This is a genomic window from Paractinoplanes ovalisporus (assembly GCF_016834655.1).
Taxonomy (GTDB): Bacteria; Actinomycetota; Actinomycetes; order Mycobacteriales; family Micromonosporaceae; genus Actinoplanes; species Actinoplanes ovalisporus.
On record NZ_JAENHP010000016.1, the window covers coordinates 1 to 57,466 of the forward strand.

The window sequence follows — 57,466 nt, forward strand, 5'->3', positions numbered from 1 at the left end:
CTCCGAGGCGTAACTCGGCCGCACCTCGGCGACCATCCGCACCGCTCGCTCACGAAGTTCCGCGGGGTACGGCGAAGGGCGTGACATGAACTCGATCCTCCAAGAGATCGGGCCGATATCAAACCCGAGGCGGTCCACCTCGCTCACAGAACGAACAACACCGCCGGCAAACAAGCAACGCCGCTGATGAACAAGCAACGCCGCTGGTGAACGAGCGCAGCGCGCACCAAGCGTGAACCCTGACGAACGAGCGACGCGCACACCAAACGGCAACACTGTCGACAGCCACGCAACACGCACACAGAACAAGCAACTGCACGCAACGCTGCTGACGAACGAGCGACGCGCGGACAAAACGAGCAACGAGCGACGCGCGGACGAAGCGAGCAACACTGTCGACAGCTGCGCAATGCGTGCACGGAACGAGCGACACTGGCGGCGAACGCGCGACGCTGCCGAAGACACGGAACTGGAGAGAGCATGCCGGAGCTGCCGGAAGTCGAGTCGGCGCGCGCGGTCATCGAACGGTCCGGGCTGGGCCGCAAGATTATCGACGTCGACGACACCGACTCGTACGTCTGCCGCCCGCACCTGCCGGGCCAGATCCGCGACGCCCTGGCCGGCCGGGAACTGGTTGCGGCTCGCCGCCGGGGCAAGAGCATGTGGTGCGAGACCAGCGACGACGGTCCCGAGCTGGGCATTCACCTGGGCATGTCCGGCAAGATCGTGATTGCCGACCCGGACGGCGGTGAGATCGACGGCGGCGACTACTGGGAGGGGCGTCGCGGTAAGGGCGACTACCGCTGGTCACGGTTCATGCTGACGTTCGCCGACGGTGGCCGCCTGATGCTGGTCGACCCGCGTCGGCTGGGCCGTGTCCGCCTGGACCCGCCGGTCGAGGCGTTGGGCCCGGACGCGGCCACCGTCACGCCGGCCCAATTCCGGGCGGCGCTCGCGTTCGGCACGGCGCCGGTCAAAGCCCGTCTGCTCGACCAGGACGCGATCGCCGGCATCGGCAATCTGCTGGCCGACCAGATTCTGTGGGCGGCCCGTCTCAACCCCGGCCGCCGCGTCGACAAACTGACCCCGGACGACGTCGGTCGTCTGCTCCGGGCGACCCGCCAGGCCGTACGGGCGGCCATCAAGAACGGCGGCGTCCACACGTTGAAGATCATCCCGTTCCGCCACGAGGGTGCCCACTGCCCCCGCGACGGCGCCCCGATGACCACCGGCAAGGTCGGCGGCCGCACAACCTGGTGGTGCACCGCCGAACAGTCCTGACCAGCGGCGTCAAACAGGCCAGGAGAGCAGGCCAGGAGAGCAGGCCAGGAGAGCAGGCCAGAACGACAGGCCAGAGGGCGTCCTCGCGGTCCACCGTTCTTGGCGGGCAGGTCCTGATATGCCAGGTCGAGGGCGAGTTCGGCAGGCCAGGAGGGCAGGCCGGCCCCTGGCCGAGTGACCGCGACCGGGCCGGGCTGAGCGCGACAGGGCCGGGCTGAGCGCGACCGGACCGGGCTGAGCACGACGGGGCCGGGCTGAGCGCCACCGGGCCGGGCTGAGCATGACAGGGCCGGGCTGAGCGCGACCGGACCGGGCTGAGCACGACAGGGCCGGGCTGAGCGCCACCGGGCCGGGCTGAGCACGACAGGGCCGGGCTGAGCGCGACCGGACCGGGCTGAGCACGACAGGGCCGGGCTGAGCGCCACCGGGCCGGGCTGAGCGCCACCGGGCCGGGCTGAGCGCGACTGGGCCGGGCTGAGCGCGACTGGGCCGGGCTGAGCGCGACTGGGCCGGCCCGCGTCAGAGGTGGCGGGTCAGAACGACAGGCCAGGAGGGCAGGTCAGAACGACCGGGCAGGAGGACGGGCCGGAACGATAAGGCTAGGTCGCCGCGGCAGCGATCAGGACGTCGAGCAGCGCGGTGAACGACAGGCCGGCCTGCTGCCACATCTGGGGGTACTGGGACGCGGCCGTCATCCCGGGGAACGTGTTGACCTCGTTGATCACGGGTTCGTCCGAGTCGGGCACGAAGAAGTCGACTCGTAGCAGGCCCCGGCAGCCGAGTGCGTGGAACGCGCGGATCGCCCGGTCCTGCAGCAACCGCGTGGTGGCGTCGTCGATCCGGGCCGGGATCTGGAAGACCGCGCCACCGTCGTACTTGGCCGCATAGTCGAAGAAGCCCCCGCTCACCGTGATCTCCAGCGGTGGCCCGGCTTCGATCCGCCCGTCCGGGTGCTGGAGCACCGCCACGTCGATCTCGCGGCCCGCCACGGCCTGCTCGACCAGCACTTTGGGGTCGAATTCCCGGGCTTCCCGTACGGCCGAGGGCAGCGAACCCCACTCATCGACGCGCGAGACACCGAGGCTCGACCCCGCGCGGGCCGGCTTGACGAACACCGGCAGCTCCAGCCCGTCCGGCCGGTCGTCGTCGCCGGGCGCCAGCGTGACACCGGTGGCGACGCGCAAACCGTCGGCCGCGAGCAGTTTCTTGGTGACCACCTTGTCCATGCCGGCCGCGCTGGCGAAAACCCCGTTCCCCACGTACGGGGTTCCGAGCCACTCCAGCATCGCCTGCAGACGGCCGTCCTCCCCGTACGGACCGTGCAGTGCGGGAAACGCCACGTCGTGGCTCTGGATCACGCGGAGCGCCCCGGCCAGCGGCACCGGCCGGCCGTCGACGTGCCACTGCCCGTCGCGGGCGATCAGCAGCTCAGTGACGTGGTAGGCCCGCGGGTCGAGGTGATCGAGGATGCTGCGGGCCGACTTGCGGGACACGTCGTGCTCGCCGCTGCGCCCGCCGTAGATCAGGGCCAGTTTCACCGGTGTCATGCCTCTCCGTGCTGGTGGCGGCGCGGCACACGGGGGCCGACGCCGGTCAGGATCTCGTGGGGGTTGGTGCCGGCCCAGCGCGCCCAGTCGGCGGCCGTGGGTTCGGCCGGGCCGGCGCCGAAGAGCACGACCGGGTCGCCCAGCCGTACGGGCCGGTCACCGGCATCGACAACGCACTGGTCCATGGCGATGCGGCCGACGATCGGGCAACGCCGCCCGCCGAGCCACACCTGGGCCCGGCCCTCGGCTGCTCGCGGCAACCCGTCCGCGTAACCGAGCGGCAACAGCACCAGCGTCGTGGGCCGGGTGGTCACGTGGTCGGGGCCGTAGGAGACGCCGGTTCCGGCCGGGACCCGCTTCACGTTGACGACTCGCGACCGCAGGGTCATGGCCGGTCGCAGCCCCAGGGGCGGGCCGCCGCGCGGCGAGCTCCGAGGCGCGACGCCCGCCGCAAGCGGGTGACCATCTGCGAGCGGGTGGCCAGCTGCAAACGGGTGACCGGCTCCAATCGTGTGGCCTGCTACGAGCGGATGGCCCTGCGCGAGCGGATGGCCCGGCCCGAGCGGATGGCCCGGCCCGAGCGGATGGCCCGGCCCGAGCGGATGGCCCGGCCCGAGCGGATGGCCCGCCGCAAACGGATGGCCGGCTGTGACCTCCGACGCGGTGGCCATGACGCCTGGCGCGTACCGGCGGCCCGGCGCGGGTTCGACCCCGTAGAGGGCGATCCCGATCCGGCAGAGGTCGAAACGGGCGCGGGGCACACCGAGCGCGGCCGCCGAGTTGGCCAGGTGCGTCAGCGGCGGGTCGAGGCCGGCCGACCGGGCCACCCGTACGGCTTCCTCGAACGCCTCGATCTGCCGCGTCACGCCGGGATCGCCGGGTTGTTCGGCGTTGGCCAGGTGCGACCAGATCCCCCGTACGTGCAGAAGGTCCTCGCCCTCGTATTTGCGCGCCCACGCCACCAGGTCGGGCCACTCGTCCGGACCGGCCCCGTTGCGCGACAGCCCGGTGTCCGCCTTGAGCTGCACGTGGGCGGGCGCGCCGAGCAGCCGGGCGGCGGCCGCCACCGCATGCAGCTGCGGCACCCCGGAGACGCCGATGTCGACGTGACCGCCGATCAGACGTCCGAAGTCCTCGTCGGGCGCGTGCAGCCAGCTCAGCACGGGCGCGGTCAACCCGGCCGCCCGCAGTTGAAGGGCCTCGGCGGCCGAGGTCGTGCCGAGCCAGCCCGCCCCGGCGGCGACGGCGGCCCGCGCAACCTCGACGGCACCGTGCCCGAAGGCGTCCGCTTTGACCACAGCCATCAGCGGGGTGCGGGCGACGGCCGCGACCGTACGCACGTTGGCCGCGACCGCGCCCAGGTCGACCACCGCCTCACCCAGGCTCACCGCTCCCGCCCGACACTGAGCGGCCGCGCCCCGACCCGAGGCCGCCGTGGGACAGCAGCAGAACGCGAGCGCACCGATGCGCCCCGGCCCGGCAAAAACAGCGGGCCGGCAGGGCGCGGGGTCATCGGTGCGCTCCCAGGTGACGGCGTGGGCGGGCCGAGCCGGCGCGTCGCCGTGGGCGGAGCAGCAGCAGGACGACGGCGACCAGGACTGCGGCCGCGGTGGCGGCGACGGCCAGGAAGCCGTACGAGCGGGGTGGCGAAGCCATGGTGTCGTTGATCCAGCCGGTGAGGTTGTCGGTGCGGGCGCTGAAGTCGGGGCCGGTGTGCGGGCAACCGGGGCCCGAGCTGACCACCGCCGCCAGCAGGTAGGTGCCGTTGCGTTGCTGGCGGAAGTACGGGCCGCCGGAGTCGTGCGGGCACGGGCTGGTGTCGGGGCGCGGCGAGCGGCCCGAGGTCTCGAGCAGCGAGTCGCCGACCGCATCCACCGTGAACAGGCCGGTCTGCATCCGGGTCGCCGGCACGGTTCCGCGGCCGTCGTCGACCAGGCCGAACCCGGCCAGCCGCAGCACCTCCCCCACCGCGGGCGGAGTGGTGGCGAGCCGGATCGGCGTGATTCCGGTGACCGGCTCGGCCAGCTCGGCCAGGGCCACGTCGGCGCCGCCCTCGGCCTGGTAGGCGGCCACCACCTCCACCTCGCGGCCGTCGCCGCTGCCCAGATCGGTGCGGCCGATGATGGCGGTGGTGCGGTCGGCGACCGTACGGCTCACTCGCTTGTCGCCGTCCCGGAAGCAGTGGCCGGCGGTGATCACCCATTGCGGGGCGATCAGCGCGCCCGAGCAGGAGCTGTCCCGGGTGGCTCCGCCGTCGGCGGGCAGGCCGGTCATGGTGAGCTGCACCGCGAACCGGTAGGCGCCGTCGGGCGCGTCCACCCCGTGGGCGATCGCGACCGCGGGCCGGGGCGACCACGGCACGGCGGCCGCGCATACCACGAGAACTGCGGCGAGATACCTGATAGACCTGGCCAAGACGACACCCCGTACGTCGGTTCGAGCGGAGCGACGATGTTGCCGTCCGGGCCGTCGGAGGAGCGTCAGCAGCGTCTTTATGGGCCACTTACGTTTGGTGTGCGAGCCTGACGGGCGGTGCCCGGCGGAATGCAGGTGCCGTGCCGTCGGCCCGCAAGCGGGGAGACGGCGTGTCAGCGAACGCCACGGGAAGGCGGCACGAAAAGTGAAGCACCGCGGGCCCGCAAGCGAGAAGCGGCCCGCGAGCAGGAGAACGACGCCCAACCGAGCCGCGCACAGGCAGCAACGGCTCAAATCGGGTCGCGAACGGCAACGCGGCGCGGAACCAGGCCGCGTACGAGAAAAACGGCTTGGAACCGGCCCCGCGAGCAGGCGAACGGCGCCCAACCGGGCCGCGTACAGGGAACAACGGCTCAGAATCGGGTCGCGAGCGGCAACGCGGCGCGGAACCAGGCCGCGTACGGGAAGAACGGTTTGGAACCGGCCCGCGAGCAGAGGGCGACGCGGAACCGGGCCGCGTACGGGAGAACGGCGAGGAGAGGACGAGGGATGCGCGTGCTGGTCGCCGACGACGAGCAGCTGCTGGCCGACACGGTCGCCCGGGGGCTGCGCAAGCTGTCCATGGCCGTCGACGTGGTCTATGACGGTGACAGCGCGCTCGAACGGCTCAGCGTCAACCGCTACGACGTGGCCGTCCTCGACCGGGACATGCCCGGCCGCACCGGTGACGAGGTCTGCCGCCAGGTCGTCGGCTCCGGCGACGGCACCAAGGTGCTCATGCTGACCGCCGCCGCCGGCATCCGTGACCGGGTCGAAGGGCTGGGGCTGGGCGCCGACGACTACCTGACCAAGCCGTTCGCGTTCGCCGAGCTGGCCGCCCGCGTGCAGGCGTTGTCGCGGCGGTCGGGGGCCGCGCTCGCGCCCGTGCTGGAACAGGACGGCATCGTGCTCGACAGCACCCGCCACACGGCCTCACGCGACGGGCAGGTGCTCGACCTGTCGTCCAAGGAGTTCGCCGTGCTGCATGTGCTCATGCGCGCTGGGGGCCGCGTCGTCAGCACCGAGGAACTGCTGGAGCAGGCCTGGGACGAGCACGCCGACCCGTTCACCAACACCGTACGGATGACCGTGATGACGTTGCGCCGCAAGCTCGGCGACCCGCCGGTGCTGCACACCGTGCGCCGGGCCGGATACCGGATCGGCTCGTGACCGGGCGCTCCCCGGCCCGGCGGATCCTCGCGCTGTGCGCCGGCGTGCTGATCGGCGCGCAGCTCACGACGACGATGGTGGGCTACCTGGTCGACCTGTTCTTCCTCGTGACGCCCAACCTGTGCTCCGACAACCGGAACCAGGCCCCCGACGCCAGCACCTCCCCCATATGCGCCGTGCTCTTCCGCTGGCCCAGCGTGCCCTACCTTTTCCTGTACGGGCTGGTGCTGCTCACCCTGCTGGCCGCCTGCTATCCGGCCGTGCGCTGGTGCCTGCGCCCGCTGCGCGACGTGACCGCCGTGATCGGCAACGTCGGCCCGCAGAACCTCGGCTACCGCCTGCGCCCCGGCAAGGGATCGGACGAGCTGACCGTTCTCGGCCGCACGGTCGACGACATGATGGACCGGATCGCCACCGGTTACGAGGCGCAGCGCCGGTTCGCCGCCGACGCCTCGCACGAGCTGCGCACCCCGCTTGCCGTGCAGCGGACGCTGATCGAGGTCAGCATGGCCGACGATCTCACCCGCGAGCAGGTCGAGCTGCTCACCGACCAGCTGCTGGCGACCAACGAACGCAACGAGCGCCTGATCGAGGGGCTGCTGGTGCTCAGTGAGAGCGACCGTGGGCTGGCCTCCCGCGCCCCCCTGCGCCTCGACCGGATCGCCGCGGCGGTGCTGGAGAGCTACCACAAGCGGGCGGCCGAGGCCGGCGTGACCGTCACCAGCGACCTGCGACCCCGTACGGTGCTGGGCGAACAGGTCCTGCTCGAACGGCTGGTGACCAACCTCGTGCAGAACGCGCTGAAGTACAACCGCCCCGGCGGCACCCTCGACGTGCGGGTCGGCGACGATCCGGCGTTGGTCGTCAGCAACACCGGCGACGATGTGCCGCCCGAGGAGGTGCCCGCGCTGTTCGAGCCGTTCCGGCGTCGCTCCGGCACCCGCATCGACCACAGCGGCGGCGCCGGCCTGGGCCTGTCCATCGCGCGCTCGATCACCCAGGCCCACGACGGCCTCATCACCGCCTCGTCCACCGGCAGCGACGGCCTACGCGTCGAGGTGGCTTTCCCCCGTACGCAATAGGCGGCGTCGCAACCGAAAGAGCAGGCCGACCCCGTACGCAACAGACGGCGTCGCAACCGAAAGAACGGGCCGACCCCCCGTACGGAACAGGCGGTGTCGCAGTCAGAAGAGCGGGCCGACCCCGTACGGGATAGACGGCGTCGCAAATGATTAAGAGCGGGCCGACCCCCGTACGGGATAGACGGCGTCGCAATGAAGAAGTGCGGGCTGACCCCGTACGGCAAAAGGGCTCTAGCCGAGCGAAAGCATGGGCAGCTTGGGCGCCCGGGGCAGCGGAGGCGCGTCGGCCCGGGCCCGGAAACCCTGGATCTGCAGGGCCGCGAACCGCCGGGCCGCCGCCAGCGCCTCGGCCGGTGTCGAGGCATGGACGCCGCTGTTGGCCTGCAGCACCAGAATCAGGTCGGCGATGACGAAGTCGGACCGCAGCTCCCCGGTCGCCTTGGCCCGCCGGGCCAGCTCGCCGACCGCCCGCAACGCCCGCTCCCGCTCGGCCACGAAGTCGATCGCGTCGGGGAAGGCGGCCAGGAACGCCGCGGTGAACCCCTGGTTGTAGGCGTGCAGCTCGCACACCCGCTCGATCATGCGGGAGAAGCCGTGCCACGGGTCGGGGTCGGCCAGCCCCTCCTCGACGATCGCCGTGCATTGCGCCATCTGCCCGGCGAAGGCCTCGGTGACCAGCGCTTCCTTGGTCGGGAAACGCCGATAGAGCGTGGCCGGCCCCACGTCGGCGCGCCGGGCGATCTCGCGCATCGGCACGCCCAGCCCCTCGGTGCCGAAGATCGCCCGGGCCACCGCGAGGATCCGCTCGCGGTTGTCCCGCGCGTCCGAACGCAGGTTCTTCTGAAGCAAACGGCCGCCCACCCGTCTCACTTTAGCCAAGTGGACGCGGTGTTCCACTAACGTCCGGCGGCATGAGAGCACTGCAGTTCGCCGAGTACGGTCCCCCGAGTGTGCTGCGCGTGGCCGACGTGCCCGAGCCGCACGCCGGGCCGGCCGAGATCCGCATCCGGGTCCGGACGTCCGGGGTCACGCCGGCCGACGCGTACGTCCGGTCCGGGCGCTTCCGCGAGATGATCCCGCTGGCGTTGCCGCACGTCCTGGGCGTCGATGCGGCGGGCATCGTCGATGAGATCGGGCCGGGCGTGACCGGCGTACGGGCGGGTGACGAGGTCTTCGGCATGACCGATCTGGCCCGGCTGGGCGGGGCCAACGCCGAGTTCGCCGTGCTGGCCGCCTGGGCTGCCAAGCCGGCCGCGATGAGCTGGGCCGAGGCGGGTGGCGCGGCCGCGAACGTGGAGACCGCCACCCGGGTGCTCGACCTCCTGGGCGTCGGTGCCGGGACCCACCTGCTGATCGAGGGCGCGGCCGGTGGGGTCGGCACGGTCGCGGTCCAGCTGGCGGTTGCTCGCGGCGCCCGGGTGACGGGCACGGCGAGCGAGCGCAACCACGAGTTCCTGGTTTCCCTCGGGGCGACCGCGACCACGTACGGGCCGGGTCTGGCCGACCGGGTGCCGGGCGGGGCCGACGCCGTTTTCGACTGTGCCGGCTCGGGTTCGCTGGCCGAGCTGGTGAAGCTGGCCGGTGACGCGGGCCGCGTGGTGACGATCGCCGACTTCGACGCGGCCGCCCACGGCGTGCACATGTCCCGTTCAGCCGGCCCCGGCGCCGACCCGCAGGCCTTGCACGGGCTCACGATCGCGGCCGATCTGGCCGGACAGGGCCGTTTCCGGGTGCCGGTCGCGGCCGAGTGGCCCCTCGAGCAGGCCGCCCGCGCCCATGAACTGTGCGAGAGCGGCCACGCCCGCGGGAAGATCGTGCTGACCGTCAGCTCGGAATGATCCGCCATCTCTGGTGGGCCAGACCGGCGTCGGCCCACTGACCGACCGTGGCGCTGTTGGCCGTGGAGCCGCCCTGCACCTCCAGCACCTTTCCGTCGTGCCGGGCCACCAGGGCGAAGACGCCGGCGCCCTTCCACGCCAGCCGCCACTGCTGGTTGCCCGTTCCGAGGTAGTCCCACAGGTGGGCCAGGGCGCCGTCGGCGGTGGACTGGCCGGCGATGTCGACGCACCGGTCCACCATGCTGCTGACGATCCGGAAATAGCCGCTGCCGACGTCGACGAACTTCCACACGTGGTCGGCGGTGCCGGTCGGCGGGTATTGCACGAGCTGCGCGCCGTTGGTGGTGGCCATGTTGTTCACCGCGAGCACCTGGTTGGTGTGGGTGACCTGCAACTTGACCGTGCCGTCGGGAATGAGCCGCCAGTTGTGGTCGGCGGTGCCGTTGTCGGCGAACTGCACGACGTTGGCCGAGTCGGCGGTCGACATGCCGGACACGCCGAGCACCTTGCCCGAGTTCTTGTTGCGAAGGCGCACATAGCCGTTGCCGTTGTCGAGCACCTGCCACAGGTGGTCGGCGGTGCCGTTGTCGGCGAACTGCACCACCTGGGCCGAATCGGCGGTCGACATGCCGGACACGCCCAGCACCTTGCCCGAGTTGACGTTGAGGATGCGGATCCAGCCGTCGCCGTTGTCGACGATCTGCCACAGGTGGTCGGCCGTCCCGGTGTCGCCGAACTGCACGACCCGCGCGCTGTCGCTGAGCGACATCTGGTCGACGCCGAGCACCTTGCCCGAGTTCTGGTTCTGGATGCGGAACGCGACCGCGGGCGGCAGCCACGGCTTGCCGTCGCCGATACGCGGGAACGAGGTGATGCGCAGCCGGGCCGCGCCCATCGGGATCAGCGTGACCCGTTCGACCGGTTCGCTCGACGGCGTCGGGCTGTCCTGCAGCGGCGTGACGACGGTGTCGGCGTCGGCCTTCCAGTTCGGGATCTTCCGCGCGTTGGTGGTGATCCGGATCGGGGCGTTGGCCGGCGTGAACGGGTCGGCCGCGTTGCCCAGTCCGGTGGTGACCGAGAAGCCGTCCAGGGCCAGGCCGTAGTTCCAGGCCGAGCCGGGCCGCACCTCGCTGGTCGGCCAGGCGTCGCTGCCCCCGATCCGGCTCCAGTTCTCGGTGACGGCCAGCGAGAAGGTCAGGGCTCCGAAGTCGACCGACACCGAGTTGTGCATGGCGGCCCACGTGCGGACCTTGGCCTGCATGGGCAGCCGGAGCACCACCTGGTCGCCGTTGTTCCAGGTCCGGGCGATTTTCCCGTACGTGGGTCCGGCCGCGACCGCCACCGCGGCGCCGTTCACGGTGAGCGTGGGGTTGGTGCACCACCGTGGGATGCGCAGGTAAAGCGGGAAGGCCAGCGCCTTCGGCGTGTTCACCGTGTACGTGATGGTGTCGCCGAACGGATAGGTCGTGGCGGCCGTGATGGTGACCGCCGTGCCGTCGCCCACCGCCGCGGTGACCGTCGACGGTCCGTGCAGCTGGGCGGCCAGACCGTTGTCGGGCGTGGCGGCCCACATCTCCTCGACGTAATAGGGCCAGCCCATGCCGTAGTTGTGCGGGCAGCACCGGTAGTTGTCGATGCCGAGCATGTAGGCCTGCATCGCGAACGTGTTGTCGAACTGCCGCGAGTGGCCCGGCCGGTCGAGCAGCGCGATCGTGTTGGCGCTGGTGACGTAGTGGATGCCCTGCTGTTTGGGGTCGAGCCCGGCCGGCAGGCTGTTGAACGCCAGGTCCTCGACCCGGTCGCCCCACACGGGATCGCCGGTGATCCGGCCCATGATCTCGTGGCTGAGCATGAACTCGACGACGCCGCAGGTCTCGAAGCCCTGCCGCGGGTCACCGAACCCGGGCCGGGCGTTCTCGTCACCGGCGAACCCACCACCGGGGAACTGCCCGTACGTATTCATGATCGTGTTGTAGTTGTTGTAGCTGGCCTGCGTGTGGGCGTTGTCGCCGGAGAGCATCCCGTAGACCGCCGGCTCGCGGAAACCCTGCGCCAGGTTCACGTTGTGCAGGGTCGGCAGGTTGTTCATGTAGTTGGCCGAGTTGGCGTGGATCTTGCGGGCCAGGTCGAGCAGGAACGCGTCGCCGGTGCGGTTGTAGACCCAGAAGACGACCTCCAGCGTGTCGGCCCAGCGCTGCGCGCCCCAGCTCTGGTTGAACGCGCTCAGCGGGGCCCGGTTGACGAACTGGAAGAACCGGGTGAAGAACGGGACCACCGCGGCGTCGTCGGTGAACTCCTGATAGGTCCGGATGGCGTGCAGCATCGGCATGTGCGGCCAGAAGTCGGGCCCGCCGCTGAGGCTGGTGCGCAGCGCGGTCGGTCCGAAGTAGCCGTCACTGGCCTGGGTGGCCATCACACCCTTGATCCACCGGGCGGTCTCGCGCTGCACGGTGGCGTTGCCGGTCACATAGCCGAGGCTGCTGTAGCCCTTCAGCCAGTACGGGAGTTCCTCCCAGCCACCGAGGTTCGGGGTGATCCAGCCGGTGTTCGAATACTGCAGGAAATGTGAGATCTCGGTCATCCGGCCGTTGATGCCGTTGAGCTGGTAGTTCAGCTGGGTCGAGAGCCAGCCGCCGGGCTTGACCGCCCCCGGGGCGAGGCGGATGAACGCGTCGGGACGCAGGGGCGCCCGGTTGGTGACGTAGCCGGGCGCGGCGGCCGCGGCCGGGCCTTCGGTCAGCCACAACGCGGCGGCCGCGGCGGGGATCGCGGCCGCGCCGGAAAGAACGGATCGTCGGTGCACCTTGTGCCTCCTGGCATGCCGACCAGCGTTCGAATGTGGGGATTCATGTGCGAACGCCTGGGAAACCCGATCGTAATTCACCGGTCTCGATGCGTAAACATTCCTGCCCGAACAGGCAAAGGCGGGCCAGATATTGACAATCGTCAACGCCAGGCATCAACTGACAACGATGTCAGTCAGTGGCCGGAAGGGCTCGGCCGCTCGCGAGCTCCCCCGCTCGCTCCCCGAATGCTCGCCCGTTCGAAGGTGAGGGTCCATGTCCGCACATCGTCGCGTCCTGGTGTCCGTCGCGCTCCTCGCGGCCACCGTCCTGACGCCGCTCGCCACCGGCCAACCCGCGTACGCCGTGACCAATCCGGCCGGCTCCGTCAACACGCTCATCGGCACACAGGGCGGCGAGACCTTGCCGGGCGCCGTGACCCCGTACGGGATGGTGCAGTGGAGCCCCGAGAACACCGCCGGCAACCAGACCCGGACCGTGCGCCCCGGCGGCTACGGCTACAACACCACCAAGATCCGCGGGTTCAGCCTGACCCACATGTCGGGCACCGGCTGTGCGGGCGGATCGGGTGACATTCCCTTCTTCCCGTACGCGGGAACGGTGTCCTCATCCCCCTCGGCCGACCGGACGGACGCCGTCTACGCGAGCACGTTCAGCCACGCCAACGAGACCGCCAAGGCGGGTTATTACCAGGTCAAGCTCGACTCGGGCGTCAACACCGAGCTCACCGCCTCGGCCCGTACGGGATCGGGCCGGTTCACCTATCCGGCCGGCGGCACCGCCTCGATGCTCGTGCGCACCTCGAACTCGGAGGTCGGCAGCAGCGCCGCCCAGATCAGCGTCAACGCCGCCACGCGCACCATCAGCGGCTCGGTGACCAGCGGCAACTTCTGCGGCTACATCAACGCGGTGGCCCGGCGCAGCTACTACACGCTCTACTTCACCGCGGTGTTCGACAAGCCGTTCGCCTCGACCGGCACCTGGCAGGACGGCACCGTCACCCCCGGCGGCACCAGCAGCAGCGGCGGAACCACCTATGGCACCGACGGCTGGCCGGTCGCCGGCAAGGGTTCCGGCGGCTACGTCACCTTCGACCTCAGCCAGGGCACGACCGTCAACGCGCGGGTCGGCATCTCGTACGTCAGCCCGGCCGGCGCCCAGGCCAACCTGGCCGCCGAGAACCCGGCCGGCACCAGCTTCGACACGCTGCGCCAGCGCGCCACCGACGCCTGGAACACCGAACTCGGGCGCATCGACGCCAACGGCGGCACGACCGCGCAGACCACCACGTTCTACTCCGCGCTCTACCACTCGCTGCTGCACCCGAACGTCTTCAACGACGTCAACGGCCAGTACATGGGCATGGACCAGCAGGTGCACACGCTGTCGAGCGGCCAGAAGGCGCAGTACGCCAACTTCTCGGGCTGGGACGTCTATCGCGGGCAGGTGCAACTGGTGACACTGTTGCGGCCCGACATCGGCGCTGACATCGCGCAGTCGCTGCTCAACCAGGCCGACCAGAACAACGGCGTCTGGGACCGGTGGACCCACAACCAGGGCGGCACCCACGTGATGACCGGCGACCCGGCCCACGCGGCCGTGCCGAGCATCTACGCCTTCGGTGGCACCGGATTCAACGCGTCGGCCGCCCTCACCTCGATGGTCCGCGCGGCCACCACGGTCACCCCGGCCGACCTGAGCCGCGACGGTTGGAACGTCATGGTGGTCGGTGAGCGGCCGTCGCTCGACAAATGGCTGTCGCTGCACTACATCCCGACCGAGGGCAACGCCTGGGGCGGCGCCGGCGAGACGCTGGAGGACGCGATCGCCGACTTCGGCCTCGCCCAACTGGCCCAGCGGCTGGGCAACACCGGCACGGCCCAGCAGTTCGGCGAGCGGGCGCAGTACTGGAAGAACGTCTTCAACCCGGGCAACGGCGGCTACATCCAGAACCGCAACACCAACGGCACCTGGCCGTCGTTCGACCCGGGCAGCAGCAGTGGATTCGCCGAGGGCAGCGCCGCCCAGTACACGTGGATGGTGCCGCACAACGTCCGCGGGCTGTTCGACCGGATGGGCGGCAACACCGCCGTCGTGAACCGGCTCGACACGTTCTTCCACAACAGCGACGGCAGCTGGTCGTTGAAGGGCGGCGGCGGCACCAAGTCGGCCCTGGACAATGAGCCGTCGATCTGGACGCCGTGGCTCTACAACTACGCCGGGCGCGCCGACAAGACACAGCAGACGGTCCGGCAGGTGCTGAACACGTTGTGGGCGCCCACCCCGACCGGCATCCCGGGTCAGGACGACCTGGGCGCCATGTCGGCCTGGTACGTCTGGTCGGCGATGGGGCTGCACCCGCTGACTCCGGGCCGTTCCGAGCTGCTCGTGTCGAGCCCGCTCTTCCCGCAGGTGACGGTCCACCGGGGCAACGGGCCGACGATCAGCGTCTCGGCGCCCGGGGCGACCAAAAACCCGTACGTGCAAAGCCTTTCGGTCAACGGCAGCGCCTCGAACCGGGCCTGGCTACCCGAATCGTTCGTGGCGACCGGTGGAACCCTGGACTTCACGCTGGGCGCCACCGCCAAGCCGTCGTGGGGAACCGAAGCGCCGCCGTCGTTCGACACGACCTCGGCCAACCTCGCGCTCGGCAAGCCGGCCACCGGCTCGGCCGCCTGCAACGCGAACGAGACACCGCCCAACGCGGTCAACGGCAGCGTCGCCGACAAGTGGTGCTCGACCGCCGCCACCAAGTATCTGCAGGTCGACCTGGGCGCCGCGACCGCGATCGGCTCGTTCACGGTGCGGCACGCGGCGGCCGGCGGGGAGACGGCCACCTGGAACACGCGCGACTTCGACATCCAGGTGTCGGCCGACGGCAGCGCGTGGACGACCGTGGTGCAGGCGCGCGGGAACACCGCCAACGTGTCGACGCACGCCGCGCCGGCCGGGACCCGAGGCCGCTACCTGCGTCTCAACGTTCTGACGCCGCAGCAGAACACCGGTGGCGCGGCCCGGATCTACGAGTTCGAGGCCTACTGAGGCCTCGCTGAACGCGGGCGGGCCGTTCGGCCCGCCCGATCGGGGGCCTACTGAACGCGGGCCGGCCGGCCGACCAGCGCCGGCAGGTCGGCCATGCTCGTGAAGATGTGGGTGGCGCCGGCGTCGAGCAGGGCCTTCGGCGGGTGGTGGGCGAGGCTGTCGGGCGGGCAGTAACCGAAGACGGTCGCGCCCGCCGCGACACCCGCGGTCACGCCGGGAACCGTGTCCTCGACGACCGCGGCCCGGGCGGGGTCGATGCCCAGGTGGGCCGCGGCGGCCAGATAGACGTCGGGGGCCGGCTTGCTGTGCGGCTGGTCCATGCCGCTGAACATCTTGCCCGCGAAGACGTCGTCGAGGCCGACCTTGCGCAGCTGCAACCGCACCTTGCCGAGGTCGGCCCCGCTGGCACAGGCGATCCGGCCGTCCATGAGGGCGTCGATCTCGCGGACGGCGGCCACCGCGCCCGGGATCGGCTGCAGCGAGGCGGCCAGGGCCTCGTTGCGGCGCTGCCGGAACTCGGCCAGCCAGGCATCGGTGACCTCGAACCCGGTGTGCGCGGTGATGATGGCGGTCTCGTCGCTGAGGGCCCGGCCGACGAACAGCCGGAAACAGTCCTCCGCGCTGACGTTCCAGCCGAGCTCGTGCAGCATCGCGCGGAGCACGCCGTTCGTGATGCTTTCCGAGTCGACCAGGACCCCGTCGCAGTCGAACAGGACAGCATCGAACGATCCGGGGTCAGACATGCCCGCGACACTACCCGGGCGACCGGGTGCGGCCTGCTCAGCGCTGACCGCCGGAGACGAGCACCACGTCACCGGTGATCCAGCGAGCGTCGTCCGACACGAGGAACGCGACCACCGGGCCGTAGTCGCCGGGCTCGCCGCTGCGCCCGAGCGGCGTGCCGGCCACCGACGCCGCCTCCAGCTCCGAGCCGACCCAGCCCATCGCGTGGGTGCCCTCGGTGACCGACGGCCCCGGCGCGATCCCGTTGACCCGGATGCCGCGCGGCCCCAGTTCCTTGGCGGCGACGATCGTGAACGCTTCCAGGGCGCTCTTGGTGGCGACGTAGAGGCTGCCGTATGCGGGGTGCTGCAGTGTGCCGGCGGTGGAGACGTTCACGATCGAGGCGCCGTCGATGTCGTCCTGGGCGGCCAGGGCCTGGGTGGTCAGCACCGGCCCGTACAGGTTGGTGCCGATCTGACGCTGGAACTCGTCGGCGGTGATCGCGGTCAGGGGCGCGAACGTGGCGACCCCGGCGTTGTTGACCAGCACGTCGACCGGCCCGAAGGCGGCCCGGGTCTGCTCGAACAGGCGGGTGACGTCGTCCGGGACGGCCACGTCGGCCTGGATCGCGACGGCCCGGCCGCCCTTGGCCACGATGTCGGCGACGACCCGCTCGGCGCCGGCGGCGTCGCTCCGGTAGTTGACGGCCACCGCCGCACCGGCATCGGCGAGCGTGCGGGCGATGGCCGCTCCGATCCCCTTCGAGGCTCCGGTGACGATCGCGGTACGGGTGTTCAGCCTGCTCACGGGTGACTCCTTCGGTTTCTCACGGTTCGCTGATCACCGTACGAAAGCGGGTTTCTGTTGGTAAGTAGGCACCTTTTTGTAAGCTGCTGACGTGACAGAACCCCACCAGCTGGCGGCCGCGGAACGGCTCCTGGCCGTCGACGCGTTCGGCACCAAGTGCGTGTTCCGGCCGATCATGGATCAGGTGACCACCCGCTGGGCGACGCTGATCCTGGCCGCGCTGCTGATCGGGCCGCACCGCTTCTCCGAACTCCACCAGCGGGTCGGCGGGATCAGCCAGAAGATGCTGTCGCAGAACCTGAAGGCCCTGGCCCGCAACGGTCTGGTCGCCCGCGAGGTCGAGCCGACCATTCCCCCACAGGTCACCTACAGCCTGACCCCGCTCGGGACCGACCTCGCCGGGCGGCTCACCGAGCTGATCAGCTGGTTCGGACGCAACGGCGAGGAGCTGCTGCGGGCCCAGAGCGACTACGACGCGGCCATGTCCTGACCCCCGCGCATCGGTGACTGTCGCTACAGTGCCGGTCGATGCTCGGAACAACGAAGCGGCGGCTGCGCCGCGCCTATCGCAACGGGACCCGGCTCGATCTCGGCGGCGCCGAGGTGACCGGTGACTTCCTGGCCGACCTGCTGCTCGGCGGTGCGCCCGGTGCGGCGGGCCGGGTCGCGCGGCTCGACCTGGAGAACGCCCGCATCACCGGCGAGCTCGACCTCACCAGCGCCCGGATCGAGACCCAGCTCCGGCTGCGGCACTGCGTGTTCGACGCGAAGCTGCGACTCGACCACGCCGAGCTGGTCTCGCTCAACCTCGACGGCAGTCGCCTGCCGGGCATCGCGGCCGAGGGGATCCGGGTGGCGGGCGTGTTCGGCGTACGGGACGCCACCGTCGACGGCGACATCTGGATGCTCCCCGCCCTCGTCCAGGGAATGGTGGAACTCGACCGCAGCACCGTGAACGGGACCGTCTATCTGCAGCGCTCCGAGATCGGCGGCGGTGTGCACCTGCGCGGTGTCACCGTCACCGGCGGGGTCAAGCTGGCCGGGTCGCGCGTCGGGGGCGATGTGGTGCTGGAAAAAGCCCACATCGGCCCGAGCCCCGACAACGGCACCGCGGTCGGGGGCTGGGGCATGACCGTCGGCGGCGCGTTCCTGGCGCACGACATCGTCGCCGACGGTCCCGTCCACCTCGTCGGCGCCCAGGTGACCGGGTCGATGTCGTTCCAGGGCAGCGCCCTGCGCAGCCCCGGCCAGTACTGCCTGCTGCTGATCGAGGCGCAGGCCCGGGTCCTGACGCTGCGCCTGACCGCCGAGTCGGCCGGCACGATCAGCCTGCGCGACGCCCGTTTCGGCCGGTTCGTCGACGACCCGGTGAACTGGCCGGCCGGATGCCGCATCGAGCTCGACGGCCTCACCTACGACCGGCTCACCCGCCGCTCCGAGGACGTCGAGGCCTGGACCGCGAAACAACGGCTGGCGTGGATGGCCCGGCACAGCACGGGCTTCTCCCCCGGCCCGTACGACCAATTGGCCGCCGCCCTGACCCGCGACGGCCGCGAACAGGAGGCCCGCCAGGTCCTGGTCGTCCGCGAACGCCTGCGCCACCGCGCCATGGGCACCCTCGGCTCACTGTGGGGCAGCGTCCAGAACGTGGCCATCGGCTTCGGTTACCGCCCGCTGCGGGCCCTGCTCTGGTTGCTGGTCGTGGTCGCCGCCGGCACCGGCTGGTTCGCCTGGTCGGGCCCGCTGCAGGCAGTGAAGCCGGACGAGGCCCCGACCTGGGACCCGTTCCTCTACACGGTCGACGTGCTGGTCCCGCTGGTCGACCTGGGCCACGACAAGGCCTGGGACCCGGTCGGCCCCGACAAGGCGGTGACCCTGGCCGTGATGGCCGCCGGCTGGATCCTGGCCACCACGGTCATCGCCGGAGCCGGCCGCGCCCTGCGACGCTGACGCGCTTCCCGGGCCTACTTCGCCACGAACGGGAGCAGGTGGGCGTTGACCTCGGCGGTGCGGGTGACGCCGATGCCGTGCGGGCCGCCCGCGATCTCGACGACCTCGGCGCCGGGGACGAACTCGGGGATGTTGCGGTCCTTGGTGCCGTGCAGGACCAGCAGCGGCACGTCGATCTTCGGCAGGTCGTCGTGGAAGGACTCCTGCCAGGCGTCGACGCAGTGCAGCACCGCGTAACCGTCGGCGGTCGCGGCGCTGTGGAAGTTGGCGCGCAGGGTTGCCGCGCTGACCCGGGTTCCGAGGTTCTGCTCGGCCACGTAGTGCTGCAGGAAGTAGTTCTCGAGGTACTGGAAGCGGTCGCGCACGATGCTGTCGCGCAGGGCGGCGAACACCTCGGGCGGCAGGCCGGTCGGATCCCCCTCCCGGGAAGCGAGTTGCGGGCCGAACGTCGCGAGCATGACGATCGAGCGCAGTCGCCCCGTGCCGTGCCGGCGCGACCAGGCCTAATCCGTACGGATGGCCCGCCGGAGCAGGGTCAGGCCGCGGTCGTAATACTCCTCCTCGTCGGGCAGGCCCAGGAAGAAGTCGGCGGTCTCGGTGAGGTGGGGCCAGGCCTCCGGGGGCAGTGACTTCAACCGGGCGCGCTTGGCCGCCAGCAGGGCGCCGCGCTGGGCCGGGTCGGGGACGGCGACCTCGCCCGGCTGCTGGACGACCAGGCCGATCAGGGCGTTGAGCAGGAAGATGCTCAGCTGGGCGGCGGCCACCGGGGAGTGACCCTCGGCGCGCAACAGGCCGACGACCCGCTCGGCCAGGGCGAGGCCGGCCTCCGTACGCATGCTGCGCAGTGGAGTGATCTCGGCGAGGGCCGGGTGTGCGCGCAGGACGCCGAGCATGGTCGTCATCACCGAGCGCAGGTCGTCGGAGTCGTCGAGCGTCACCTCGGCCAGCATCCGCTCGACCAGGGCGTCGAGCAGGGCGTCCTTGTCCTTGAAGTGCCAGTAGAGCGCCATCGGGGTGACGTGGAACTCGGTGGCGACGCGGCGCAGGGTGACGGCGTCGAGGCCGTCGGAGTCGGCGATCGCGAGCGCGGTGGACAGGAGCTCGTCGCGGTCGAGCCGGTCGGAGGCCGTGGGCCGGGGTGCCATGCGGCTAACTATATCCCGTAAAGGAAAACCGTTGACGACCGCCGGAGCGTGGAGCTACGGTCGCTATACGCCGTAAATTTATGGGATATAGTTAGGGAGTGGACATGACTCGGACCGTCCTCGTCACCGGCAGCTCATCCGGCTTCGGCCTGCACACGGTCGCCCGGTTCCGCGCCGAGGGGTGGAACGTCGTGGCGACCCTGCGCGACCCGTCGCACTGGCACGGCGAGATGTCCGACCAGCTTCTGGTTCAGGCTCTCGACGTACGGGAAGAAGCTTCTGTCGTTTCCGCCGTGGACGCCGCGATCGAGCGCTTCGGCCGGCTCGACGTGGTCGTCAACAACGCGGGCATGGGACTGTTCTCGGTCTTCGAGACGACGCCGCAGGCCGTGATCGAGGAGCTGTTCGACACCAACGTGTTCGGGCCGATGCGGGTCATCCGGGCCGCGCTGCCGGTGTTCGGGCGGCTGGGCGGTGGCCGGATCGTCAACGTGACCTCGAGCAGCGCCGTCGTGCCGACCCCGCTGCAGGCCGCCTATGGGGCGAGCAAGGGCGCGCTGCAGGCCTTCTCCGAGGGGCTGGACTACGAACTGGCCGGGCTCGGCGTCGAGGTCAAGGTGGTCGAACCGGGGTTCGTGCCGACCACCGATTTTGTCGCCCAGACCACCCGGCGGTTCCAGACCATCCCGGCGCCGCAGGCCTACCTGCCCTTCATCCAGCAGCAGATGGCCCGCTTCGAGGCCGAGGTGCCGGCCGGCTATTTCGGGACCGAGGACGACGTCGCGGCGGCCGTGTTCGCCGCCGCCACCGACACGACCGGCCTGTCCCGCTTCCGGGTCGGCGGCGACAGCGCCGACGCCGCCGAGGCGCGCCGCCAGTCCGATGTCGACTACGACGCCTGGCGCCGGGCGTTTTTCGCGACCACCTGAGCCGACCACCTGAGCCGACCAGCTGAGCCGACCGCCTGAGCCGACCTGGCCTGTCGGCATGCTGCCACCAGCCTGTCCGCCCGGCGCCGGTCTTCGTACGTTGAGGGCGGCGCGAGGGGGTCCTGGTGAGCGTGGACAGTACGGCGCGGCGCACGACGGCCCAGCGCGAACTCGGCGCGGCGATGCTGCGGCTCAAGGAGGCGAGCGGCAAGAGCTACGAGAGCCTGGGCCGGCGCAGCCTGATGAGCGCCTCGACCCTGCACCGGTACTGCCGGGGTGAGATCGCCGTGCCGACGACCGACGCGCTGGAACGGTTCGTGCGGGCCTGCGGCGCCACCCCGGACCAGCTGGCCGAGCTGCGGGAGCTGTGGTCGGCGGCGGTTGAGGCGCGCCGGGCCCCGGAGCCCACGCCGGAGCCGGAACCCGCGCCGCCCGACCGCCCGACCTGGCGGAGCCGATGGCCGGTGGCGGCGGTCATGGTGACCATGCTGGCCGGATCGCAGGCGCCACCCATGCCGGCCCCGGTCTCCGCGCCCGGCATGGATATCTGGACGCTCGGCACCGCCCTGGAGGTCAACCGGCGGCAGTGCCCGGTCGACGCGGTCACGTGCACGCCGCCGCGCCCGCTGGGCAGCGGCCCGGTGCGGGCGGCGCCGGCTGCGGTGCGTTGCCAGGGGCGCACGTACGTCTTCACGGTCGCCGCCGACGGACGCCTGCGCGCGTGGATGGACGGCACGAGCCACGACCTCGGCGGCGACCTGCGGACGGGCGTGGCCGCCACCTGTTACGGCCCCCAGGTGCAGGTGTTCGGGCAGGACACAAAGGGCCGGCTGCGCCAGTTCTGGTACGACGGCGCCGACGGGCTCTGGCACCGCGACGTGGACTTCGGGCCGGTCGCGTCGGCGCCGGCGGTCACCGGGTTCGGCGGGCAGCTGCAGGTCTTCGCAGCGGGCACCGACGGGCACCTGCGGCAGTGGTGGTTCGACAACGCGTACGGCATCTGGCACTACGGCGACGACCGGGGCGGCCGCCTGGCCTCGGCCCCCACGGCCATCTCGATCGAGGGGCGTCTGCACGTCTTCGGGCGCGGAGCGGACGGAAATCTGCGCCAGTGGTGGTACGACGGCAGCACCGGGATCTGGCGCCACGACATCGACCTCGGCCTGCCGATCCGGTCGGCGCCGGCCGCGGTGGCCTACAACGGGGAGATCCTGGTGCTGGCCGCCGGTGAGGACGGGCGGCTGCGGGCGGTCCGGTTCAACCGGTCCTGGCAGAGCGCGACCGACCTCGGCGGCACGGTCGACGCGGCCCCGGCCGCGGTGCGGGTCGGCAACCGGGTGCTCGTCTTCGCCGCGCAACGGGACGGCAGCCTGGCGCGGTGGACGTACGACGGCGTACGGGCGGCGTGGGAGGGACCCGTGGTGGCGGGCCGCGACGCGTGGTCGGTGCCGGCCGGCCTCTGACCCGGCGTCCCACGTCGTCCCATCCCAGGTCGGAGGCCTGGAAGTGGGACGGGACGCGGCTCAGTGTCGTCAGGAGTGCGGCGCCGCCCGGCGCCCCGCTCACGAGGGGAAACCTGACCATGACCACACCGCTCGACGCTCCCGCGACGACCGAGACCCGCCAGCCGACGCCCAGGTCCTTCGACGGCCGGACCATCCCGGCCGGCACCTACATCCTCGAGTACGGCATCACGGTGAGCCGCTACGCCGGCAACTACCAACTGTGGGTCGTCGGCAGCAACCACCACGTGTACGAGTCGTGGACGAAGGGGTCCTCGAACTTCACGTCGTGGAAGGACCTCGGCGGGTACGCCCTCAGTCAGGTCACCTTCAGCACCGGCGTGACTTCGGGCGGCGCGAAGTGGATCCAGATCTTCGTGACGGGCAAGGACGGCAACAAGTGGTGCAAGGACTACAACGGCACGAGGGAGCTGGCCTGGGCTCCCTCGGACACCGATTGGCGGCGCTACTACGAGTAGCCCGCGTGAGCCGGCTTCCCCTCAGTCCTCGCGGCCGCAGGGGAAACCGGTGACGCCGGCCGCCATGCGGATGCCTCCGAGCACGTGGGCCAGCAGCAGCGGGTCGGACCAGTACTCCGCCTTGTGGCCCATCGCGGTGTAGAAGGCACGGCCACTGTCGTACGGCTGGCACCACGCGATCGGGTGGTGCCGGCCCATGCCGGGCGAGCCGCCGGGTTCGCTGTAGCCGCGCGGGTCGTACGTGCTCTCGTCGACCTCGGCCAGGACCCGTACGGTGTCGCGGGGGTTGGTCCGGAAGTTGTACCACTCCTCCTCGCGTTGCCAGGTGCGCGGCAGCGGCCGGGTCGCCGCCGTGTCGCGGGTCAGGACCTTCAGCGTCGCGACCTGGAACTGAGCGTTGACCGAGCCCGGGTGGTCGCGGAAGTACGCCCCGACCAGACCGCCGTACCAGGCCCAGTCGTATTCGGTGTCCGAGGCGGCGTGGATGCCCGCGTAACCGCCGCCGCGCCGGATGTAGCGCTCGAAGGCGGCCTGCTGCGGCTCGTCGAGAACGTCGCCGGTGGTGCTCACCCAGACCACGACGTCGTAGCGGGCCAGGTTGCGGTCGGTGAACGCGGCCGCGTCCTCGGTGGCGTCGACCCGGAAGTGGTGCCGGGCGCCGAGCTGCTGGATCGCGGCCACCGCGGCCGGGATCGAGTCGTGCCGGAAGGCCGCGGTCTTCGAGAAGACCAGGGCACTGAACCGGTGATGCCCCTTTCCCGACGCCTCGGCCGGGCCCGCGGGACCGATCAACCCCACCGCCACCACCGCCGCCATCACGAACCTGACCACGAGCCGCATGACCCCTCCTCAGCGTCGATGCTCGTACGGGCCTTCGATCGAAGACTATGACTTTCTGGCCGGTCGGAGGAAGATGATGCGGCGGCACCGCCCTCAAGCGCCGAAAAATTTCTGGCCGCGCTTGTCCCAGTAAAAGATCTGAAATCCGGCAGAGGCCCAAGAGACGCAGACCACGTTTCCCGTACGGGCATTGTCGTTCCGCTAGGGTGGCCCGGTGCTGAGCAGACGTCTACGTCTTCCGCTGGCCGGAGCCGCCGCGGCGGTCGCAGTGGGAGGGGGGCTGGTCGTCGCCAACTTCTCCCCGGCCGAGACCACCACCCCGGTGAGCGCGCCCGGGCCGTCGTTGAGCGGGCCACCGCCCGGGTCCACCTCGGCGTCGGCGGCGCCCACGGTCAGCGTCGCGCCCAAGCTCGGCTCGGCCGCGTACATCACGTCACCGCCGCCGAAGGCGTCGACCGCCGCGACGCCCACCGAGCGCATCGACGTCCACGTCGACTGCAACAAGGGCAATGACGGCAACAAGGGCACGCTGGCTCAGCCGCTGCGCAGCGTCGACGCGGCCACCTCACGCTCGCTCGACGCGGGCACGGTGGTCGGACTGGCCCGCGGGTGCACCTGGCAGACCCGGATCGAGCTGCGCGGCGACGGCACCAGCAGCAAACCGGTCAAGCTCACCGCGTACGGGTCGGGGGCGCAGCCGGTCATCAACGGTGGCGGCACCGACAACGAGAGCGCGGTCCTGCTCACCGGCCGCTACCAGGTCGTCGAGAACATCCGGGTCACCAACGCCCAGAAGAACGGCATCGTGGTGCACGGCGAGAACAGCGGTGTCCGCTCCTCGACGATCGACAACACCGGCGTGGGCGTGCAGTTCCGGGCCCGTGACACGTTCGCCGACAAGGTCAAGGTGCGCGACCTCAAGATGGTCAAGGACACCCCGGGCGGCGACGACGACTACGGCGCGGTCGGCTTCCTGGTCGAGGCGCACGGCGTCGAGATCGGCTACAGCAGCTGCACCAACTGCCGGGCGCCGAGCAACGACTACGGCCACGACGGCGGATTCGTCGAGGTGTGGAACTACGGCGACAACCTCGACGTGCACCACAGCACGGGCTCGAACACCCAGGGCATCCTCGAGATCGGCGCCGACCAGGGCGACTCGTCGGCCCGCGGCATCAAGCTGCGCAGCAACAAGTTCAGCAACGCCCACGGCGGCATGGTGCTGCACACCTCGAACAACTTCGCCATCGCCGACGCGACGATCGCCTTCACCGGCAACACCATCTCGAGCACCGGTTCCCAGGACCCGCCGATCCTCGACGGCGACCTGGGCAACGTGACCTTCACCAGCAACACGGTCAGCACGGCGAGCTTCGTGGCCCACTCCGCGCCGGGCGTCCACCGGTGCAACGGCATCACCCTGCGAGGCGGGGCCGAGGTCGGCTACCAGCGGCACAGCACCGAGAAGCTGAACAGCAAGGCCACCTGCTAGCACCGAGCCCGAGCCGACGGTCAGTGTCCACAGGGGCCTGGCCGCCTAGCTCGTGTCGCGATCCCGGCGGCGTTCCCGCGAGGCGCGCGGGTTCAGACGTCTGCGCCGCCGGTGACGGGCAGGACGGCGCCGTTGACGAAGGAAGCGCGGTCGCTCAGCAGCCATGCGGCCGCCTCGGCGATCTCCTCCGGGCGGGCGACCCGGCGCAGCGGGATCTGGCCGGTGATCGCGGCGGTGACTCCCGGCTGCTGTTCCTCCCACCCCGCGGTCATGTCGGTGGCGGTGAATCCCACGGCGATGGCGTTGACCCGGATCCCGTCCGGGCCGAAGCTGACCGCCGCGCTCTCGGTGAGGCTGTTCAGCGCGCGCTTGGCGGCGCTGTAGACCGGGGTCAGGTGATACTGGCGCAGGCTCGCGATGCTGCTGGTCCCGACGATCGCGCCGCCGCCCGCAGCGCGCATGACCCGCGCCTGGGCGGCCATTGCGACCCAGACCCCCTTGAGGTTGACACGCAGGATCTTGTCGAACTCGTCCTCGGTGCGATCGGCGAGATCGGCGGTGCGCTCGAAGATCCCGCCGTTGTTGAAGGCGCCGTCCAGGCCACCGAGACGCTCCGCGGCACCGGCGACGGCGTCCTCCACCGAGCGGGGGTCGGCCAGGTCGGCGGCGAGCACGTGGGCGGTGCCACCGGCTGCGGTGATTTCGTCGGCGACGGCGGCGAGCGCCTCGGTATCGCGGGCCGCGAGGGCGACGGCTGCACCTTCGCGGGCGAACAGCCGGGCCGCCGCCGCGCCGATACCGCGGCTGGCGCCGATGACGAGAACGTTCTTCCCGGCAAGCAATGAGCCGGCAAGCGATGAGTTGGTCATACCCCCACCATCCGGCCCGGTCCGGCGGCCTGGCAGGGACGAGTTGTCCCTGTCTGGCGGCGGCCGGACCGGCTACGTGGTGGCTACTGTTGGTGCGTGAACCGCCAAGCCCTGGGTCGTTTCCTGCGGCAGCGCCGCGAGGCCCTGACTCCCGCCGAAGCCGGTCTTCCCGCGTCCGGGCGGCGGCGCACCCCCGGTTTGCGGCGCGAAGAGGTAGCCGGCCTGGCGCACGTCTCGACCGATCACTACACCCGTTTGGAGCAGGCTCGCGGGTCGGCGCCGTCGCGGCACGTGCTGCGGTCGGTGGCCCGGGCCCTGCGCCTCGACGACACCGAGCGGGAGCATCTCTTCGAGCTGGCCGACGACGGGTGGGAACGGCGGCCCGGCAGCCCGCCGGCCGACGTGCCCGGCTACGTCCGCGAGCTCATCGCCCGGATGCCGTTGACCGCGGCGCTAGTGCGCGACGGCCGCTCCGACGTGCTGGCCTGGAATCCGCTGGCCCGGGTCGTGCTGGCGGGCTTCTTCGGGTCCTTTCCCCGCGAGCACAACCTGCTGCGCCGCTACTTCCTGCACCCCGACCCGGCCGTCCGCTACCTGTCCAGCCGGGACGAGAGCGCGTTCGCCCAGCAGGCCGTCGCCGCGCTGCGACGCACCGCCGACCGCTTTCCGCACGACGCACGGACCCGGCGGCTGGTGGCCGAACTGCACGAGGGCAGCGCGGCGTTCCGGAAGCTGTGGGCGCGGCCCGCCTATCCCGGCGGCCGCAGCGGGGTCAAGACCGTGCTCCATCCGTCGGCCGGCCGGCTCACGCTCAACTATGACGTGCTGGACATCCCCGACCACGACCACCAGATCCTGCTCTTCACCGCCGAACCAGGCAGCCCGACCGCCGCGAATTTCCGCAGCCTGGCTGCCTGACGCGGCCGAACAGGGGCTAGTCGGCGATAGTGCGGCCCAGAATGACCCCGATGGTGAGCGCGACCAACAAGGCCGTGAACACCCAGAGCGCCCACGGGCGGCGCAACTCCGGCTCGTGGGCGCAGACGGCCGGGGCCGCCACGACCGGGGCCGTGACCAGCGGCAACATCTGTGTGGGCTCGCTCATGACCGTCCACACCGGGGAAACGCTGCCGGGCGTGTCGGGCGGAACTTCCGGCCCGAAGCGTGACAGAACACCTTCAACCGCCATGTGGCACCCCTTTCGCGGACCGCCCTCTCATTCATGAGTACGGATGCCAGGCCGAGAAGGATCGACGGTTGCCACACGGATTCCGGGGAGTCGCACGGTGACCACCAGGCCGCCGTCCTGGCCGGGTGCGAGGTCGAGGCGGCCGTCGTGGGCGCGGACGATCCGCTTCACGATGGCCAGGCCGAGCCCGACCCCGGCGTGCCCGCCGCTGCGCGCCCGGCTGGTTCCGCGCTGGAACGGCTCGGTGAGGGTCGGGATCTGCTCCGCCGCGACCGGGGGCCCGGTGTTCTCGACCCGCAGCACCGCGGTGTCGCCGACCGTCTCGGTGTGAACCGTCGCGGTGCCGCCGTCGGGCCAGTTGTGGACCACGGCGTTCTGGACCAGGTTCGACACCATCCGCCGCAGCAGCTCGGCCGAGCCGGCAGCCGGGGCCGCTCCCCCGGTGACCTCCAGCGTGACCCGCCGCTGCTCGGCCAGCGGCAGCAGCGTCTCGGCGGCCTCCTCGGCCACGAGCGAGAGGTCGACCCGCCCACCGGCGAAGTCACCCCGGCTCAGCAGCAGCAGGGCCTCGGTGAGGTCGATGGCCCGGGTGTTGGCGGCGTGCAGGCGTTCGATGAGGTCCGGGGCCCGGGCCGGGTCCTTGCGGGCGAGGTCGAGCAGCGCCCGCGAGATGGCCAGGGGCGTCCGCAGTTCGTGGGAGGCGTTCGCGGCGAACCGTTCCTGCTCGGCGACGTGCGACTCGAGCTGGTCGAGCATCGAGTCGAACGCGTCGGCCAGCTCCCGGAACTCGTCGCGACGGCCGGGCAGGCGGATCCGGTGGGACAGCGATCCGGCGCCGGCCAGCCGGGTCGCCTCGGTGATCCGGGTCAGCGGCGCCAGCATCCGGCCGGCCAGGAGCCAGCCGCCGACCAGGCCGAACGCGAGCAGGAAGACCAGCACGGCGGCGGCCTTGGGGGCGAACGCCCGGAGCAGCTCCGACCGGATGGGGAACACCCCTTCGACCGGGACGTCGGGCGAGCCGAGCCGCAGGAGGGCCTGGTCGGGCACGTAGCGCAGCAGGAACACCCAGACCGTGGCGAGCAGCAGCACCCCGGCCAGCATGAGAAACCCGGCATAGCTGAGGGTGAGTTTGACGCGGACGCTCACCCCACGGGCCCGATCCGGTATCCGACGCCGGGCACGGTCGTGATGAGCCACGGCTCGCCGAGCCTCTTGCGCAGCGCCGACACGGTGATGCGTACGGCGTTGGTCATCGGATCGGCGTTGACGTCCCAGGCCCGTTCCAGCAGATCCTCGGCGCTGACCACCCCGCCCTCGGCGGCCACCAGCACCTCCAGCACGGCGAACTGCTTGCGGGTCAGGGCGACGTACCGGCCGTCGCGGAACACCTCGCGGCGGAACGGATCGAGCCGCAGGCCCGCGATCTCGCGCACCGGCGGCCGGGCGTGCCCGCGACGCCGGTCCAGGGCCCGCAGCCGGAGCACGAGTTCCCGCAGGTCGAACGGCTTGGTGAGGTAGTCGTCGGCGCCCAGCTCGAACCCGGACGCCTTGTCGTCGATCCGGTCGGCGGCGGTCAGCATGAGGATCGGCAGGCCGCTGCCGGAGGCGACGATGCGCCGGGCCACCTCGTCGCCGGACGGGCCGGGAATGTCCCGGTCGAGCACCGCGAGATCGTACGAGTTGACGCTCAGCAGTTCCAGGGCGGTGTCGCCGTCACCCGCGATGTCGGCCGCGATCGCCTCCAGGCGCAGGCCGTCGCGTACGGCCTCGGCCAGCTCGGGTTCGTCCTCCACGATGAGTACGCGCATGGTGTCAGTCTGCCGAAGCGGACGAGCCGGCGCGGGTGCGCCGTTCGCGAGGGGATTCCGGGCCGGCGCCGGTACGCCACCAGCGGCGCGACGCCAGCCCGGCCAGCACCGCGCCGGCCGCGTTGACCAGCACGTCGTCCACCGACGAGACCCGGTCGAGGCGGAACACGTACTGGGAGACCTCGATCAGCAGGGAACAGCCGGCCGCGAGGGCCAGGATCCGCGGCACCGAGGCCAGCGCCGCGAACCGGATCGGGGCGAAGAAGCCCAGCGGCGCGAGGATGAGCAGGTTGCCCCCGATCCCGAGCGGACCCATCGTGATCAGGTCCTGCAGCGGGATCAGGCTCACCCGGCCGGGCCCGACGCCGGCTCCCGGCCCGGGCATCAGCGTCAGCCACACCAGCGGCACGGTGCCGTAGACCAGGCCCACCTCGGCCACCGCCCGGCGCCAGTCGGAGGTGGCCAGCGCCAGCGCACCCACCACCAGGGCGGCCACCGGCAGCCCGACCAGCATCATGAGCACGATGCCGTTCTCGGTGTCGTAGCAGCCGTGCCACCGCCCGGCCAAGCACGTCGGAGCAGCCATCAGGAGCGGTTTCCGTACGGCGTAAAGCGCCCCCGACACTCCGAGCAGCACCAGACCAAGCAGCACCGTCCGGCGCGCACTGAGATTCACCCGACCATCGAAGCCGACGGCCCGTTGCCGGGGCGTATCCAAAAACGCATACGCCCGCGATACCCGTCAGTCGCCGATCTGGAGGGTGACCTTCGACAGCGGGCAGCCCACGCAGGTCAGCACATAGCCGTCGGCCCGCTGCTGCTCGGTCAGGCAGTTCGGCGTGTTCTGGGCGACCTCACCGGCGCGCAGCCGCACCATGCAGTCGCCGCAGTTGCCGACCGTGCACGAGTGCGGCATCGGCAGTCCGGCGGCGAGGCCGGCGTCGAGCAGGGTCTGGCCGGGTTCGACCACCACCGTACGGCTCGGCTGCCCGTCCTGCTCGACGGTCATCTCCTGCGGCACCGTCGTCACCGTCTCGGCGTCGGTGCCGCTGGTGTAGCGCTCGCTGTGCACGCGTTCGCCGGGAACGCCGAGCCCGGCCAGCACGCCGTGGACGAGGTCCATCAGCGGTTCCGGGCCGCAGACGTAGTAGCGGGTGTCTGCCGCCGGGCCCAGGCCGGTGACCCAGCGCCGGACGCCGTCCGCGTCGAGCCGCCCGTCCCGGTGGGTCAGCACGTGGGTGACCGACAGCCGACCGGGGTCCTCGGCGGCCAGGCGGTCCAGCTCGGCGGCGAAGATGATCTCGTCCTCGTTGCGGCTGCTGTAGAGCAGTGCGGCCCGGCCCCGACCGGCCCGGATCATGCTCATCATCGGCGTGATGCCGCTGCCGGCCGCGATCAGCACGCTGTCGCCCGAGGGCGCGGCGTGGAACGTTCCAGACGGCCCGCGCAGTTCCAGACGATCGCCGACCGCGAGTCCCTTGTGGACGTGGGTCGAGAAGCGGCCGCCCGCCACGAGTTTCACCGTCACTTCGAGGCGGGCGGAGCCGGGCGCCGACGATGCCGAGTAGGCCCGGCGCATAGGCCGGCCGTCGACGTCGGCCACCAGCGTGAAGAACTGGCCCGGCCGGAAGTCGAAGGGGCGCCCGCCCTCGTCCTGGAGCACCAGAGTGACGGCCTGCGGCGTTTCGCGGCGCACCTCGGCCACACGCACCGGCCGTACGGGGAAATCGGGTTTGATCTCGGCCCCCGGAAGCCGGCGCGGGTCGGCCGCGATCGGCTCGTAGCCCTCCTTGGCCAGCCCCGACCGATAGGCGCGGTCCATCGCGAACCGCATCAGCCGGGTCAGCCCCGGGATCGCCGTGACCGCCTTGAGCACCTTCGCCGACCGCCCGCTGGTGGCGAGATGCTGACCGGCCAGCGCCATCAGGTCGGGCGGCTCGTCGCGGGTGAGGCGGGCGCCGGGACTCCACATCCGGGAGCGGGCCACCGCGTCGTTGCCGGTCAGCTCGGCGTACTCGACGTCGATGAGCAGCGCCGCGTGCGGCACGACCCCGCGCAGCGCCATGGCCGGCAGCAGCTCGGGATCGTCGGTGATCGCGGCCCTCCCCCGCACGTGCAGCACGCCGGTGCGGCCCGGAACCAGCGCGGCCAGCGACAACCGGTCGTCCTGGAGCAGGTTGTGCAGGGAGTCGGCGCGCTTGTTGCCACGACGGTCGGGGATGACGAGCGTGCGGCCGTTCAGAATCCGTGCCACGGCCTGCTGGTCGCCCCGGGGGCTGGTGTCGCTGCCGCCGTTCGAGTCCCATGTGGAGAGTGCGAGGAACCGGGCCGCGGACAGGAAATCGGCGATGCCGGACGCGTTCAGGGGTCCGTCACCCGCGACCTCGGCGGCCGGTTCGGCGGCGGCCGGCGGTTGCCACAGGCCGGAGCGCAGAACGGCCTGGGCGCAATGCACGTACGCCTCGGTGATGTCCACGGCGGCCCGGGATCCGCGGTGGGTGGTGGCCGTGCCGTTGACCCGCAGCACCTCACCCACGCCGGGCAGCAGGAAGAAGAACGAGACCGGCCCGTACGCGATCCCGTTGCCGGCGAAGGAGATGCGTGTGGGCGAGTGGACCCGTACGAAACCCGGGGTGCCGCCGATGAACGTCGTCCGGCTGGTGCCGGCGGCGTCCCGGTAGCCGAACGCGGCGATCGGGCAGCGGGCCAGGATCGTGCGGCAGCCGTCGTCGAGGGCGCTGATCTGCTTGCGCATGATGACCGCGGCCGGGCGGCCGATGATCGCCTCGACCTCGTCGGTGGTAGTGAGTTGGTGCAGTGCCATGGATTTCCTCTCAGACCGATGCTCAGCCCGGGGCGGATCGGCCGGCTCGCCAGTAGCCGAAGAACGAGATGTCCCGCTTGGCCACGCCGCGGTCGTTGACCAGATGCCGCCGCACCGAGGTGGCCAGCCGGGACTCCGCCGCGGCCCACGTATAGAACCGGCCGGACGGCAGCGTCGCCTCGCGCAGAGCGTCGAGCACCCGGGCGCCGGGCCGCAGATCGGTGTCGTCGCGGCTGAACCAGTGGATGCGTACGTGGTCCGGCGTCTCCAACGCCCGGATGTCGGCCGCGGTCGCCACTTCGATGTACGCCTCGGTCGGCAGCCCGGCCGGTGTGCCCTCGAGGATCGCCAGGATCGCGGGCAGCGCCGTCTCGTCGCCGACCAGCAGTTGCCCGTCGATCTCGTCGGGCCGCCGGTACATGGTGCCGATGTCGAAGATGCCGGCCGGGCTGCCCACCTCGGCCCGGCGCACCCACGACGACATGGGCGAGTCGCCGTGCACCGCGAATTCGATGTCGATTTCCCCGTACGCCGTACGGGCGCTCCGGATGGTCAGGTTGCGCACCCACGGCCGTACGGCCTTGGGCAGCACCAGCAGCTGGGCGATCCACGCCTCGTTCGACACCGTCGGCATCCGCAGCGCCGCCTGCCCCTCGCGCGGGAAGAACAGACGTACGGCCTGGTCGTTGCCGGCGACGATCAGATCCCGCAGATCAGGCCCGCCGAGGGTGACGCTCGCAAAGCCCGGCGTCAGGAACTCGCGCCGCCGCACCTCCAGCGTGATCATGCGGCGGGAGGCCGGCAGCTGGACCTTGGGAATCACTGGGTAACCTTGTTATTGCAGCTCACACCACTATTGTGAGCAATAATTCAACTCTCTGGCTACTCGCTTTTCGCGCCCGGAAGGGGACTTCGGATGCCGTCGGCCGACCGCCGTCTTCAGCCACGTCGCAAGCCTCGCCAGGTGCGCGCCGAGCTCACCCGCGAGCGCATTCTCGCGTCGGCTGCTCACATTTTCGCCGAGCACGGCTACGCCGCCGGCACCACCAACCACATCGCCGAGCACGCCCGCGTCTCGATCGGCTCGCTGTATCAGTACTTTCCCAACAAGGACGCGATCCTGGCCGCGCTGCTGGTGCGCCACATCGACCGCGGCACCTGGATGCAGGCCGACGAGCTCGACATGTCGCCCGGCAGCCTGGAGACGGCGGTGCGGGCCATGGTGCGCGACGCGATCGACAACCACAGCGACGACCCGCGGCTGCTGCGCATCATGGTCGAGGAGGCCAAGTTCTCGCAGGAACTGCTCGACACGATCGACCGCCACGGCAAGATCCGTGTCGGTCAGGTGCGCGACCTGCTGTCCCGCCACCCCGACGTGACCGTGGCCGACGTCGGCGTGGCGGCCGAGCTCATCCAGTTCACCATCGAGATGAACACCCACAAGCTGATGGCGGCGCCCCGCACGATCGCGGTCGAGACGTTCGAGACCGAGCTGGTCACCATGGTGACCCGCTACCTACGCGGCCCCTGAGACCAGCACGGTGAACTCGGGGCTCGGCTCCACACCCCAGCTCCCGCCGCAGCCGCGACCGGTATTCGTCGTAGGTGCGGCGGGCGTCGGCCACGTTGCCGGCCGCGAGATGGGCCTGGGCCAGGGCCCGTTGAGCGCTCTCGCGCAGCGGGCGCTGATCCACAACGCCAACTCGTCCTCTATCGCGCGAAAGGTGCCGGCCGCGGCCGGATCGAGCGTTTCACCCCGGATCTGGCCGCCACCCGTCATGGCTAGCTCCCGGCCCGCAACTCACCTCTGAGCGCGCGACGCCGATGGTAAGACGTGCCCACCGCGTACGGCCGCCGGCCGCTCTTCGCCGACCGGGCGTTCCAGGTCGTCACGGCATTGTCGATCGCCAATGTCGTGGTGTTCCTGTGGCAGGAGCAGGTCGGGCGGCTGTGGCCGGCACCGCTGAACTGGCTCCTGATGATCGCGATCATCGGTGTGACCCAGGTGCTGTGCCGGCGGGTGCAGACCGATCCCGCGTCGTCGCCCGTGGTGCGGCGCTACTGGCGTACGGTCGAGATCGGCACCTGGTTCTTCGTCGGCGTCGCCGTTCTGCGCATCCTGTTCGAGCTCGGCGCCGGCGACTGGCTGCGGCCGGCCTCGGTCGTGCTGCACATCATCGGCGGTGTCGCGCTGACCTGGCCGCTGGTCGGCCTGCCGTTCAGCGCCCGCAGCCGGGCCCGCAAGCTCGGCGTCGCGCTCGACCTGGGCACCCTGTCGGCCGCGGCCGGGCTGCTCATCTGGCACTTCGCCGCGTCCTACCAGTTCGCCGACGGCCGGGTCACCGTGGGCCGGGTGATCGCGGCGGTCGTCATCATGGGCGCCGGGCTCAACGGCGTCTATCTGGCGGCCAAGGTCGTGCTCTCCGGCGTCGACTCGTTCGCGCGGCGCGGGCTGCACTGGATCGGCGCCTCGGCCCTGACCGGTGGTCTCGGCTCGGCCATCAGCTTCTTCGACCCGCGGCCGACAACGGGCAACCTGCTGGTGCTCGTGCTGCCGCTGGCCGCCTTCGCGGCCGCGGTCGGCGCCCGCATGCAGGTGGTCGACACCGCGGCCGGCGGCCGTCCGCGGCGTGCTCCGCGCGGCTACAACCTCATGCCGTACGTGGCCATCGCCGCGGTCGACGCCATGGTGGTCTACCACAACGTGCGGGGCACCAAGGACGGCATCCTGATCGACAGCGTCGCGGTCGCCCTGACCGTGCTGGTCGTGGTGCGCCAGCTCATCGCGTTCCGCCTCAACGACGCGCTGCTGGCCCGGATCGGCGTGCAGGAGAAGCGGTTCCGGCTGCTGGTGCAGAACTCCACCGACATGGTCACCATCGCGACCCCCGACGGCACCCTGTCCTACGTCAGCCCGGCCTCGGAGGGCGTTCTGGGCCTCCACCCGGACGAGCTGATCGGCACCGACCTGACGCCGCGGCTGCACCCCGACGACCTCGCCGCCCGGGAGGGGTTCCAGGCGGTGGCGGCCGCGCCCGGCAACACGGCGACGTTCCAGCTGCGCCTGCGGCACGCCGACGGGACGTACCGGTGGCTCGAGGCGATCATGGTCAACCTGACCCACGAGCCGAGCGTCGGCGGCATCGTCGGCAACGCCCGCGACATCACCGAGACCCGCCAGGTGCAGGACCGGCTCAGCTACGAGGCCAGCCACGACGTTCTCACCGGCCTGGCCAACCGGGCGCTGTTCGGTGAGCGGGTCGCCGCCGCCGTGGCCCGGACCACCGCGGACCAGCCGGTCAGCATCGTGCTGGTCGACCTGGACGACTTCAAGCTCGTCAACGACACCCTGGGGCACGCCACCGGCGACGCGCTGCTGGTGCACGTGGCCCAGCGGATGCGCTCCTGCGTGCGCCCCGACGACACGGTGGCCCGGCTGGGCGGCGACGAGTTCGCCATCCTGTTCGACGGGCTGGCCGGCGCCGACGTCGACCAGGTGCTGACCCGGATCGCGGCCACCCTGCTCGAGCCGGCCGTGGTCGACGGTGAGCCGATGACCGTGCGGGCCAGCTTCGGCGTGGTCGACGGCCACGGCGGCGACGACGCCGGTGACCTGCTGCGGCGGGCCGACATCGCCATGTACGCGGCCAAGGAGCGCGGCGAGGGCGGCTGCCAGCGGTACACGGCGGGCATGGAGGCCCGCGGCGCCGAGCGCAACCGCCGTACGGCCGCGCTGCGCACCGCCATCATGGAGGACCAGATGGTGGTGTTCTTCCAGCCCGTGGTGACGTTGCCCGAGGGCCGGATCACCGGCGCCGAGGCGCTGGTGCGCTGGCAGCACCCGACCGACGGGCTGGTCGGCCCGGGCGCGTTCATCGAGACCGCCGAGCAGTCCGGCCTGATCGTCCCGCTCGGCACCTGGGTGCTGCGCGCCGCCACCCGCGAGGCCGCCACCTGGCCCGGCGAGCAGACCGTGTCGGTCAACGTGTCGGCGCGGCAGCTGCGCGAGCCCGGCTTCCCCGGCGTGGTCGCGGCCGCGCTGCGCGACAGCGGCCTGCCCGCCCACCGCCTCACCGTCGAGATCACCGAGTCGGTGGCGGTCGGCGGCGGCGCGACCGGCGAGAACCTGCAGGGTCTGCGCGATCTGGGCGTACGGCTGTCCCTGGACGACTTCGGCACCGGCGCGTCCACGCTCAGCCTGCTCGCCACCTGCCCGGTGCACCAGATCAAGCTGGACCGCTCGTTCGTGCCCGACGCCGGTGGTTCGGACGCCATCGCCGACGCGGTGGCCCAGATGGCCCGGGCCTTCGCCGTGCAGGCGGTGGCCGAGGGCGTGGAGACCGCGGAGCAGGCGGCCCGGATGGCCGCGCTGGGCTACGACCGCGCCCAAGGCTTCTATTTCGCGCGCCCGATGCCGGCCGCCGACATGAAGGCTCGGCTGAACGTCGCCGAAGCCCGCCGCTGATCCGAGGCTCGGCTGAACGTCGCCGAAACCCGCCGCAGATCCGAGGCTCGGCTGAACGGGCCCGAAGCCCTAGCATAGAAAGCCGTGGATGTAGAAGCTGAACGCCGGCCTGTGCTGGACGTCGGGTTCGACGAGCGTGTCGCTCCGCCCAAACTGCTGCTGTTCGCCGTGCAGCACCTGCTGACCCTGTCCGCGATCTGGGTCTTCCCGGTGCTCATCGGCATCACCCTCGGCCTCGCCACCGGCGAAGTCACCCCGATGATCCAGGCGTCGTTCCTGCTGGCCGGCGTCGTCACCGTGCTGCAGTCCAGCCGCATCGTGCGGCTGCCCGTCGTGCAGGGACCCACCGCCGCCTTCTTCGCCGCCGTGCTCGCGTCCGGCGCCGCCTACGGACTCGACGCCGCGTTCGGTTCGATGATCGTGGCCGGGCTGATCTTCATGCTGCTGACCATCCCGATCCCGCGGTTCGGGGTGCTGATCCACGTGCTGCGCTTCGCCACCGACCCGCTGGTCTACGGCACCATGTGCATCATCATCGGCGCCCAGCTCGCCACCCTGGGCCTGCCCGCCTGGTTCGGGGCCGAGGGCGCACCCGGCTATGGCTGGGACCTGTTCTGGATCGGCCTGGCCACCCTGCTCACGGTCGTGGCCTGCCTGTTGTTCGGCGGCGGCACGCTGGTCCGGCGCGCCGCCGTCATCATCGGCATGGTCGTCGGATCCGTGCTGGCCGCGGTGACCGGGCTGTGGAGCGTTCCCGACCTGTCCGGGGTCTCGCTGATCGGCCCGCCCTCGCTGCTGCCGTTCGGGTTCGCGCTGGCCTGGCCGGCCGTGCTGCTGATGCTGCTCGCCTTCCTCGAGTCGAGCGCCGAGGCGGTCGGCATGTACACCCTCGTCTCCCGCTGGGGCGGCGCCGAACTGACCCGGGACCGCATCAACCGCGGCCTGTTCACCGAATACGCCGGATCGGTGGTGGGTGCCCTGTTCGGCGGGATCGGCACCGCCACCTACCCCGAGAACGCCGGCATCGTCCGCGTGACCCGCATCGGCAGCCGGTTCGTCACCATGGCGGCCGGGTGCATCGCGATCGCCCTGGCCTTCCTGCCGGTGTTCAGCACGTTCGTCGCGGGTCTGCCGAGCGCCGTGCTGGCCGCCGCGTCCACGGTGCTGTTCGGCATCATCGCGATGAGCGGCGTGCAGATGATGAGCACGGTCGACTGGGACGACCTCAACCTCACCGTGGCCGGCACCGCGTTCATCCTCGCGCTCGGCGGGCAGTGGCTGCCCGAGGCGATGGTCGCGACCATGCCGGACTGGGCCCGGGCGCTCGTCACGACCCCGATGATGTTCGGCGCGGTGCTGCTGATCGTGCTCAACGCCGCCGTCAACTACGGCCTGCGCCCGGTGCTGGCCCGCCGGTGACCACGCTCCGGCTCAACCACCAGCAACATGCTTTCCTGCAAGCCGTCGTCGACCGGGACTCCGAACTGGCCGACATCGGCGAACTCGTCCGCGCCGCCGTGCGAGACGCCCCCGCTCCTTCGCCGCTCGCCTTTTCCCCGAGCACAGACCCACCCGCCCGTACGGTCGTGGAGGAACGCATCCTGCAACCCGGAACCGGTAAGGCGTTCGAGGTCGTCGCGGGACGGGTCGTCCGGATCGCCCAGATCGAGGGCCACCAGTGCGTCGACATGAACGTCTTCGCCCTGGGCGACCGCCGCGAACGCCTGCACGTCGGGCGCACCCGGGGGATGCAGGGCCTCCACCCGGGGCCGGGCGACGTGCTGTGGTCGAACGCCCCGTGGGAACGCCCGATCATCGCGATCGTCGGCGGCACGGCCACGACCGACACCCAGTTCCCGTTCTGCAGCCGCCTGATCTACAGCGCCTTCTTCGGCGTGCACGACCGGACGAACTGTCAGGAGATCCAGAACGAGGCCCAGCGCGAGTACGGCCTCGACCTGTGGGACCTGCACGAGTCGCTCAACCTGTTCATGCACACCGGAACCGGCCCCGACGGCGAGGCGGTCATCCGGTCGAACCGGGCCCGGCCGGGCGATTACATCGAGTTCGTGGCCCTGCTGGATCTGCTGGTCGTGCCCAACGTGTGCGGCGACGACCTGTCCAACTGCAGCAACTACGGACTTCGGCCCGTACGGGTGACGGTCGAGGAAGGCCTTCCCGAGGACGCCGATCGGGCCCGGGCCGCACGGGACCGGGCCGTGGTGCTCGGCCTCCCTACGCCGTACGAGGGCCGTGGTGCTCTGCCTCTGAAACGCGATCGCAGTTATGTGGCCGCGTTCCCGCACCTGCCGCTGCGCGCCGCCGACGTCGAGGTGGAGATCGACGAGGCCCGCTTCGCCCGCGCCCGGAACACCGATCTGTATCCGGGCGACGACGCGGCCGCCCTGCGCGACATCACGCTGTCCTCGGCGATCGAACGGCTGGGCGCCTTCGCCGGCAACGAATAGAAACCGCCCCGGCCTTGGCGACCGGGGCGGCTGATCCGCTGATTACTGCGGGGCGATGACCCACGAGAGCTGGTCGTCGACGACCGCCGTCTCACCCGAGGTCACCGTGATGACCGTGGCCGAGTCGTAGTCGGGCTGCTGGTACGCGTACTGCCGGTTGCCGCCGGCGCTGAACCGCACCTTGTAGTTGCCCGGCTTCAGCAGGCCACTGAAGTCGTACGTGCCGTCGGCCGCCGTGGTGGTGTCCGACTGGTTGATGGTGTCCACGTTGATGAAGCTGACGTTGACGCCCCCGGCCGGCGCCCCCGCGGCGTCGGTCAGGCGGCCCGAGATGCCGGCCAGAGCGGCGGCCTGGTCAGTGACACGCACGGTCTGCCCCGACCGGACGGTGAACCGGGTGGCCTGGGCCGAGTCGAAGGTGTGCGGCACGTACTGACCGATTGCGCCCACCGCGTAGTTGACGATGAACGTCTGGTTGGGCTGGACCTTGATGCGGAACGTGCCGTCGGCCGCGGTGACCCCGCCGTGCTCGGCGGCGGTGTTCACGTTGGTGATGTTGACGGCCGCGTTCGCGGCGGGCGTGCCGTCCGGGCCGAAGAACCGGCCGGCGATGATGCCGGTCGCGGTGACGACGCTGCCGGCGTCCGTGGTGCGGTTGGCCCGCACCCGGTAGGTCCGGGCCTGGTCGGGGTCGCTGACGCGGCCCGGGGCCCACTCCGCCCAGCCGCCGAGGCCGATCCGGACCTTGTAGCTGCCGGTCTTCAGGCCGGTGATGGTGAACCGGCCGCGGGCGTCGGCCTGCAGCTCCTGAACGGCGTCGCTGGACGGGGTGACGTAGACGCCGATGGCGGCGCCGGGGACGACGGCCCCGCGGGTGTCGCGGACGACACCGGCGATGCTGCCGGTCGGGTCGGCGGCCAGGGCCGGCGCGGCTGCGGTGCCGGCGGCCACGACCCCGGCCAGGGTGGCGGCCAGGACGGACCGGCGGCGAACTCGAGACAACTGCACTTGGTGCTCCTCTTCCGTACGTTGGTGGTACGGAAGAAACTATTGACGCCCCCGTCCCCCGCCAGGGACGAGGGCGCCGAATGGCACGAAGCCAGTAGTGTCCGAAAAGGACTACCCGGGCGAGTCCGTCTTACCGGGCGCGCTTCTCGGCCCCGACCTCGTACGGGATGGGTTCCCAAGCCACGTTCTGGCCGACCGTGTCGTCGCCCTCGATCTCCCCGGCGACGTCCCAGATGTTCAGGCCGGCGCTCTTGGCCTCCTGCCGGGTCTCCTCGTCGTAGATCGACGCCCGGAAGGAGTTGACCATGTAGGTGCGGGTCTTCATGTATTCGACGTAGCGGTGGTGGTGGGCGTCGTCCAGCCCGAGCGCGGCGAACACCGCAACCCGGTCGCCGTCGGCCTTGGCCACCCGCCACTTCGGGAGATTCGGAACGTCCTTGGGCTCCGGGAAGACCCACCGGGGGAACTTGTAAAGAGCGCCGTTGCCGCTGTGCGTCGTGCGCATGCTCCACACGGCGAGATCACCGGGACGCGTACGGACATAAATGTTCTTCCCGTACGCGTGGTCGGTCGTATTGTGCGATTTCGCGCGCAGATTCAATCCGCCCGTGTGGGAGTAGTGGTCCTGCAGGTAGATCCCGAACCGCAGGAGCGTGTAGCGACCCTTCCAGTCCGGCCCCTTGGGATCCTTGCGGTCCACGTTGTCCTTGTGGAAGCCCCGCTGGCTGGAATTGATCGTGAACGAGCTGTCGCCCGAGTACCAGATGTCGTCGCTGCCCAGGAGCTGCTTGGCGACCGACACGAAACGCCCGTCGACCAGCACGTTGCGCATCTTCGGGTTGGAGAGCAGGTCGCCGGGCCCACGGCCACGCGAGGCCATGGCCGCCTCACGGATACGCTTGATCTCGTCGCGTGAGTAGGCGTTGCGGATGATCTGGTAACCGTTCTCCCAGAACGCACTCACGTCGACATTCAGCTCGCTGGCCATTGATCCCTCATCCGATTGCTCGTCGTATATACCGATGGCAACGAAGCCGGATTCGGCTCCCCCGTTGCACGTGCAGTGAAGCTTGAGGGGCCGGGGTGATCGAAGCAACGGCCAGATCGGAGAATTCTTCCGATCCGGCCCCCGTGAAACCACAATGAAGCCGAACTGAAGCCGCCCACTTCGCCCGGGCCCGCCCGGCCGATCCGGCAAAGATCGAAATTCACGGATAAAAGGCGGCACCGGTCCGACGCGTCCCGTCTGACAACCGGCCGACATTGTGATCCGCCGCCGGCAAGCGCGGACGCAGAATGGTTTACGCCCGAGAAGAGGCGCCGCCACGGGGGCGACCCTAGGGACAGTCATGGCAGCAGCCGCCACAACGGACTGGGTGCGGCTCACCCTCAACACCGCCTACAGCGACGTCTTCGTCTGGTACGACGACAGCCGCGGCGAGCAGGTGCGACCCGCTCTGACGGCTCCCCCGCCGCCCCTGGGATCGGAGTGGGTGCCGTTCCCCTCGGCCGGACCTCCGGGCCAGGTGCTCTGGCCCGCGCGGGCGACCCAGTTCCTGCTGGGCATGCTCGCCCGCCTGCCGATCGTGCGCCCGACCGCGCTCGAGCACGAGGACGACGTGACCAGGCTCGCTGTTCTGGTCAACGGGCCGGTGCCGTCGGACTGGCCGGCGACCCGGGACCGGCTCCGTCGCGTTCTGGAGACGATCGGGCTGAACGACAGCCGGATCGTCCTCATGCCCGAGTCCCGGCCGGGCGGTCACCCGGCGTTCTCGTTGCCGTTCGACGTCGTCGTGACCACCGCGGATCACGACGACCTCACCGGCTCGGCCGGCCGTCTGGTTTCGACGCTCACCGACGAGGAACGGCAAGCGGCCTTGCGGATCCGATACACCGCGGGGATCGATCCTGATGTCAGCGCCGACGTTCTGGTCACCTCGGCCGCGGAACTGTCCTCGTCATCCGATGCGGTCCTCCATCTGCGGCCGCGCGTCGTCGTGGCCGTCGGCCCGGTCGATCCCGGTGTGCTGCCGGCCGGCACCTCGCTGGTCATGCTGGACCCGGAGGCAGAGGTCGGGCCGGCCGTCTTCGCCGGGCGGCTTCTCCGGGAATTCACCCACGACCTGCCCTTGCACGAGGCCGTCACCACGGCCGCAGCCGATCTCGGGATCTCTGCGACCCTGCGCACGACCCCGGCCGGACTGGATGACCTTCGGCTGTCCTCGGCCGTGCAGAGCTTCCAGGACCGAACCCACGACCTTCCGCGTTACCACTCGGTCGGCCGGCCGTCCGCGAGCGCCTTCTCCTATCTGGTGCCGCCGGCTGACCAACTGAACATCGCCGCGGACCGTGCCCAGACCATCGACTTCGAGTTCCTGCGGGAGTCGTCCGGGTTCGCCGACCTGGCGCGGGCGGAGCATGCGTGGGCGTTGGCGCAACCGGAACGGCAGATGATCGACACAGCCGGACGCGCCATCGCCGCACAGCCCGATGCTCTTGACGACCTTGTCCAGTCACAGAAGCGTCGCGCCACCCTCTGGCTGACACACGACCGGACGGCCTCCGCGGGCTTCCGCGTCTACCGCATCGACGAGAGGGCGGTTCTCGCGCACGGCCGCACCTACGCGCTCCACGTCGGTATCGGGATCGACTGGCCGACCGACCTCGTCGACGCCGGCGCACTTCCGATCGGCCAGATCCTGCCGCCCACCTCCGAGGCCGAGCACGCCCTCGATGTCGCCGTCTTCTCCAGCACGGCCGAAATCCTCGACCAGCCCTCGCAGCGGCTCTCCCTGCCCCGGATGGGGCCCAGCGAGATTCTCGACTTCCGGCTGCGCATGCCCACCGGCGGGGATTCCTGCCTCGTCCGGGTGCACATCTACCATCGCGGGCACATCCTGCAGGCGTTCGCGCTGCGGATCACCCTGGACAGTCAGGAAGGGGACGCGGGACGGCCGGTGCTGCGCGCCGAGCTGGTCTACAGCCGACGCCGGCAACTGCGCGATCTCGACGACATCCCACCGCGTCTGCTCAGCATCGCCACCAACGACGACAACAACGGCAGCCACCGGCTGATGTTCGGCGACACCGGCGGGGCGGTCCGGCTGAACGAGTCGCATATCAAGCCGGCTCGCGATTTCCTGCGGGACCAGATGGCCGACGTGTTCGCGTTGCTCGACTCGGCCGGTCACGTCCCGTCCGAGACGTTCGAGAGGCGTATCAAGGCGATGGCGCTTCGCGGGCAGGACCTGTGGGGGAAGTTCTTCGACGAGCAGCAGCAGGTGCAGGACAAGCTCGACGAGGTGGCCGCCGCTACCACCGGAACTCTGCAGGTCGTCCGGCTCGTGCCGGGTTTCGCGTTCCCGTGGGCGATGCTCTATGACTGGGACCTGCCGGGGAAAGTGGCCGAGATCGAGGCCGCGGTCGTCTGCCGGGGCGTACGGGGCGGGCAGGTGTGCGATTGCGGTCCCACGACCGGGAATTTCTGCGTCCGCGGCTTCTGGGGGATCCGGTTGGTCGTCGAGGAACTCGTGGCGCAGCAGGATGCCGACGACTACATCACCTCGGTGTCCGGCGCCGACGACTTCCCGACGGTGGTCAGCACGGTCGGGCTCGTCCATGAGGATCACTGGGCGATGACGATGATCGACACGTTGGCCAAGGGCCTCGGCCCCGGTCGGTGCGAGGATCTGACCGCCGACCAGTCGCTGCTCGTACGGCTGTGGGATCCGCACCGCCGTCCCGCGGTGCTGGTGGTCGTCGGCCACCTGACGACCGCGCTGGTCGACTCCGAATCGCGCCACCCGCGCATCTACGTGCGGGCCACCGAGAAGTACCTGGACACGGCCAACCTGCGCACGGCGAAACGGACGAACGGGACCCGGCGGTGGGAGAAGCCCTACCGGCCGATCATCCTGCTGCTCGGCTGCGACACCGGACGCACCGGCCTCGACGACATGCACAGCTTCGTATCCAGCCTGTCCAGCGCCGGGGCCGCCGCCGTCATCGCCACCGAGGGAAAGATCGACACCCGGCTGGCCGGCGAGCTGGCCTGTGAGCTGGTGCCCGCGCTCGCGGAGCGCGGCGCCGGTGAGGCCCTGCGCTACTGGCGATCGCAACTCATGGCCGACGGCAACCCGCTCGGCCTGGTGTTCACCTGTTTCGGCAGCGCCGGCGCGGTCGTGCCGGCGCTTGCCGTCCGAACCCCATAGAAGGAGACATGATGGTCGTCAGTTTCGGAGCGTGCTGTTTCGGCATCGTCATCGGCTACGTCGCCTACCGCACCCTGATCCGCACCGACAGCTCGTCGATCTCCGACATCGCCGCCGTGGTCGCCGCCGTCGGTGGTGGCGCCGTGACGCAGCTCTACGATCCGACGGCGGGGGACGCGTTCGGCTGGTACGCCATCGGGCTGCTGATCGGCATGGCGGTGTTCCTGGTGCTCCGGCTTGTCCTCGAACATCCGCAGACTCCACGCAAGCCGGAGGATCCTCCGCAGCCGACCGTCCTGGGTGACTCCCCGGTCATCAGCGACAGCGGATCCGGCAGCGCGCGACAGGACATCTTCGGCACCTGACCGCCGGGGCGCCCTGATCAGCAGGCGAGGGCGATTAGGACGCCCGCTCAGCAGGCGGGGTCGAGCAGGGCGCAATGGCGGCCGTACAAGCCCGCGAGCGGGTTAACCCGGTAACGGTCGTGGTAGATCTGCTCGACCAGGTGCACGCCGACCAGGCGGTCGAGGTGATGGCGGACGGCGGGGACCGGCAGCGTCGCCGCCTCGGCCGCACCCTCGGTCGAGAACGCGCGGCTCCTGTGGGTGGCCAGGCGGCGCATCAGGTCGGCCGTCTCGGGGTCGAGGCGGCGGTAGGACCAGGACAGCGAACGGGGTAGGTCACCCGAGGCGCCGTCGCCCGCGTCGAGGGCGGCCAGGCGGTGCGGTTCGTCGGACAGCTCGGCTGCCCAGGAGGCCGGGGACACGTGGGGCAGGCGGGCCATGCGCTCGGCCAGGATGCGCAACGCCAGCGGTGTGCGGTCGCACAACTCGGCCAGGCGGGTCGCCTCTTCGGTGCCGGGGCGCAGACCGAGCAGGGCCGACGCCTCGGCCGGTTCCAGGCGGGGCACGGTCACCCGCACGGCGCCGTCGTGCACCACCAGGCCGCGCAGCTGGTTGCGGCTGGTGACGACCGTGGTCGTGCCGGGGCCGGGCAGCAGGGGGCGCACCTGGTCGGCGTCGAGCGCGTTGTCGAGCAGGACGGCCATCCGCCGGTTCGTGGTGAGCGTGCGGAACAGCTGGGCCCGGGCCGTGGCCTCGCAGGGGATCTCGGCCGCGGCCACGCCCAGCTCCTCGAGCAGGGCGGCCAACGCCTCGGACACCTCCATCGGGGGCTCGTCGGCATAGCCGCGCAGGTCGAGATAGAGCCGGCCGTCGGGGTGGTCGGCCGCGTTGTCGTGCAACCAGCGCAGCGCCAGGGCCGACTTGCCGATGCCGGCCGGCCCGTCCAGCACGAGCACCGCCGCCTCCTCGTCGCGGTGCCAGTCGAGGGTCGCGAACTCCTCGGCCCGGCCGACGAAGCGGGGCGCCCCAGCGGGCAGCGACTGGGGCACCGCGACCGGCGCCGGCGGGACGACCTGCACCGGGGTGGTTCCCTCGGCCAGCAGCGGGTGGAGGCCGTCGCCGCGCAGGATCTGCTGGTGGACCTCGCGCAGTTCGGCGCCGGGTTCGACCCCCAGCTCGTCGATGAAGCGGTGCGACAGGGTCTGGTAGGCGCTGAGCGCCTCGGCCTGGCGGCCCTGCCGATAGAGCGCGGCCATCAGCTGCACCCAGAAGCGTTCCCGGAACGGGTGTTCGACGGTCAGCTGCCGCAGCTCGGGGACGACCCCGTCGGTGCGGTGCAGCAGCAGGTCGACCTCGATGCGCCGTTCCAGGGCCAGCAGCCGGCGCTCGTCGATCGAGGGCAGGTCCATCTCGTGCAGCCACGGCGAGGCCACATCGGCGCAGGCCGGGCCGCGCCACAGGTCGAGCGCCGCGCGCAGCAGGCGGGCCTCGGCGTCGAGGGCGGGGGCGGCCGCGGCCTCGTCGGCCAGCCGGTCGAACTCGTGCAGGTCGAGCTCGCCGGGCGCGACCAGCAGCGAATAGCCGGCCGGGCCGGTGACCACTGAGCCGGGCCAGGGCAGTTCGTGGCGCAGCCGCACGATGTTGGTCTGCACCACGCGGCGCATCGAGTGGGGGGCGTCGCCGGCCCACATGCGCTGGGCGAGCTGGGCCACCGACAGCTGCTGGTTGGCGTGCAGCAGCAGCGCGGCCAGCATGGTCCGGACCTTGCCCCCGGTCACCGGCCGGGTCTGCTGCTCGTGCTCCACCAGCAGCGGACCGAGGATCTGATATCGCATGCTCACCTCCCCCGTGAAACGCCGCCCTCGGGCGCGAACAGGGCCCACGCTTCGACAAACCTGACCAGACCGTAGACACCTCGACCCGGCCTCGCTACCCCGCGAACGGCCTGCCTTCTCGCGACAGAGGCAAAAGCGACACGGTTCGTACGCGTACCACCGTGCAAAAAGGACCCTCGGCGTCAGACGCGGCTCATCCGTTTCGTCCGGTACATGGCGGCGTCGGCGGCGGCCAGGGCCTCGTCCGGTGACTGTCCCGGGCCGGCCAGGCCGAAGCCGATGCTGCCGCCCGCGCGGGCCACTCCCCCGTCCACCGCGAACTGTTCGTCGAAACACATCCGCACCGCTTCGGCCGTCCGCTCCGCCTCCGGGGCGCCGGCTCCGGGCAGCAGCACGGCGAACTCGTCACCGCCGAGCCGGGCCACGGTCGCGGCCGGCCCGCACACCCCGCTCACCCGCTCGGCCACCCCGCGCAGCAGGTCGTCACCGGCGTGGTGCCCGAGCGTGTCGTTGACCGCCTTGAAACCGTCAAGATCGATCAGCAGGACCGCGTACGGCTCCCCGGCCGCGACCACGGTCTCGAAGCGTTCCCACAGCAGGGCCCGGTTGGGCAGCCCGGTCAGCGCGTCGTGGAAAGCGGCCCGCTGCAGCCGCTCCTCGTAGTCGCGCCGCGCGGTCACGTCGGCCAGGGCCAGGATCGTGCCGTTCTCGGCCGGCACGGTCTCGACCAGCACCCGCACGCACACCCCGTCCCCGCGGACCAGGCGCAGCTCAAGACCCGTCACCCCGGCCGGCAGGCGCCACAGGTCGACCGGTGCGCCGTCATCCCCGTACGCGGAAAGCTCGTTGATCTCGCCGGTCAGGGCGGCCGCGGCCGGGTTGATGAGCACGATCCCGCCGTCGCCGTCCACCACGATCACCGGGGACGGCAGCCGGCGCAGCAGCTCGGCGCGCTCCCGGCTCTGCCCCTCGAGACGCCGCAGCAGCACCTGCATGCCATAGACGAGGAACGTGACGAACATCCCGGCGGTGGCGCCCGGCTGCATGTTGATCCCGGCCACCAGCGGCACGGCGACGGTGAGCCCCACGAATCCGGCGACCGTCGGCACGAGGCGGCGCAGGGGCCCGGAGACCGCGCGGAAGAACAGCAGGAAGTACATCAGGCACAGCACCGGGTCGAGGTTTGCCGACCGCGACCAGCGCGACCCAGAGCGCGGCCAGGTCCAGCAGGTCGGCCGTGATCGGCGCCAACCGGCCGGTGCGGTACTCGAGAAAGCGTCCGGCCAGCACGAACGCGAGCACGGCGGCGGCCACGAGCAGCCTTGTCGGCGTCGTGCCGGTCATGCCCGCGTGCACCAGCGCCATCGCGGACACGGGCAGCATGCACAGCAGGAACGACAGGCGAAGGCTGCGCAGCGGGTCACGGCTCACCGCATCAGCCTGCCTGTCATGGGGTCGCCGCCCGGTTATCCGCTCGGTTGCCGTCCGGTTGCGGGCAGGCGGACCCGCACCGCCAGCCCGCCGGACGGCCCGGGTTCGGCGGTCACCGTGCCACCGTGGGCGCGGGCCACCGCCCGGACGATCGACAGGCCGAGGCCGGTGCCGGTCGCCGAGCCGACCCGGTCGGTCAGGCGCTGAAAAGGCTCGAACAGCCCCGGGATCTCGAACGCGGCGATCAACGGCCCGGTGTTGGTCACCGTCAGCTCGCCCGGCCCGCAGGTCACGGTGACCGACCCGCCGGCGACGTTGTAGGCGACCGCGTTCTCGATCAGGTTCTGCACCAGGCGTTCGAGCAGCACCGGGTCGCCGGTCACGGCCGACGGCGACGTCGTCACGTTCACCGCCACCGGGCCGGGCGGAACCAGCGAGACCACGTGGGCGGTGACGGCGGCGAGGTCGACCGGCACCGGGCCGGCCAGTTCCTGGTCGCCGCGGGCGAGCAGCAGCAGGCCGTCGATCAGCCGTTCGTGCCGGGCGTTGACCACCAGCAGGGTCTCGCCGAGGCGGCGCACGTCGGGCGAGGGGTCGGGGTGGGCCAGCGCGACCTCGATCAGGGTGCGGTTGATCGCCAGTGGGGTGCGCAGCTCGTGGGAGGCGTTGGCGGCGAACCGGCGCTGCGCCGCGAACGCCGCGTCGAGCCGGGCCAGCATCTCGTCGAACGTGTCGGCCAGCCGGCGCAGCTCGTCGTGCGGCCCGGTCATGCCGATGCGCTCGTGCAGGCTGCGCCCGGCGACCCGGCGGGCGGTCGCGGTGATCTCGGCGAGCGGGCGCAGCGTGCGGCCGGCCGCGAGCCAGGCCGCCCACACCCCGGCCGCACCGACCACGGCCAGCGCCAGCCCGCCCTGCTGGAGCAGGGACTCGAGGGTCGCCGTACGGAACTCGGCCTGCAGGTCGTGGGCCACCTCGGTGCTGCGGATGAGCTCGGACACCGGCTGGGCCGGCGCGGCGGCGACCGAGGACGCGTCGGACGGGGTCCCGGCGATCGCCAGCACCGCGGCGGCGCTCACCGGCTGGCGGTTGAGCGCCTGTCCCAGCAGCACGTAGGTGACGCTCAGCAGTGCCGCCCCGGCCAGCACGAACAGGCCGCCGTAGAGGACGGTCAGGCGCAGGCGGACGGTCCAGCGGTGGCTCATCGGATCTGGTACCCCACTCCGGTGACGGTCTCGACCACCTGGGGCGGGCCGAGCTTGCGCCGCAGCGTCATCATCGTCACCCGTACGGCGTTGGTGAACGGATCGGTGTGTTCGTCCCAGGCCCGTTCCAGCAGCTGCTCGGTGGTGACCACGGCGCCGTCGGCGCGCAGCAGCTCCTCCAGCACGGCGAACTCCTTGCGGGACAACCCGACCACCCGGCCGTCGCGGAAGACCTCGCGGTGGGCGGTGTCCAGGCGCAGACCGGACCGTTCCAGCACCGGCGGCGCGGCGGGACGGGCCCGGCGGCCCAGGGCGCGGACCCGGGCCACCAGTTCGGCAAAGGCGAACGGCTTGGTCAGGTAGTCGTCCGCGCCCAGATCGAGGCCGCGGACCCGGTCGGTGAGGTCGCCGGCGGCGGTGAGCATGAGGATGCGGACGTCACCACCGGCGACTGCCCGGCACACGTCGTCGCCGTGCACGCGGGGCAGGTCCCGGTCGAGCACCAGCACGTCGTACTCGTTGACCGCGAGCCGCTGCAGGGCCATGTCACCGTCGTGCACGGTGTCGACGGCGAGCGCCTGGAGCCGCAGCCCCTCGGCGATCGCCTCCGCCATCACGACCTCGTCCTCGGCGATCAGAACACGCATCGGGACATGGTTACCGGCCCGGCTATAAGAATCCTGTAAGCGTCCGCGCTGATGATGATCTTATGGCCGGACGGGTGTGCTGGGCCGCATGCGAAAACTCCTCGTACCCCTGATGCTCCTGGCCCTGCCCCTCGCCGCCTGCTCCCCGTCCGAGAGGAGCGCTGCGCCGAATCCGTCGGCCTCCGCCACCGATCAGAACGCCCAGTTGCGCGCGTACGCGAAATGCATGCGGGCGAACGGCGTGGACATGCCCGACCCGAACGCGGACGGCGTGCTCTCGATGCCCGGGATCAAGGCGGACTCGCCCGAGATGAAGAACGTGGAGGCGGCCGCCGAGAAGTGCCGGGATCTGGCCCCGGCCATGGACGAACCCCGCAAGATCTCGGCCGAGGACCTGGCCAAGGCGCGCGAGCTGTCGAAGTGCATGCGCGAGAACGGACTGCCGGACTTCCCCGACCCCGACCCGGAGACGGGCGCGGTGTCGCTCTCCGGGACGACCGTCGACATGAAGAAGATGGAAGCGGCGGGCGACAAGTGCGGCGGCATGGTTCCCATGATGGGCGTGGGCTGATGCGGCGTCGCACCGTCATCGGCGCCGCGGTGGCCGTGGTCGTGGCGGGCGGAACGGGCACGGCGGCGGTGTTGCTGCGCTCCGGCGACGCCCCGGCCGCGACTCCCCCGCCGCCCGGGGCCACGGCCACGGTCGAGCGCGAGACCCTGTCGGGGTCGGTCACGGTCGACGGGCAGCTCGGATACGGCGAGGCGGTCCCGATCACCTCGAAGGCGCCCGGCACCGTCACGTGGCTGCCCAAGCCCGGCGCCACCGTCGAGCGGGGCGGTCAGGTGCTGCGCGCCGACGATCGGCCGGTCGTTCTGCTGTACGGGGTCCTGCCGGTCTACCGCGAGCTGCGTCCCGGCGCCGAGGGCCCGGACGTCGCCCTGCTGGAACGCAATCTGCGCGACCTCGGGTACGGCGGTTTCACCGTCGACGACGAGTACACCGCGATGACCGCCCGGGCTGTCCGGCGCTGGCAGAAGGACCTGGGACGCGACGAGAACGGCGTGGTCGACCCGTCGTGGGTGGTCGTCGCGAACGGCCCGATCCGGGTGGCCACGCTGCCGGTCCGGCTCGGCGCCCCGGCCACCGGCGAGGTGCTGACCTACACCGGGGCCGAAACGGTGGTCACGGTCGACGTCGAGGCCGACAAGGCGGGCTGGGTGCAGGCCGGCGTCAAGGTGACGGTCACGCTGCCCAACGGGAAGAAGACCGCGGGCACGGTGGCGGCGATCGGGGCCAAGGCCGAGCCCGAGGATCCGGGCGCCGAACCCACGGTCCCGGTGACGGTCGCCCTGGCCGACCCGGGCCGGGCCGGGAGGCTGCGCGAGGGACCGGTCACCGTCACGTACGTCAGCGAGCAGCGGAAGAACGTTCTCACGGTTCCGGTCGCCGCGCTGGTCGCCTTGGCCCAGGGTGGCTACGGCGTGGAGGTGGTCGAGGACGGGACCCGTCGATCCGTACGGGTAGAGCTGGGTCTGTTCGCCGACGGCAAGGTCGAGGTGCGGGGGGACGGTCTGGCCGAGGGCATGACGGTCGGGATGCCGGCGTGATCACGATGAGCGACGTCCGCAAGGTCTACCCGGGCGGGGTGACCGCCCTGGACGGCGTGTCGCTGTCGGTGTCGACGGGTGAGTTGCTGGCCGTGGTCGGGCCGTCCGGTTCCGGCAAGTCGACGATGCTGCATCTGCTCGGGGCACTCGACCGCCCGTCGGCCGGCACCGTGCGGATCGACGGCCACGACATCGCCGCGCTGCCCGACCGGGCCCTCTCCACGCTGCGCGCCCGCACGATCGGCTTCATCTTCCAGCAGTTCCACCTCTCGTCCGGGGTCTCCGCGCTCGACAACGTCGCCGACGGCCTGCTCTACACGGGGGTCCGCCGCCGCGAACGCCGTTCCCGGGCGGCGACCACGCTGGAACGGGTCGGGCTGATCCACCGCGCCCATCACCGCCCGCACGAGATGTCCGGGGGCGAGCGGCAGCGGGTAGCCATCGCCCGGGCCGTGGTGGCCGATCCGGCGCTGCTGCTGGCCGACGAGCCCACCGGCAACCTGGACTCGGCGTCCGGCGCGGTCGTCATGGAGCTGCTGCACGACCTGCACCGGGCCGGCACGACCACGGTCGTCATCACCCACGACCGGGACATCGCGGCCGCCCTGCCCCGGCGGGTGGCGCTGCGCGACGGAAAGCTGGTCACCGCATGACGAATCGTCTCCGCCCGGCCCGGCTGGCCGGCGCCGACGTGCTGCGGCTCGGGGCGGCCGGACTGCGCGCCCGGCCGCTGCGGATGGTGCTGTCGGCGGCCGGGATCGCGATCGGCATCGCGGCCATGCTGGCGGTGGTGGGCATCTCGGCGTCGAGCCGGGCCGACCTGGACCGGGCGCTGGCCGCGCTCGGCACGAACCTGCTGACCGCCTCGCCCGGTCAGACGCTGAGCGGCCAAGACGCGGCCCTGCCGGAGGAGTCGCTCGCGATGGTGGGGCGGATTCCCTCCGTACGGGCGGTCAGCGCCACCGGCAAGCTGAGTGCCCGTGTCTACCGCAACGAGTTCATCCCGGCCGCCGAGCACGGCAGCATCGCCGTCCTGGCCGCACGGCCCGACCTGCTCACCACCCTCGACGCGCGGATGGCCCGGGGCCGTTGGCTCACCACCACCAGGCCGGGAACCCCGACCGTGGTTCTCGGCCCGGCTGCGGCCGAACGGCTCGGCGTCCACACCCCGGGCGGCCGGGTCTGGCTGGGCGGCCGGTGGTTCTCGGTGGTCGGCATCCTGGCCGCCTCGCCGCTGGCGCCCGAACTGGACCTGGCGGCGCTGGTCGACTGGTCCACGGCGGTCTCGTCGCTGGGCTTCGACGGCCATCCGACCACCGTCTACACCCGATCCGACGAGGCGGCCGTGGAGCGGGTGCGCAGCCTGCTCGGGCCGACGGTGAACCCGGCCGCGCCCAACGAGGTGAAGGTGTCGCGCCCGTCCGACGCGCTGGCCGCGGCCCGGGCCACCGACGCCGCGCTCAACGGCCTGCTGCTCGGCCTGGGCGCGGTGGCGCTGCTGGTGGGCGGGGTCGGGGTGGCCAACACGATGGTCATCTCGGTGCTGGAACGCCGCGGCGAGATCGGCCTGCGCCGCGCCCTCGGGGCCACCGGCTCGCACGTGTGCCAGCAGTTCCTGACCGAGTCGCTGCTGCTGTCCACGGTCGGCGGCCTGGCCGGGGCGGTCATCGGGGCGCTGGTCACGGCGGGCTGGTCGTGGTGGCGGTCCTGGCCGGTGGCGATCCCGCTCTGGGCCCCGGCCGGCGGTCTGGCCGCCACGATCCTGGTCGGGGTGGTGGCGGGCCTCTATCCGGCCGTACGGGCGGCTCGCCTGCCCCCGACCGAGGCGCTGGCCCGCTGACCGGCCCCGCCGGCGCGTACGCTCCGCGGAGTGGGGGATCTCAGCCTGGGCACGTGGCGGCGTGACCCGGGCACGGTGGTGCGGCGCGGGGTGTCGGTGCCCGACGGCGCCCCGGCGGCGCTCACCATCGTCGCCGAGTCGGAGGTGCCCGGGGTGCCGACCGAGTGGTCGCCGCACTCGCATCCGATGCACCTGCTGGTGTGGGTGCGCGGCGGCACCCTGACCTCGCGCATCGGGAACCGGATCTTCACCGTGCCGCCGGGGTTCGGGCTGTGGCTGCCGGCCGGGGTGGTGCACGGCGGCCGGCTCACGGCGGCGGCCGAGCTGCACGACGCCTTCTTCGCGCCGGAGCGGACGCCGGTCGAGTTCGCCGGGCCGACCTCGATCGCGGTGACTCCCCTGCTGGAGTCGTTGCTGCTGCGCCTGGCCGGCACCGGCCTCGACGCCGGCGCGCGGGCGCGGACCGAGGCGGTCGTGTTCGACGTGCTCGACCCCGCGGAGCGGCAGTTCGCCCTGGAACTGCCCGGCGATCCGCGGATCGACACGATCGCCGAGGCGCTGCTCGGCAACCCGGCCGACGACCGCGGTCTGCCGGAGTGGGCGGCGCAGCTCGGGGTGAGCGAGCGCACCATCACCCGGGCCTTCCGCGAGGCGACCGGGTTGTCGTTCGCGCAGTGGCGGCAGGCGCTGCGGGTCCATGAGGCGCTGAAGCTGCTCTCCGAGGGCGTCGATGTGGGGAGCGTCTCCGAGCGGCTCGGCTATTCGCAGCCGAGCACGTTCATCGCCGCGTTCCGGCGGGTCATGAACGTGACCCCGGGAGCGGTCATGTCCGGAATCCCGTATCCGCTGTCCTGAGTGCGGGATTGCCGACATCATGATCATCTCCTAGCCTCCGTAAGGCAAGGCAAGCCTTACTTAAGCCGGACGGGCGGCCTGCGCGTCGAGGTCGGCACCGGCCCGCGCACCGGACGGCCCCGCATCGATCCCGTCGGGCGACACCCGGCACGCCAGAAAGTGAAAGTCACATGATCCGCCCGGTACGCCTAGCGGCCGCCCTCGCCGCCGTCACGATCGCCGCCACCGCCTGCGGCACGACCGAAGTCGACGAACCGGCCGCCGCCGACCAGACCCCCACGTCGCAGACCTGCGCCGACGACACCACGAAGACCTCGACCGACCCGGTGTCGATGACCGACGGCGTCGGCCGAAAGGTCGAGCTGGCCAAGCCCGCCCAGCGGGTCGCCGTGCTGGAGTGGCAGCAGACCGAAGACCTGCTCACGCTCTGCCTGAACCCGGTCGCGGTCGCCGACCCCGAGGGTTACGGCACCTACGTCAAGGCTGAGAAGCTGCCCTCGAGCGTGGTCAACGCCGGCGAGCGCGGCGAACCCGACCTCGACGCCCTCTATGCGACCAAGCCCGACCTCATCGTGGTGGAGGCGTTCAAGGCCGACGACGAGCTGATCACGAAGCTCGAGAAGCGCGGCGTGCCCGTGCTGGCCACGGTCGGGGCCGACGCCTCGGGGCAGATCGCGAACATGAAGGAGGTGTTCTCGATGATCGCCCAGGCCACCGGCCGCACCGACCGGGCCGACGTGGTGCTGCGCCAGTTCGACGGGCACCTGGCCGAGGCCAAGCAGAAGGTGGCGGCCGCGAACGTACCGGGGAAGGACTTTCTGTTCTTCGACGGCTGGATCGAGGGCGGCAACGTCGTCGTCCGCCCGTACGGCAAGGGCGCCCTCTTCACCGAGCTCGGTGAGCAGCTGGGTCTGACCCCGGCCTGGACTGACAAGATCAACGCGGCCTACGGCAGCGGGGGCGTCGATCCCGCGTACGGGCTGGCCCAGACCGACATCGAAGGACTCACCGCCGTCGGCAACGCCATGCTGTTCTACTCCGACGACGAGACCCCGGACAGCTACGTAAAGGAACTGACCAAGAGCCCGATCTGGACGGCGCTGCCGGCGGTCAAGGAGGGGCGCGCGTACGCGTTCCCGGCCGGCGTGTGGGGTGCCGGTGGTCCGCTCTCGAACGAGCAGGCGATCGACGCGTACGTCAAGATCCTCACGAAGGAGTGAGGACCGCCCGCGGGGTCGCCGTCCTGACCGGCCTGCTCGTCCTGGTCGTCGTCACCGGGCTGTGGCACATGACCCAGGGCACCTCGGGGGTCGGCTTCTGGGACCTGGTCGGCGGGCGCGGAGACGTCGGCGGGGTGCCGGTCACGGACGTGCTGGCCGGCTCCCGTCTTCCCCGCGTGCTGGCCGGAATCGCGGTCGGGGTGGCGCTGGGCTCGGCCGGGGCGCTGCTGCAGTCGGTCACCCGCAACACCCTGGCCGCCCCGGACACGCTCGCCGTCACCGCCGGCTCCTATTTCGCGCTGTGCGCGGTGGCCGCTTTCGGTCTGGCGGTGCCGCTGTGGGCCTCGGGCGCCGTCGCCTTCACCGGTGGTCTGCTCGCGGCCGCGCTCGTGCTCGGTCTCGTCGGCACCGCCTCCAGCGCCGGGTCGACCCGGCTGATCCTGGCCGGGTCGGCGGTCGCGATGGCTCTCGACGCGGCCACCGCGATGCTGCTGATCCTGTTCAAGGAGAACACCACCGGCCTGTACGCGTGGGGCAGCGGCTCGCTGGCGCAGCTAAACCTCGACGCCGCCACCCGCGCCGCCCCGGTCATCGTCCTCACGCTCGTCGCGGCGCTGCTGCTGGCCCGGCAGCTCGACGTGCTCGGCCTCGGCGACGACGCGGCCGCCTCGCTCGGCGTCCCCGTGCGCGCGACCCGGGTTCTGGCCGTGCTCGGCGCCGTTCTGCTGACCGCGATCTCGGTGACGCTGGCCGGCCCGATCGCGTTTGTCGGCCTGGCCGCGCCGGTGGCGGTGCGGCTGCTCGGGCTGGGCGGCCGGCACCTCTTCCTCGTCCCCGCCTGCGGGCTGGCCGGGGCGCTTCTGGTGCTGCTGGCCGATTCCGTGCTCCGGGCGGTCCTCGGCGCGCAGGCGGCGGCGTCGATCCCCACCGGCGTACCGACCGCGTTGCTCGGGGCCGCAGTCATCGTGATCCTGGCGCTACGGCAGCGCGACACGGGTTTGGCTCCCGCGTCCCACGTCGCCGTACGCTCGCGCCGGCGTTTCCTCACCGTCCTGGTCGTCGCGGCGGCGCTGCTCGGGGCGGCGGCTCTGACCGGGCTGCTGGCGGGGAGTCTGTGGTTGCGTACGGGAGATCTCGCGCTCTGGATCCAGGGCACCGCACCGGATCTGATCGCCGCCGCACTCGACGACCGGGCTCCACGGGTCGCCGCCGCGGTGGTCGCGGGCGCGGCGCTCGCCCTGGCCGGAACCGTGGTGCAGGGCACGGTGCGCAACCCGCTGGCCGAACCGGGCGTCCTCGGCATCACCGCCGGATCCGGGCTGGGCGCCGTCATCGTAGTGACCTCGGCCCTGTCCGGCGGCCGTCCCACGCTCGTCGTGACGGCGGTCGCCACCGGGCTCGCCACGTTCGCGCTGATCGCCGTGCTGGCCTGGCGCGGGGGCCTGCGGCCGGACCGTTTCCTGCTGATCGGCATCGGCTGCGGCTACGCGTTGAACGGCGTGAGCACGTTCCTGCTGCTGCGGGCCGACCCGTGGGACACGCCGCGCATTCTCACGTGGCTGTCCGGCACCACGTACGGCCGTTCCTTCACCGACGTGCTGCCGGTCGCGCTCGTGCTGCTGGTCGCGACGCCGGTGGTGCTGGGGATGCACCGCCAGCTCGACCTGCTGGCGATCGACGAGGACACCCCGAGGATCTTCGGCGTACGGGTCGAGGCCGCGCGACTGTCCCTGCTGACGATCGCGGCGGTCGTGGCGGCGGTGAGCGTGATCGCGGTCGGGGTGGTCGGCTTCGTCGGGCTGGTCGCTCCGCACCTCGCCCGGGGCCTGGTCGGTGTGCGGCACGGGCGCATCGTGCCGGTCGCCATGCTGCTGGGCGGTCTGCTCGTGAGCGTGGCCGACACCCTCGGCCGTACGCTGATCGCGCCCTCGCAGATTCCGGCCGGGCTCATGATGGCGCTGATCGGGGCGCCCTATTTCGTGTGGCTGCTGCGGTCACGAAGTCCCGGATCAGCGCGCTGACCACTGCGGGCTTCTCGGCGACAAGGTGGTGCGTGGTTCCCGGAACGACGCACAGCTGCGCGCCCGGGATCGACAACGCGATGAGCAGACTGTGGCCGGGCGGGATGGTGTCACGGTCGGCCGACATCACCAGGGTGGGCGCGGTGATCCGGCCGAGCTCCTTCGGGTCGATGTGCGGCTGGGTCGTCCAGAGGCGGAAGAGCTTTCCCAGTACGGCGTCAGCGTGCCCCGGCCCGTCCGGCGACAACCGTTCGTAGTGCCGGCGTTCGACGTCCGGCTTGGGCTCGGGCTCGCTCTCGTTCGCGGTCAGCGCCCCGTCCGACTCGAACGCCGACGGGTCCAGGTTCGCGCTGATGGCCGTCAGCGACCGAACCCGCTCCGGGTGGTCGAGCGCGAGCAGCAACCCGATGATGGCGCCGTCGCTGTATCCCACGACGTGCGCCGACTCGAGACCGACGGCGTCGAGCCAGGCCACCGTGTCGGCGAGCATCCGGTCGTACGCGTAATCCCCCTCGATGTCGGCCGAGCGCCCA

General features: G+C 71.5%; 50 protein-coding genes (1 of these 50 cut by a window edge). 25 read left to right on the forward strand and 25 right to left on the reverse strand.

The window, feature by feature from the left end:
* The first annotated feature begins 480 nt into the window (after positions 1-480).
* Positions 481-1,281 carry an Fpg/Nei family DNA glycosylase gene (locus JIG36_RS34845; protein ID WP_236048819.1) on the forward strand — a complete coding sequence of 267 codons (801 nt, stop codon included), beginning with the start codon at positions 481-483 and terminating at the stop codon, positions 1,279-1,281.
* A gap of 599 nt (positions 1,282-1,880) precedes the next feature.
* Here the strand turns inward: JIG36_RS34845 and JIG36_RS34850 are convergent.
* The 3 genes from JIG36_RS34850 to JIG36_RS34865 form a co-directional block, all read right to left on the reverse strand.
* On the reverse strand, positions 1,881-2,828 hold the full coding sequence (locus JIG36_RS34850; RefSeq protein WP_203380684.1) for a D-alanine--D-alanine ligase family protein: 948 nt from the start codon (positions 2,826-2,828) through the stop codon (positions 1,881-1,883).
* Positions 2,825-4,216, reverse strand: coding sequence for an alanine racemase (locus tag JIG36_RS52595; RefSeq protein WP_307873031.1), 1,392 nt, complete (start codon positions 4,214-4,216; stop codon positions 2,825-2,827). The genes JIG36_RS34850 and JIG36_RS52595 overlap by 4 nt, the downstream gene beginning before the upstream one ends.
* A gap of 121 nt (positions 4,217-4,337) precedes the next feature.
* On the reverse strand, positions 4,338-5,243 hold the full coding sequence (locus tag JIG36_RS34865; RefSeq protein WP_236048820.1) for a S1 family peptidase: 906 nt from the start codon (positions 5,241-5,243) through the stop codon (positions 4,338-4,340).
* Between the two features lie 549 nt (positions 5,244-5,792).
* Between JIG36_RS34865 and JIG36_RS34870 the strand changes: the two genes are divergently transcribed.
* Both JIG36_RS34870 and JIG36_RS34875 read left to right on the forward strand, forming a co-directional pair.
* Entirely contained in the window at positions 5,793-6,452 is a 660-nt protein-coding gene (locus tag JIG36_RS34870; RefSeq protein ID WP_203380685.1) for a response regulator transcription factor, read from the forward strand.
* Positions 6,449-7,534 carry a sensor histidine kinase gene (locus JIG36_RS34875; RefSeq protein WP_307873032.1) on the forward strand — a complete coding sequence of 362 codons (1,086 nt, stop codon included), beginning with the start codon at positions 6,449-6,451 and terminating at the stop codon, positions 7,532-7,534. Before JIG36_RS34870 ends, JIG36_RS34875 begins: the two co-directional genes overlap by 4 nt.
* Before the next feature lie 231 nt (positions 7,535-7,765).
* Here the strand turns inward: JIG36_RS34875 and JIG36_RS34880 are convergent, their stop codons facing one another.
* Positions 7,766-8,395, reverse strand: coding sequence for a TetR/AcrR family transcriptional regulator (locus JIG36_RS34880; protein ID WP_307873033.1), 630 nt, complete (start codon positions 8,393-8,395; stop codon positions 7,766-7,768).
* 50 nt (positions 8,396-8,445) lie between these two features.
* Here JIG36_RS34880 and JIG36_RS34885 point away from each other — a divergent pair, with 50 nt between their 5' ends.
* Positions 8,446-9,372 carry an NADP-dependent oxidoreductase gene (locus JIG36_RS34885; RefSeq protein WP_203380686.1) on the forward strand — a complete coding sequence of 309 codons (927 nt, stop codon included), beginning with the start codon at positions 8,446-8,448 and terminating at the stop codon, positions 9,370-9,372.
* Here the strand turns inward: JIG36_RS34885 and JIG36_RS34890 are convergent.
* Positions 9,359-12,175 (reverse strand): RICIN domain-containing protein, encoded by a 2,817-nt coding sequence (locus tag JIG36_RS34890; protein WP_203380687.1) that lies wholly within the window; start codon positions 12,173-12,175, stop codon positions 9,359-9,361. The two genes, JIG36_RS34885 and JIG36_RS34890, sit on opposite strands and share 14 nt — an antisense overlap.
* A 256-nt stretch (positions 12,176-12,431) precedes the next feature.
* Between JIG36_RS34890 and JIG36_RS34895 the strand changes: the two genes are divergently transcribed.
* Positions 12,432-15,218: a GH92 family glycosyl hydrolase gene (locus JIG36_RS34895; RefSeq protein WP_236048821.1), complete on the forward strand. Its 2,787-nt coding sequence runs from the start codon at positions 12,432-12,434 to the stop codon at positions 15,216-15,218.
* 47 nt (positions 15,219-15,265) lie between these two features.
* Here the strand turns inward: JIG36_RS34895 and JIG36_RS34900 are convergent, their stop codons facing one another.
* Complete coding sequence (locus JIG36_RS34900) at positions 15,266-15,961, reverse strand: HAD family hydrolase (RefSeq protein WP_203380688.1); 696 nt, start codon at positions 15,959-15,961, stop codon at positions 15,266-15,268.
* A gap of 37 nt (positions 15,962-15,998) precedes the next feature.
* On the reverse strand, positions 15,999-16,748 hold the full coding sequence (locus JIG36_RS34905; RefSeq protein ID WP_203380689.1) for an SDR family NAD(P)-dependent oxidoreductase: 750 nt from the start codon (positions 16,746-16,748) through the stop codon (positions 15,999-16,001).
* A gap of 91 nt (positions 16,749-16,839) precedes the next feature.
* Here JIG36_RS34905 and JIG36_RS34910 point away from each other — a divergent pair, with 91 nt between their 5' ends.
* Both JIG36_RS34910 and JIG36_RS34915 read left to right on the forward strand, forming a co-directional pair.
* On the forward strand, positions 16,840-17,238 hold the full coding sequence (locus JIG36_RS34910; RefSeq protein WP_203380690.1) for a winged helix-turn-helix transcriptional regulator: 399 nt from the start codon (positions 16,840-16,842) through the stop codon (positions 17,236-17,238).
* 38 nt (positions 17,239-17,276) lie between these two features.
* On the forward strand, positions 17,277-18,698 hold the full coding sequence (locus JIG36_RS34915) for a hypothetical protein (protein ID WP_203380691.1): 1,422 nt from the start codon (positions 17,277-17,279) through the stop codon (positions 18,696-18,698).
* A gap of 14 nt (positions 18,699-18,712) precedes the next feature.
* Here the strand turns inward: JIG36_RS34915 and JIG36_RS34920 are convergent, their stop codons facing one another.
* Positions 18,713-19,156, reverse strand: a complete 444-nt coding sequence (locus JIG36_RS34920) for an alpha/beta fold hydrolase (RefSeq protein ID WP_203380692.1) — start codon at positions 19,154-19,156, stop codon at positions 18,713-18,715.
* A gap of 45 nt (positions 19,157-19,201) precedes the next feature.
* Entirely contained in the window at positions 19,202-19,843 is a 642-nt protein-coding gene (locus JIG36_RS34925; RefSeq protein WP_203380693.1) for a TetR/AcrR family transcriptional regulator, read from the reverse strand.
* 104 nt (positions 19,844-19,947) lie between these two features.
* Here JIG36_RS34925 and JIG36_RS34930 point away from each other — a divergent pair, with 104 nt between their 5' ends.
* The 3 genes from JIG36_RS34930 to JIG36_RS34940 all read left to right on the forward strand — a co-directional run bounded on the left by JIG36_RS34930 (position 19,948) and on the right by JIG36_RS34940 (position 22,753).
* On the forward strand, positions 19,948-20,772 hold the full coding sequence (locus JIG36_RS34930) for an SDR family oxidoreductase (RefSeq protein ID WP_203380694.1): 825 nt from the start codon (positions 19,948-19,950) through the stop codon (positions 20,770-20,772).
* A gap of 125 nt (positions 20,773-20,897) precedes the next feature.
* Positions 20,898-22,235, forward strand: a complete 1,338-nt coding sequence (locus JIG36_RS34935; protein ID WP_203380695.1) for a helix-turn-helix domain-containing protein — start codon at positions 20,898-20,900, stop codon at positions 22,233-22,235.
* A 119-nt stretch (positions 22,236-22,354) separates the two neighbouring features.
* Positions 22,355-22,753, forward strand: a complete 399-nt coding sequence (locus JIG36_RS34940; RefSeq protein ID WP_203380696.1) for a PLL family lectin — start codon at positions 22,355-22,357, stop codon at positions 22,751-22,753.
* A gap of 21 nt (positions 22,754-22,774) precedes the next feature.
* On the opposite strand, the gene JIG36_RS34945 is transcribed toward JIG36_RS34940, so the two are convergent.
* A complete protein-coding gene (locus JIG36_RS34945; RefSeq protein WP_203380697.1) occupies positions 22,775-23,593 on the reverse strand; it encodes a ThuA domain-containing protein in 819 nt (272 codons plus the stop codon).
* Positions 23,594-23,807: 214 nt separating this feature from the next.
* Between JIG36_RS34945 and JIG36_RS34950 the strand changes: the two genes are divergently transcribed.
* Positions 23,808-25,085 carry a hypothetical protein gene (locus JIG36_RS34950; protein ID WP_203380698.1) on the forward strand — a complete coding sequence of 426 codons (1,278 nt, stop codon included), beginning with the start codon at positions 23,808-23,810 and terminating at the stop codon, positions 25,083-25,085.
* Positions 25,086-25,177: 92 nt separating this feature from the next.
* Here the strand turns inward: JIG36_RS34950 and JIG36_RS34955 are convergent, their stop codons facing one another.
* Positions 25,178-25,954 carry an SDR family NAD(P)-dependent oxidoreductase gene (locus tag JIG36_RS34955; RefSeq protein WP_203380699.1) on the reverse strand — a complete coding sequence of 259 codons (777 nt, stop codon included), beginning with the start codon at positions 25,952-25,954 and terminating at the stop codon, positions 25,178-25,180.
* 96 nt (positions 25,955-26,050) lie between these two features.
* Here JIG36_RS34955 and JIG36_RS34960 point away from each other — a divergent pair, with 96 nt between their 5' ends.
* Positions 26,051-26,872, forward strand: a complete 822-nt coding sequence (locus JIG36_RS34960) for a helix-turn-helix transcriptional regulator (RefSeq protein WP_203380700.1) — start codon at positions 26,051-26,053, stop codon at positions 26,870-26,872.
* Between the two features lie 16 nt (positions 26,873-26,888).
* Here JIG36_RS34960 and JIG36_RS34965 read toward each other — a convergent pair whose 3' ends face one another.
* The 6 genes from JIG36_RS34965 to JIG36_RS34990 all read right to left on the reverse strand — a co-directional run bounded on the left by JIG36_RS34965 (position 26,889) and on the right by JIG36_RS34990 (position 32,598).
* Entirely contained in the window at positions 26,889-27,143 is a 255-nt protein-coding gene (locus JIG36_RS34965) for a hypothetical protein (protein WP_203380701.1), read from the reverse strand.
* A gap of 27 nt (positions 27,144-27,170) precedes the next feature.
* Complete coding sequence (locus tag JIG36_RS34970) at positions 27,171-28,289, reverse strand: sensor histidine kinase (RefSeq protein WP_307873034.1); 1,119 nt, start codon at positions 28,287-28,289, stop codon at positions 27,171-27,173.
* Positions 28,286-28,951, reverse strand: a complete 666-nt coding sequence (locus tag JIG36_RS34975) for a response regulator transcription factor (RefSeq protein WP_203380702.1) — start codon at positions 28,949-28,951, stop codon at positions 28,286-28,288. Before JIG36_RS34975 ends, JIG36_RS34970 begins: the two co-directional genes overlap by 4 nt.
* Positions 28,952-28,955: 4 nt before the next feature.
* Positions 28,956-29,627 (reverse strand): VanZ family protein, encoded by a 672-nt coding sequence (locus tag JIG36_RS34980; RefSeq protein ID WP_307873035.1) that lies wholly within the window; start codon positions 29,625-29,627, stop codon positions 28,956-28,958.
* A 66-nt stretch (positions 29,628-29,693) separates the two neighbouring features.
* Positions 29,694-31,775, reverse strand: a complete 2,082-nt coding sequence (locus JIG36_RS34985) for a 2Fe-2S iron-sulfur cluster-binding protein (RefSeq protein ID WP_203380703.1) — start codon at positions 31,773-31,775, stop codon at positions 29,694-29,696.
* A gap of 22 nt (positions 31,776-31,797) precedes the next feature.
* Positions 31,798-32,598 (reverse strand): siderophore-interacting protein, encoded by an 801-nt coding sequence (locus tag JIG36_RS34990; RefSeq protein ID WP_203380704.1) that lies wholly within the window; start codon positions 32,596-32,598, stop codon positions 31,798-31,800.
* A gap of 141 nt (positions 32,599-32,739) precedes the next feature.
* Between JIG36_RS34990 and JIG36_RS34995 the strand changes: the two genes are divergently transcribed.
* Positions 32,740-33,309, forward strand: a complete 570-nt coding sequence (locus tag JIG36_RS34995) for a TetR/AcrR family transcriptional regulator (protein ID WP_307873036.1) — start codon at positions 32,740-32,742, stop codon at positions 33,307-33,309.
* Here the strand turns inward: JIG36_RS34995 and JIG36_RS54690 are convergent.
* Positions 33,275-33,472 (reverse strand): BTAD domain-containing putative transcriptional regulator, encoded by a 198-nt coding sequence (locus JIG36_RS54690; protein ID WP_203380706.1) that lies wholly within the window; start codon positions 33,470-33,472, stop codon positions 33,275-33,277. The genes JIG36_RS34995 and JIG36_RS54690 overlap by 35 nt on opposite strands.
* Positions 33,473-33,612: 140 nt before the next feature.
* Here JIG36_RS54690 and JIG36_RS52600 point away from each other — a divergent pair, with 140 nt between their 5' ends.
* The 3 genes from JIG36_RS52600 (at position 33,613) to JIG36_RS35015 (ending at position 38,711) form a co-directional block, all read left to right on the forward strand.
* Complete coding sequence (locus JIG36_RS52600; protein WP_203380707.1) at positions 33,613-36,243, forward strand: putative bifunctional diguanylate cyclase/phosphodiesterase; 2,631 nt, start codon at positions 33,613-33,615, stop codon at positions 36,241-36,243.
* An 84-nt stretch (positions 36,244-36,327) separates the two neighbouring features.
* Positions 36,328-37,662 carry a uracil-xanthine permease family protein gene (locus JIG36_RS35010; RefSeq protein ID WP_203380708.1) on the forward strand — a complete coding sequence of 445 codons (1,335 nt, stop codon included), beginning with the start codon at positions 36,328-36,330 and terminating at the stop codon, positions 37,660-37,662.
* On the forward strand, positions 37,659-38,711 hold the full coding sequence (locus tag JIG36_RS35015) for a DUF1989 domain-containing protein (protein ID WP_203380709.1): 1,053 nt from the start codon (positions 37,659-37,661) through the stop codon (positions 38,709-38,711). Before JIG36_RS35010 ends, JIG36_RS35015 begins: the two co-directional genes overlap by 4 nt.
* Positions 38,712-38,753: 42 nt before the next feature.
* Here JIG36_RS35015 and JIG36_RS53595 read toward each other — a convergent pair whose 3' ends face one another.
* Positions 38,754-39,719 carry a carboxypeptidase-like regulatory domain-containing protein gene (locus JIG36_RS53595; RefSeq protein WP_203380710.1) on the reverse strand — a complete coding sequence of 322 codons (966 nt, stop codon included), beginning with the start codon at positions 39,717-39,719 and terminating at the stop codon, positions 38,754-38,756.
* Between the two features lie 130 nt (positions 39,720-39,849).
* Entirely contained in the window at positions 39,850-40,707 is an 858-nt protein-coding gene (locus JIG36_RS35025; RefSeq protein WP_203380711.1) for a phytanoyl-CoA dioxygenase family protein, read from the reverse strand.
* A gap of 361 nt (positions 40,708-41,068) precedes the next feature.
* Here JIG36_RS35025 and JIG36_RS35030 point away from each other — a divergent pair, with 361 nt between their 5' ends.
* Both JIG36_RS35030 and JIG36_RS35035 read left to right on the forward strand, forming a co-directional pair.
* Positions 41,069-43,930, forward strand: coding sequence for a hypothetical protein (locus JIG36_RS35030; RefSeq protein ID WP_203380712.1), 2,862 nt, complete (start codon positions 41,069-41,071; stop codon positions 43,928-43,930).
* Positions 43,931-43,941: 11 nt separating this feature from the next.
* The gene (locus JIG36_RS35035) at positions 43,942-44,295 is read left to right on the forward strand and encodes a hypothetical protein (protein ID WP_236048822.1); all 354 of its coding nucleotides are present in this window, start codon (positions 43,942-43,944) and stop codon (positions 44,293-44,295) included.
* Positions 44,296-44,342: 47 nt separating this feature from the next.
* On the opposite strand, the gene JIG36_RS35040 is transcribed toward JIG36_RS35035, so the two are convergent.
* The 4 genes from JIG36_RS35040 to JIG36_RS35055 all read right to left on the reverse strand — a co-directional run bounded on the left by JIG36_RS35040 (position 44,343) and on the right by JIG36_RS35055 (position 49,389).
* Positions 44,343-46,109 (reverse strand): AfsR/SARP family transcriptional regulator, encoded by a 1,767-nt coding sequence (locus JIG36_RS35040; protein WP_203380714.1) that lies wholly within the window; start codon positions 46,107-46,109, stop codon positions 44,343-44,345.
* 182 nt (positions 46,110-46,291) lie between these two features.
* Positions 46,292-47,281: a GGDEF domain-containing protein gene (locus JIG36_RS35045; RefSeq protein WP_203380715.1), complete on the reverse strand. Its 990-nt coding sequence runs from the start codon at positions 47,279-47,281 to the stop codon at positions 46,292-46,294.
* A gap of 294 nt (positions 47,282-47,575) precedes the next feature.
* Entirely contained in the window at positions 47,576-48,742 is a 1,167-nt protein-coding gene (locus JIG36_RS35050; RefSeq protein ID WP_203380716.1) for a sensor histidine kinase, read from the reverse strand.
* Positions 48,739-49,389, reverse strand: a complete 651-nt coding sequence (locus JIG36_RS35055) for a response regulator transcription factor (protein WP_203380717.1) — start codon at positions 49,387-49,389, stop codon at positions 48,739-48,741. Before JIG36_RS35055 ends, JIG36_RS35050 begins: the two co-directional genes overlap by 4 nt.
* Before the next feature lie 88 nt (positions 49,390-49,477).
* Between JIG36_RS35055 and JIG36_RS35060 the strand changes: the two genes are divergently transcribed.
* The 7 genes from JIG36_RS35060 to JIG36_RS35090 all read left to right on the forward strand — a co-directional run bounded on the left by JIG36_RS35060 (position 49,478) and on the right by JIG36_RS35090 (position 56,933).
* On the forward strand, positions 49,478-49,960 hold the full coding sequence (locus JIG36_RS35060; protein WP_203380718.1) for a hypothetical protein: 483 nt from the start codon (positions 49,478-49,480) through the stop codon (positions 49,958-49,960).
* Entirely contained in the window at positions 49,960-50,997 is a 1,038-nt protein-coding gene (locus tag JIG36_RS35065) for a peptidoglycan-binding protein (RefSeq protein WP_203380719.1), read from the forward strand. The genes JIG36_RS35060 and JIG36_RS35065 overlap by 1 nt, the downstream gene beginning before the upstream one ends.
* Positions 50,994-51,650: an ABC transporter ATP-binding protein gene (locus JIG36_RS35070; RefSeq protein ID WP_203380720.1), complete on the forward strand. Its 657-nt coding sequence runs from the start codon at positions 50,994-50,996 to the stop codon at positions 51,648-51,650. Before JIG36_RS35065 ends, JIG36_RS35070 begins: the two co-directional genes overlap by 4 nt.
* Complete coding sequence (locus tag JIG36_RS35075; protein ID WP_203380721.1) at positions 51,647-52,837, forward strand: ABC transporter permease; 1,191 nt, start codon at positions 51,647-51,649, stop codon at positions 52,835-52,837. The genes JIG36_RS35070 and JIG36_RS35075 overlap by 4 nt, the downstream gene beginning before the upstream one ends.
* Positions 52,838-52,867: 30 nt before the next feature.
* Entirely contained in the window at positions 52,868-53,692 is an 825-nt protein-coding gene (locus JIG36_RS35080; protein WP_203380722.1) for a helix-turn-helix domain-containing protein, read from the forward strand.
* A 170-nt stretch (positions 53,693-53,862) separates the two neighbouring features.
* On the forward strand, positions 53,863-54,912 hold the full coding sequence (locus JIG36_RS35085; protein WP_203380723.1) for an iron-siderophore ABC transporter substrate-binding protein: 1,050 nt from the start codon (positions 53,863-53,865) through the stop codon (positions 54,910-54,912).
* On the forward strand, positions 54,909-56,933 hold the full coding sequence (locus JIG36_RS35090) for an iron ABC transporter permease (protein ID WP_307873037.1): 2,025 nt from the start codon (positions 54,909-54,911) through the stop codon (positions 56,931-56,933). Before JIG36_RS35085 ends, JIG36_RS35090 begins: the two co-directional genes overlap by 4 nt.
* Here the strand turns inward: JIG36_RS35090 and JIG36_RS35095 are convergent.
* Positions 56,860-57,466 carry the 3' portion of an alpha/beta fold hydrolase gene (locus JIG36_RS35095; protein WP_307873038.1) on the reverse strand. Its footprint extends 173 nt past the window's final position, so 607 of the gene's 780 nt are visible here — the last part of the coding sequence; its start codon lies beyond the right edge, outside the window; it ends in the stop codon at positions 56,860-56,862. The two genes, JIG36_RS35090 and JIG36_RS35095, sit on opposite strands and share 74 nt — an antisense overlap.

What these genes read in the sequence shown, in the direction of transcription:
- JIG36_RS34965 (WP_203380701.1), bottom strand. Translation starts at nt 27,143, where the DNA reads ATGGCGGTTGAAGGTGTTCTGTCACGCTTCGGGCCGGAAGTTCCGCCC.
- JIG36_RS34930 (WP_203380694.1), top strand. Translation starts at nt 19,948, where the DNA reads ATGACTCGGACCGTCCTCGTCACCGGCAGCTCATCCGGCTTCGGCCTG.
- JIG36_RS35050 (WP_203380716.1), bottom strand. Translation starts at nt 48,742, where the DNA reads ATGAGCCACCGCTGGACCGTCCGCCTGCGCCTGACCGTCCTCTACGGC.
- JIG36_RS34955 (WP_203380699.1), bottom strand. Translation starts at nt 25,954, where the DNA reads ATGACCAACTCATCGCTTGCCGGCTCATTGCTTGCCGGGAAGAACGTT.
- JIG36_RS34885 (WP_203380686.1), top strand. Translation starts at nt 8,446, where the DNA reads ATGAGAGCACTGCAGTTCGCCGAGTACGGTCCCCCGAGTGTGCTGCGC.
- JIG36_RS34940 (WP_203380696.1), top strand. Translation starts at nt 22,355, where the DNA reads ATGACCACACCGCTCGACGCTCCCGCGACGACCGAGACCCGCCAGCCG.
- JIG36_RS34900 (WP_203380688.1), bottom strand. Translation starts at nt 15,961, where the DNA reads ATGTCTGACCCCGGATCGTTCGATGCTGTCCTGTTCGACTGCGACGGG.
- JIG36_RS35075 (WP_203380721.1), top strand. Translation starts at nt 51,647, where the DNA reads ATGACGAATCGTCTCCGCCCGGCCCGGCTGGCCGGCGCCGACGTGCTG.
- JIG36_RS35035 (WP_236048822.1), top strand. Translation starts at nt 43,942, where the DNA reads ATGGTCGTCAGTTTCGGAGCGTGCTGTTTCGGCATCGTCATCGGCTAC.
- JIG36_RS34925 (WP_203380693.1), bottom strand. Translation starts at nt 19,843, where the DNA reads ATGGCACCCCGGCCCACGGCCTCCGACCGGCTCGACCGCGACGAGCTC.
- JIG36_RS35055 (WP_203380717.1), bottom strand. Translation starts at nt 49,389, where the DNA reads ATGCGTGTTCTGATCGCCGAGGACGAGGTCGTGATGGCGGAGGCGATC.
- JIG36_RS34945 (WP_203380697.1), bottom strand. Translation starts at nt 23,593, where the DNA reads ATGCGGCTCGTGGTCAGGTTCGTGATGGCGGCGGTGGTGGCGGTGGGG.
- JIG36_RS35025 (WP_203380711.1), bottom strand. Translation starts at nt 40,707, where the DNA reads ATGGCCAGCGAGCTGAATGTCGACGTGAGTGCGTTCTGGGAGAACGGT.
- JIG36_RS34845 (WP_236048819.1), top strand. Translation starts at nt 481, where the DNA reads ATGCCGGAGCTGCCGGAAGTCGAGTCGGCGCGCGCGGTCATCGAACGG.
- JIG36_RS35040 (WP_203380714.1), bottom strand. Translation starts at nt 46,109, where the DNA reads ATGCGATATCAGATCCTCGGTCCGCTGCTGGTGGAGCACGAGCAGCAG.
- JIG36_RS34985 (WP_203380703.1), bottom strand. Translation starts at nt 31,775, where the DNA reads ATGGCACTGCACCAACTCACTACCACCGACGAGGTCGAGGCGATCATC.
- JIG36_RS34920 (WP_203380692.1), bottom strand. Translation starts at nt 19,156, where the DNA reads ATGCTCGCGACGTTCGGCCCGCAACTCGCTTCCCGGGAGGGGGATCCG.
- JIG36_RS35065 (WP_203380719.1), top strand. Translation starts at nt 49,960, where the DNA reads ATGCGGCGTCGCACCGTCATCGGCGCCGCGGTGGCCGTGGTCGTGGCG.
- JIG36_RS34895 (WP_236048821.1), top strand. Translation starts at nt 12,432, where the DNA reads ATGTCCGCACATCGTCGCGTCCTGGTGTCCGTCGCGCTCCTCGCGGCC.
- JIG36_RS34915 (WP_203380691.1), top strand. Translation starts at nt 17,277, where the DNA reads ATGCTCGGAACAACGAAGCGGCGGCTGCGCCGCGCCTATCGCAACGGG.
- JIG36_RS35060 (WP_203380718.1), top strand. Translation starts at nt 49,478, where the DNA reads ATGCGAAAACTCCTCGTACCCCTGATGCTCCTGGCCCTGCCCCTCGCC.
- JIG36_RS34870 (WP_203380685.1), top strand. Translation starts at nt 5,793, where the DNA reads ATGCGCGTGCTGGTCGCCGACGACGAGCAGCTGCTGGCCGACACGGTC.
- JIG36_RS35030 (WP_203380712.1), top strand. Translation starts at nt 41,069, where the DNA reads ATGGCAGCAGCCGCCACAACGGACTGGGTGCGGCTCACCCTCAACACC.
- JIG36_RS34975 (WP_203380702.1), bottom strand. Translation starts at nt 28,951, where the DNA reads ATGCGCGTACTCATCGTGGAGGACGAACCCGAGCTGGCCGAGGCCGTA.
- JIG36_RS34850 (WP_203380684.1), bottom strand. Translation starts at nt 2,828, where the DNA reads ATGACACCGGTGAAACTGGCCCTGATCTACGGCGGGCGCAGCGGCGAG.
- JIG36_RS35085 (WP_203380723.1), top strand. Translation starts at nt 53,863, where the DNA reads ATGATCCGCCCGGTACGCCTAGCGGCCGCCCTCGCCGCCGTCACGATC.